Source organism: Nocardia sp. NPDC005745, from assembly GCF_040630775.1.
Taxonomy (GTDB): domain Bacteria; phylum Actinomycetota; class Actinomycetes; order Mycobacteriales; family Mycobacteriaceae; genus Nocardia.
This window is the reverse complement of the sequence record NZ_JBEXYF010000001.1, coordinates 539,256-593,707: the sequence shown is the minus strand read 5'-3', so window position 1 is coordinate 593,707 and position 54,452 is coordinate 539,256. Positions and strand designations below refer to the sequence as shown.

General features: G+C 69.3%; 47 protein-coding genes, 2 tRNA genes, 1 pseudogene and 1 riboswitch (1 of these 51 only partly in view). Of the genes and pseudogenes, 31 read left to right on the top strand and 19 right to left on the bottom strand.

The window, feature by feature from the left end; genetic code table 11:
- Nucleotides 1–191 (top strand): annotated as a pseudogene (locus tag ABZ420_RS02945) (hypothetical protein); the annotation flags it as partial.
- A gap of 161 nt (nucleotides 192–352) precedes the next feature.
- On the opposite strand, the gene ABZ420_RS02940 reads toward ABZ420_RS02945, so the two are convergent.
- Together ABZ420_RS02940 and ABZ420_RS02935 are read right to left on the bottom strand one after the other, a co-directional pair.
- On the bottom strand, nucleotides 353–1,384 hold the full coding sequence (locus ABZ420_RS02940) for a Gfo/Idh/MocA family oxidoreductase (protein ID WP_357116417.1): 1,032 nt from the start codon (nucleotides 1,382–1,384) through the stop codon (nucleotides 353–355).
- A gap of 32 nt (nucleotides 1,385–1,416) precedes the next feature.
- Nucleotides 1,417–2,421 (bottom strand): LacI family DNA-binding transcriptional regulator, encoded by a 1,005-nt coding sequence (locus ABZ420_RS02935; protein ID WP_357116415.1) that lies wholly within the window; start codon nucleotides 2,419–2,421, stop codon nucleotides 1,417–1,419.
- Between the two features lie 248 nt (nucleotides 2,422–2,669).
- Between ABZ420_RS02935 and ABZ420_RS02930 the strand changes: the two genes are divergently transcribed.
- The 10 genes from ABZ420_RS02930 to ABZ420_RS02885 all read left to right on the top strand — a co-directional run bounded on the left by ABZ420_RS02930 (nucleotide 2,670) and on the right by ABZ420_RS02885 (nucleotide 12,913).
- Complete coding sequence (locus tag ABZ420_RS02930; RefSeq protein ID WP_357116413.1) at nucleotides 2,670–3,566, top strand: TIM barrel protein; 897 nt, start codon at nucleotides 2,670–2,672, stop codon at nucleotides 3,564–3,566.
- Nucleotides 3,567–3,575: 9 nt separating this feature from the next.
- Nucleotides 3,576–4,577: a sugar ABC transporter substrate-binding protein gene (locus ABZ420_RS02925; protein ID WP_357116411.1), complete on the top strand. Its 1,002-nt coding sequence runs from the start codon at nucleotides 3,576–3,578 to the stop codon at nucleotides 4,575–4,577.
- A 10-nt stretch (nucleotides 4,578–4,587) separates the two neighbouring features.
- Nucleotides 4,588–5,634: an ABC transporter permease gene (locus ABZ420_RS02920; protein WP_357116409.1), complete on the top strand. Its 1,047-nt coding sequence runs from the start codon at nucleotides 4,588–4,590 to the stop codon at nucleotides 5,632–5,634.
- A complete protein-coding gene (locus ABZ420_RS02915) occupies nucleotides 5,631–6,413 on the top strand; it encodes an ATP-binding cassette domain-containing protein (RefSeq protein WP_357116407.1) in 783 nt (260 codons plus the stop codon). The genes ABZ420_RS02920 and ABZ420_RS02915 overlap by 4 nt, the downstream gene beginning before the upstream one ends.
- Complete coding sequence (iolC, locus tag ABZ420_RS02910) at nucleotides 6,410–7,360, top strand: 5-dehydro-2-deoxygluconokinase (protein ID WP_357116405.1); 951 nt, start codon at nucleotides 6,410–6,412, stop codon at nucleotides 7,358–7,360. Before ABZ420_RS02915 ends, iolC begins: the two co-directional genes overlap by 4 nt.
- A 204-nt stretch (nucleotides 7,361–7,564) precedes the next feature.
- A complete protein-coding gene (locus tag ABZ420_RS02905) occupies nucleotides 7,565–8,458 on the top strand; it encodes an aldolase (RefSeq protein WP_357116403.1) in 894 nt (297 codons plus the stop codon).
- A gap of 243 nt (nucleotides 8,459–8,701) precedes the next feature.
- The gene (gene iolB / locus ABZ420_RS02900) at nucleotides 8,702–9,598 is read left to right on the top strand and encodes a 5-deoxy-glucuronate isomerase (protein WP_357116401.1); all 897 of its coding nucleotides are present in this window, start codon (nucleotides 8,702–8,704) and stop codon (nucleotides 9,596–9,598) included.
- Complete coding sequence (iolD, locus tag ABZ420_RS02895) at nucleotides 9,589–11,430, top strand: 3D-(3,5/4)-trihydroxycyclohexane-1,2-dione acylhydrolase (decyclizing) (RefSeq protein WP_357116399.1); 1,842 nt, start codon at nucleotides 9,589–9,591, stop codon at nucleotides 11,428–11,430. Before iolB ends, iolD begins: the two co-directional genes overlap by 10 nt.
- A gap of 465 nt (nucleotides 11,431–11,895) precedes the next feature.
- Nucleotides 11,896–12,099 (top strand): cold-shock protein, encoded by a 204-nt coding sequence (locus ABZ420_RS02890; RefSeq protein WP_014987157.1) that lies wholly within the window; start codon nucleotides 11,896–11,898, stop codon nucleotides 12,097–12,099.
- A 289-nt stretch (nucleotides 12,100–12,388) separates the two neighbouring features.
- On the top strand, nucleotides 12,389–12,913 hold the full coding sequence (locus ABZ420_RS02885; RefSeq protein WP_357116397.1) for a helix-turn-helix domain-containing protein: 525 nt from the start codon (nucleotides 12,389–12,391) through the stop codon (nucleotides 12,911–12,913).
- Nucleotides 12,914–12,927: 14 nt separating this feature from the next.
- Here the strand turns inward: ABZ420_RS02885 and ABZ420_RS02880 are convergent, their stop codons facing one another.
- Nucleotides 12,928–13,734 carry a nucleotidyltransferase domain-containing protein gene (locus tag ABZ420_RS02880; RefSeq protein ID WP_357116395.1) on the bottom strand — a complete coding sequence of 269 codons (807 nt, stop codon included), beginning with the start codon at nucleotides 13,732–13,734 and terminating at the stop codon, nucleotides 12,928–12,930.
- A gap of 53 nt (nucleotides 13,735–13,787) precedes the next feature.
- A complete protein-coding gene (locus ABZ420_RS02875; protein ID WP_357116393.1) occupies nucleotides 13,788–14,978 on the bottom strand; it encodes an MFS transporter in 1,191 nt (396 codons plus the stop codon).
- A 92-nt stretch (nucleotides 14,979–15,070) separates the two neighbouring features.
- On the opposite strand from ABZ420_RS02875, the gene ABZ420_RS02870 reads away from it, so the two are divergent.
- On the top strand, nucleotides 15,071–15,997 hold the full coding sequence (locus tag ABZ420_RS02870) for a LysR family transcriptional regulator (RefSeq protein ID WP_357116391.1): 927 nt from the start codon (nucleotides 15,071–15,073) through the stop codon (nucleotides 15,995–15,997).
- 772 nt (nucleotides 15,998–16,769) lie between these two features.
- Here ABZ420_RS02870 and ABZ420_RS02865 read toward each other — a convergent pair.
- Both ABZ420_RS02865 and ABZ420_RS02860 read right to left on the bottom strand, forming a co-directional pair.
- Nucleotides 16,770–18,479 carry an alpha/beta fold hydrolase gene (locus ABZ420_RS02865; protein ID WP_357116389.1) on the bottom strand — a complete coding sequence of 570 codons (1,710 nt, stop codon included), beginning with the start codon at nucleotides 18,477–18,479 and terminating at the stop codon, nucleotides 16,770–16,772.
- Nucleotides 18,480–18,549: 70 nt separating this feature from the next.
- Nucleotides 18,550–19,104 (bottom strand): TetR/AcrR family transcriptional regulator, encoded by a 555-nt coding sequence (locus ABZ420_RS02860; protein ID WP_357116387.1) that lies wholly within the window; start codon nucleotides 19,102–19,104, stop codon nucleotides 18,550–18,552.
- A gap of 142 nt (nucleotides 19,105–19,246) precedes the next feature.
- On the opposite strand from ABZ420_RS02860, the gene serA reads away from it, so the two are divergent.
- Nucleotides 19,247–20,845: a phosphoglycerate dehydrogenase gene (serA, locus tag ABZ420_RS02855; RefSeq protein WP_357116385.1), complete on the top strand. Its 1,599-nt coding sequence runs from the start codon at nucleotides 19,247–19,249 to the stop codon at nucleotides 20,843–20,845.
- Nucleotides 20,846–21,109: 264 nt separating this feature from the next.
- The gene (locus ABZ420_RS02850) at nucleotides 21,110–22,117 is read left to right on the top strand and encodes a 3-isopropylmalate dehydrogenase (protein ID WP_357116383.1); all 1,008 of its coding nucleotides are present in this window, start codon (nucleotides 21,110–21,112) and stop codon (nucleotides 22,115–22,117) included.
- A 205-nt stretch (nucleotides 22,118–22,322) separates the two neighbouring features.
- On the opposite strand, the gene ABZ420_RS02845 is transcribed toward ABZ420_RS02850, so the two are convergent.
- Nucleotides 22,323–23,504 (bottom strand): MFS transporter, encoded by a 1,182-nt coding sequence (locus ABZ420_RS02845; protein ID WP_357116381.1) that lies wholly within the window; start codon nucleotides 23,502–23,504, stop codon nucleotides 22,323–22,325.
- A gap of 202 nt (nucleotides 23,505–23,706) precedes the next feature.
- Here ABZ420_RS02845 and ABZ420_RS02840 point away from each other — a divergent pair, with 202 nt between their 5' ends.
- The 4 genes from ABZ420_RS02840 to ABZ420_RS02825 all read left to right on the top strand — a co-directional run bounded on the left by ABZ420_RS02840 (nucleotide 23,707) and on the right by ABZ420_RS02825 (nucleotide 26,388).
- A complete protein-coding gene (locus ABZ420_RS02840; RefSeq protein WP_062969885.1) occupies nucleotides 23,707–24,480 on the top strand; it encodes a fumarylacetoacetate hydrolase family protein in 774 nt (257 codons plus the stop codon).
- Between the two features lie 13 nt (nucleotides 24,481–24,493).
- A complete protein-coding gene (gene gltX / locus ABZ420_RS02835) occupies nucleotides 24,494–25,984 on the top strand; it encodes a glutamate--tRNA ligase (protein ID WP_357116379.1) in 1,491 nt (496 codons plus the stop codon).
- Between the two features lie 114 nt (nucleotides 25,985–26,098).
- Nucleotides 26,099–26,170, top strand: a tRNA-Gln gene (locus tag ABZ420_RS02830).
- 145 nt (nucleotides 26,171–26,315) lie between these two features.
- A tRNA-Glu gene (locus tag ABZ420_RS02825) sits at nucleotides 26,316–26,388 on the top strand.
- A 666-nt stretch (nucleotides 26,389–27,054) separates the two neighbouring features.
- On the opposite strand, the gene ABZ420_RS02820 is transcribed toward ABZ420_RS02825, so the two are convergent.
- The 3 genes from ABZ420_RS02820 to ABZ420_RS02810 form a co-directional block, all read right to left on the bottom strand.
- Nucleotides 27,055–27,234 carry a DUF5302 domain-containing protein gene (locus ABZ420_RS02820; protein WP_357116377.1) on the bottom strand — a complete coding sequence of 60 codons (180 nt, stop codon included), beginning with the start codon at nucleotides 27,232–27,234 and terminating at the stop codon, nucleotides 27,055–27,057.
- Between the two features lie 148 nt (nucleotides 27,235–27,382).
- Nucleotides 27,383–27,883, bottom strand: a complete 501-nt coding sequence (locus tag ABZ420_RS02815) for a PPOX class F420-dependent oxidoreductase (protein ID WP_357116375.1) — start codon at nucleotides 27,881–27,883, stop codon at nucleotides 27,383–27,385.
- Nucleotides 27,884–27,916: 33 nt separating this feature from the next.
- Nucleotides 27,917–28,618 carry an IclR family transcriptional regulator gene (locus ABZ420_RS02810; protein ID WP_040868418.1) on the bottom strand — a complete coding sequence of 234 codons (702 nt, stop codon included), beginning with the start codon at nucleotides 28,616–28,618 and terminating at the stop codon, nucleotides 27,917–27,919.
- Nucleotides 28,619–28,773: 155 nt separating this feature from the next.
- Between ABZ420_RS02810 and leuC the strand changes: the two genes are divergently transcribed.
- The 3 genes from leuC to ABZ420_RS02795 all read left to right on the top strand — a co-directional run bounded on the left by leuC (nucleotide 28,774) and on the right by ABZ420_RS02795 (nucleotide 31,650).
- On the top strand, nucleotides 28,774–30,195 hold the full coding sequence (gene leuC, locus ABZ420_RS02805) for a 3-isopropylmalate dehydratase large subunit (RefSeq protein ID WP_357116373.1): 1,422 nt from the start codon (nucleotides 28,774–28,776) through the stop codon (nucleotides 30,193–30,195).
- 39 nt (nucleotides 30,196–30,234) lie between these two features.
- Nucleotides 30,235–30,843: a 3-isopropylmalate dehydratase small subunit gene (gene leuD, locus ABZ420_RS02800; protein ID WP_040868414.1), complete on the top strand. Its 609-nt coding sequence runs from the start codon at nucleotides 30,235–30,237 to the stop codon at nucleotides 30,841–30,843.
- A gap of 156 nt (nucleotides 30,844–30,999) precedes the next feature.
- The gene (locus ABZ420_RS02795) at nucleotides 31,000–31,650 is read left to right on the top strand and encodes an HU family DNA-binding protein (RefSeq protein ID WP_062969880.1); all 651 of its coding nucleotides are present in this window, start codon (nucleotides 31,000–31,002) and stop codon (nucleotides 31,648–31,650) included.
- A gap of 193 nt (nucleotides 31,651–31,843) precedes the next feature.
- Here ABZ420_RS02795 and ABZ420_RS02790 read toward each other — a convergent pair whose 3' ends face one another.
- The 3 genes from ABZ420_RS02790 to cofC all read right to left on the bottom strand — a co-directional run bounded on the left by ABZ420_RS02790 (nucleotide 31,844) and on the right by cofC (nucleotide 35,729).
- Nucleotides 31,844–32,752 carry a bifunctional NUDIX hydrolase/histidine phosphatase family protein gene (locus ABZ420_RS02790; RefSeq protein ID WP_357116371.1) on the bottom strand — a complete coding sequence of 303 codons (909 nt, stop codon included), beginning with the start codon at nucleotides 32,750–32,752 and terminating at the stop codon, nucleotides 31,844–31,846.
- Nucleotides 32,753–32,802: 50 nt separating this feature from the next.
- Complete coding sequence (locus tag ABZ420_RS02785; protein ID WP_357116369.1) at nucleotides 32,803–34,974, bottom strand: RNA degradosome polyphosphate kinase; 2,172 nt, start codon at nucleotides 34,972–34,974, stop codon at nucleotides 32,803–32,805.
- Between the two features lie 71 nt (nucleotides 34,975–35,045).
- Nucleotides 35,046–35,729: a 2-phospho-L-lactate guanylyltransferase gene (cofC, locus tag ABZ420_RS02780; RefSeq protein ID WP_357116367.1), complete on the bottom strand. Its 684-nt coding sequence runs from the start codon at nucleotides 35,727–35,729 to the stop codon at nucleotides 35,046–35,048.
- Nucleotides 35,730–35,760: 31 nt separating this feature from the next.
- Between cofC and ABZ420_RS02775 the strand changes: the two genes are divergently transcribed.
- Together ABZ420_RS02775 and ABZ420_RS02770 are read left to right on the top strand one after the other, a co-directional pair.
- Entirely contained in the window at nucleotides 35,761–36,756 is a 996-nt protein-coding gene (locus tag ABZ420_RS02775) for an NAD(P)H-dependent glycerol-3-phosphate dehydrogenase (RefSeq protein ID WP_357116365.1), read from the top strand.
- Between the two features lie 88 nt (nucleotides 36,757–36,844).
- Nucleotides 36,845–37,948 (top strand): D-alanine--D-alanine ligase family protein, encoded by a 1,104-nt coding sequence (locus ABZ420_RS02770; protein WP_357116363.1) that lies wholly within the window; start codon nucleotides 36,845–36,847, stop codon nucleotides 37,946–37,948.
- Nucleotides 37,949–38,087: 139 nt separating this feature from the next.
- Here the strand turns inward: ABZ420_RS02770 and ABZ420_RS02765 are convergent, their stop codons facing one another.
- Nucleotides 38,088–38,639: a DUF3515 domain-containing protein gene (locus ABZ420_RS02765; RefSeq protein ID WP_357116486.1), complete on the bottom strand. Its 552-nt coding sequence runs from the start codon at nucleotides 38,637–38,639 to the stop codon at nucleotides 38,088–38,090.
- A 419-nt stretch (nucleotides 38,640–39,058) separates the two neighbouring features.
- Here ABZ420_RS02765 and thiL point away from each other — a divergent pair, with 419 nt between their 5' ends.
- Genes thiL through ABZ420_RS02745 form a run of 4 tightly spaced genes read left to right on the top strand, consistent with a single transcriptional unit; the run spans nucleotide 39,059 to nucleotide 42,125 of the window.
- Complete coding sequence (gene thiL, locus ABZ420_RS02760) at nucleotides 39,059–40,216, top strand: thiamine-phosphate kinase (RefSeq protein WP_357116361.1); 1,158 nt, start codon at nucleotides 39,059–39,061, stop codon at nucleotides 40,214–40,216.
- An 11-nt stretch (nucleotides 40,217–40,227) separates the two neighbouring features.
- On the top strand, nucleotides 40,228–40,911 hold the full coding sequence (locus ABZ420_RS02755; protein ID WP_357116359.1) for a uracil-DNA glycosylase: 684 nt from the start codon (nucleotides 40,228–40,230) through the stop codon (nucleotides 40,909–40,911).
- Between the two features lie 52 nt (nucleotides 40,912–40,963).
- The gene (locus tag ABZ420_RS02750) at nucleotides 40,964–41,203 is read left to right on the top strand and encodes a hypothetical protein (protein ID WP_357116358.1); all 240 of its coding nucleotides are present in this window, start codon (nucleotides 40,964–40,966) and stop codon (nucleotides 41,201–41,203) included.
- A 58-nt stretch (nucleotides 41,204–41,261) separates the two neighbouring features.
- Complete coding sequence (locus ABZ420_RS02745) at nucleotides 41,262–42,125, top strand: alpha/beta hydrolase (RefSeq protein ID WP_357116356.1); 864 nt, start codon at nucleotides 41,262–41,264, stop codon at nucleotides 42,123–42,125.
- A 7-nt stretch (nucleotides 42,126–42,132) separates the two neighbouring features.
- Here ABZ420_RS02745 and ABZ420_RS02740 read toward each other — a convergent pair whose 3' ends face one another.
- From ABZ420_RS02740 to rpmB, 3 genes are all read right to left on the bottom strand, one after another.
- Complete coding sequence (locus tag ABZ420_RS02740; protein WP_357116354.1) at nucleotides 42,133–42,921, bottom strand: enoyl-CoA hydratase-related protein; 789 nt, start codon at nucleotides 42,919–42,921, stop codon at nucleotides 42,133–42,135.
- 10 nt (nucleotides 42,922–42,931) lie between these two features.
- Nucleotides 42,932–43,468, bottom strand: a complete 537-nt coding sequence (locus ABZ420_RS02735) for a GNAT family N-acetyltransferase (RefSeq protein ID WP_357116352.1) — start codon at nucleotides 43,466–43,468, stop codon at nucleotides 42,932–42,934.
- A gap of 103 nt (nucleotides 43,469–43,571) precedes the next feature.
- Nucleotides 43,572–43,763 (bottom strand): 50S ribosomal protein L28, encoded by a 192-nt coding sequence (gene rpmB, locus ABZ420_RS02730; RefSeq protein WP_011210730.1) that lies wholly within the window; start codon nucleotides 43,761–43,763, stop codon nucleotides 43,572–43,574.
- Between the two features lie 305 nt (nucleotides 43,764–44,068).
- Here rpmB and ABZ420_RS02725 point away from each other — a divergent pair, with 305 nt between their 5' ends.
- Both ABZ420_RS02725 and recG read left to right on the top strand, forming a co-directional pair.
- Complete coding sequence (locus ABZ420_RS02725; RefSeq protein WP_357116350.1) at nucleotides 44,069–45,838, top strand: DAK2 domain-containing protein; 1,770 nt, start codon at nucleotides 44,069–44,071, stop codon at nucleotides 45,836–45,838.
- 3 nt (nucleotides 45,839–45,841) lie between these two features.
- Nucleotides 45,842–48,124, top strand: a complete 2,283-nt coding sequence (gene recG, locus ABZ420_RS02720; protein WP_357116348.1) for an ATP-dependent DNA helicase RecG — start codon at nucleotides 45,842–45,844, stop codon at nucleotides 48,122–48,124.
- A gap of 13 nt (nucleotides 48,125–48,137) precedes the next feature.
- Here recG and ABZ420_RS02715 read toward each other — a convergent pair whose 3' ends face one another.
- Nucleotides 48,138–49,559: a short-chain fatty acyl-CoA regulator family protein gene (locus ABZ420_RS02715; RefSeq protein WP_357116346.1), complete on the bottom strand. Its 1,422-nt coding sequence runs from the start codon at nucleotides 49,557–49,559 to the stop codon at nucleotides 48,138–48,140.
- 246 nt (nucleotides 49,560–49,805) lie between these two features.
- Here ABZ420_RS02715 and ABZ420_RS02710 point away from each other — a divergent pair, with 246 nt between their 5' ends.
- Entirely contained in the window at nucleotides 49,806–50,177 is a 372-nt protein-coding gene (locus ABZ420_RS02710; RefSeq protein WP_357033715.1) for a limonene-1,2-epoxide hydrolase family protein, read from the top strand.
- A 396-nt stretch (nucleotides 50,178–50,573) separates the two neighbouring features.
- Here ABZ420_RS02710 and metE read toward each other — a convergent pair whose 3' ends face one another.
- Nucleotides 50,574–52,844, bottom strand: a complete 2,271-nt coding sequence (metE, locus tag ABZ420_RS02705; RefSeq protein WP_357116484.1) for a 5-methyltetrahydropteroyltriglutamate--homocysteine S-methyltransferase — start codon at nucleotides 52,842–52,844, stop codon at nucleotides 50,574–50,576.
- A 166-nt stretch (nucleotides 52,845–53,010) separates the two neighbouring features.
- Nucleotides 53,011–53,199, bottom strand: a riboswitch (cobalamin riboswitch).
- Between the two features lie 692 nt (nucleotides 53,200–53,891).
- Between metE and ABZ420_RS02700 the strand changes: the two genes are divergently transcribed.
- Nucleotides 53,892–54,452, top strand: the 5' portion of a protein-coding gene (locus ABZ420_RS02700) for a pyruvate carboxylase (RefSeq protein ID WP_357116344.1). Its footprint extends 2,844 nt past the window's final position; the window shows 561 of its 3,405 coding nt (coding positions 1–561); the start codon lies at nucleotides 53,892–53,894; its stop codon lies beyond the right edge, outside the window.

The following is a 54,452-nucleotide window of genomic DNA, read 5'->3' as shown; positions in this document are numbered from 1 at the left end:
CCGACAGCAGCAACAAACTGGGCTGGCTACTCGAAGATCTCAGCATCACGGGTGTGCGGTTCGCGGTGTTGCTGTCCGACGACGGCCTGCGGATCACCCCTCAACTCACTTCGATACAGGCCCTAGTCCGTGGCCGACGACCGGCCACGCTCGCTGGACAGGGCGGGCAACAGCCGTATGCGTACTCATGAAGGCCCCCTCGTGAGAGTTCCTTCGCTATTCTCGCTTACCGGCTCGTCTTCGTCGTACTTGTCCAGGCGATGGCCGCAGCGGCCTGGACTACCGCGCGGCCCGCAATGCCGCCGCGCTTGAACGAGGTCCAAGTCCGAGGGTACTGCGGACAAACGCCGCATCAGCGCCGAACTTCGTTGACCTCCACCGCTCGCCCCTCCCGCCGCGACAGCTCGCACGCCTCAGCGACATAGAACGCCTCCAGCGCTTCGTCCGGTGTGCAGGGACTGTCGAGCTGCCCCGTGGCGACATCGATGAACGCCGCCAGTTCATCGGCATACGCCGCACGGAACCGCTCCATGAAACCCGCGTAGGGAGGATAGGGAGAGGGGCTGTGGTCGGGCTCGACGGAAGTCAGGGGTGCGCGGTCGTCCAGTCCGACGATCGCGTTCCCTTCAGAGCCCAACGCCTCCAATCGCACGTCGTACCCCGCCCCGTTGTAGCGGGTCAGCGACACGGTCGCGAGGGTTTCATCGTCCAAGCGTAGCAGCACCGCCGCGGTGTCGACGTCGCCCGCTTCGGCGAAGAACGGCGCGCCCCGGTTCGCCCCGGTCGCGTAGACGGAGGTGATCTCGCGCCCGGTCACCCACCGGATGATGTCGAAATCATGCACTCCGCAGTCGCGGAAGATGCCGCCGGAGCGGGCGATGTATTCGGCGGGCGGGGGAGCCGGGTCGAGGGTCGTCGCGCGCAAGGTGTGCAGCAGGCCGAGGCTGCCGGAGCGGATCGCTTCGCGGGCCGCGCGGTAGCCGGCGTCGAAGCGGCGTTGGAAGCCGATCTGGACGGGAACGCGGGAGTGGCGGGTGCGGTCGATGACGGCGAGGGTGCCGGTGATGTCGGCGGCGACGGGCTTTTCGCAGAAGACGGGGATGCGCGCGTCGACGGCGCGGATGATGAGGTCGGGGTGGGCGGCGGTGGTGGTGGCGATGATCAGGCCGTCGAGGTCGGCGGCGAAGAGGGTGTCGAGGTCGGGGGCGAACTCGACGCCGAGGTCGGTGGCGGTGGCGGTGGCGGTGGCGCGGGCGCGGGCGGGGTCGGCGTCGGCGACCAGGACGGTGGCCACGTTCGGGAGTTTGCTCAGGGTTTCCGCGTGCGAGGTCCCGATGCGGCCGGTTCCGGCGAGGCCGAGGGTGACGGCTCGGTGGGAGGACATCGGCTCTCCTTCGTAGGGAACCGCGACGGGGCTCAGCGCCCCGGTGCGGTCGTGGTCGAGCGGACGACGAGCGTGGGTTCCAACCGGCGGCGGACCGGTCTCGTGCGGCCGTCGCGAAGTCGTTCGGTGATGGCCTCGATCGCGAGGCTGCCCATTCGAATACGCGGTTGATCGATGGTGGTCAGCGCGACGTGACGCAGGGCGGCCAGCGAGGTGTTGTCGTAGCCGATCACCGAGACGTCCTCCGGCACACGCAATCCCGCTTCCTCGAGCGCGGACATCGCGCCGAAGGCGTTGAAGTCGTTGCCGCACACCAGTGCCGTGGGAAAGGCGTCGCGGGAGAACAGGTTCAGCAGTTTGCGCACCGCGGCCGTGCCCGCGGAGTCGGTGTGCTCGCTCGGCACGACCATCGGTTCCAGGCCGTGGCGTCGCATGGCGGCCCGGTAGCCTCTGCGACGCGGCGCGGAGGTCCACGCGCCGCCGCCGTCGAGGTGGACGATGCGCCGGTGCCCGAGCGAGACCAGATGATCGACGGCGAGGGTGGCGCCTGCCTCGCCGTCGTCGTTGACTGTGTCGACGCCTGCGACGGTGGAGGTCCGCGACACCAGCACCAGCGGAGCCTGCTGCGACGCCGCGCGGATGGCGGCGGCGGGCAGGATGGGCGACAGCAGGATGACCCCTCCAGGCCGGAACGAGAGCAGGCTCTCCAACGCGGTGTGTTCGCGTGCGGCGCTGCGCCGGCCGGTATTGAGGATCAGTTCGAGGCCGGACTCCTGCGCGGCGGCGTCCATGCCTTCCACGACGTCGGCGAAGAAGGCGTTGCGCAGGTCGGAGACGAGGACACCGACGATGTTGGAGGTCCGGCTGGCCAGCGAGCGGGCCAGGATGTGCGGTTGGTAGCCGAGGTCTTTGGCCGCGTCCAGCACGGCGCGGCGGCGGTGCTCGCTGACCTTCGGGGAGTCGCGCATGACCAGCGAGACGAGGGCGCGGGAGACGCCCGCGCGCGCGGCGACGTCTTCCATGGTCGGTCGTGCCACGGCGCCTCCGTTCCGCGTTCACCAGCCCTGCCGGGACGGACGATACGCGGTGCGCCAGAAGGGATCAATAGAGCGCTCCAATCCGACTTCCGCGCACCGGAGTCTTCCGTGAAAGACGGAATAAGTGCTGGTAGAGCCGCTTTGACCGGCACGCCGCAAGCCCTTGACACGCTATGACCCGCGTTACATAGTTGGAGCGCTCCAACTACAGCGGCGTCAACTCGATATCGAAGGTCGGAGAAGTGCCGATGCCCGAATCCCTCCACTCGTTGCGCCTCGCGGCCGCGCCGATCTCCTGGGGAGTTTGTGAGGTCCCCGGCTGGGGTCACGTGCTCGACGCACGCACCGTTCTGTCGGAGATGGCCGCGCTCGGCTTGTCCGCCACCGAACTCGGGCCACCCGGCTATCTGCCGCGCGACCCGAGCGAACTGCGACGACTGCTCGCGGCCTTCGACATCACCGCGGTCGGCGGCTTCCTCGCCGTCGTGTTGCATCGTGACCGGCACGCCGCCCTCGCTCGGGCGGAGGAGAGCGCCGCGCTGCTTGCCGCCACCGGCGCGGAAGTGCTCGTGCTCGCCGCCGCGACCGGACTCGGCGGATACGACGAGCGCCCGCCACTCGACGACTCGCACTGGCGCGCCGTGATCGACACCGCTGCCGAGATCCGCGATATCGCCGCCGCGTACGGCCTGCGCACGGTGCTGCATCCGCATGTCGGCACACACGTGGAGAGCGAGGCCGAGGTGGAGCGGTTCCTCGCCGATTCCGATCTCGACCTCTGCCTGGACACCGGGCATCTGCTCGTCGGCGGCACCGACCCGGTTCGGCTCGCCCGGCGGCACGCCGCGCGAATCGGGCACGTTCACCTCAAGGACGTCCGAGGCTCGCTGGCCGACCACGTCCGTGGCGGGAAGCTCGAGTACGGCGAGGCGGTGCGCCGTGGGCTGTACGTCCCGCTGGGCGAGGGGGACGTCGACATCGCGGCACTCGTGCACACCATGCGCGCCGCGGGGTATCGGGGCTGGTACGTCCTGGAGCAGGACGCCGCGCTGCGACCGTCCGAATCGGCGGAGAAGCCGAGCGGCGACACCGCGCGCAGCCTCCGGTTCCTCAGCGACATCGCGCTCGCCGCGGCCGGAATCTAGGCGATGCGGATGCTTCTGCGAGCACGACGCGGCGCGACCGCGCGGCACCGGACCCGCCTGCTGCCGTGCATCGCCACCGCCGCTCTCCTGGCGGCATGCAGCGGCCCCGGCGCCGACGCGCCCGCTCCGTCCCAGGCGCCGACCGAGGTCGGCACGGTGCGATCGGTAGCGGTGGTGACCCACGGCAGCCCCGGTGACGCGTTCTGGAATGTCGTCAAGAACGGCGCGGAGGCCGCGGGCAAGGATTTGGGAATCCGTGTGGACTACAACGCCTCCGGTGATCCCGGTCAGCAGGCGAAGCTGATCGACAACGCCGTGGCGCAAGGCGTCGACGGCCTCGTCGTGTCCATGGCCAATCCCGAGGCGCTTCGGCGCTCGGTCGAAAAGGCCGTCGCCGCGGGCATTCCGGTGGTGACGATCAATTCGGGGGAGTCGGAGAGCGCGCGGTTCGGCGCGTTCGTCCATGTGGGGCAGAGCGAATCGCTGGCCGGGCAGGCCGCGGGCAGACGGCTCGCCGAGGCCGGGCGCGGGAAGATGCTGTGCGTCATCCACGAGGCGGGCAATATCGGCGCGAACGAGCGTTGCGCCGGCGCGACGAAGGCGTTCGGCACCGCGACCACGCTTCAGGTGGACATCAACAATCCGACCGACGCGCAATCGAGGATCAAGGGCGCGCTGGAGGCCGACCGGTCCATCGACGCGGTCCTGACGCTCAACTCCCAGGTCGCCGCACGCGCTGTCGACGCCGCCCGGGAGGCCGGATCGCTTGCCACCGTCGCGACCTTCGACCTGAACGCCGATGTGGTGGAGGCGATCAGGGCGGGAAAGCTGCTTTTCGCGGTCGATCAGCAACAGTACGAGCAGGGTTATCTTCCGATCGTGTTGCTGAAGCTGTACCGGACGAACTTGAACACCGTCGGAGGCGGTGCGCCGGTGCAGACCGGACCCGGTTTCGTCGACAAGAACAATGTGGACGCCGTCGCCGCGCTCGTCGCGCAGGGCACGCGCTGAGGTGGATGAAATGACCATCGCCACACAAGCGTCCGACTCTTCGCAGGACCGTCCGGGCCTCTCGCCGCTGCAACGTCTGGCCGTGCGGCCGGAGATCGGCGCGGCGCTCGGCGCGTTGCTGGTGTTCGTGTTCTTCTCGCTGGTCACCGACCGGTTCCTGAGCCCGCTCGGCGTCGCGACCTGGCTCGACGACGCCTCCACGCTGGGCATCATGGCGGTGGCCGTGGCGATGCTGATGATCGGCGGCGAGTTCGATCTGTCGGCAGGCGTGATGACGGCCTCCACGGCGCTGGTCACCGCGTTGCTGGCGGTGCACGCCGGATGGAACGTCTGGCTCGCGCTGCTGGCATCGCTGGTCTTCGCGCTGGCCGTCGGCGCGTTCAACGGCTGGGTGGTGATGCGCACCGGCCTGCCGAGTTTCATCGTCACACTGGGCACCTTCCTCGCCCTGCAAGGGTTGAACCTCGGCGTGACGCGGCTGGTGACCGACACGGTGCAGGTGTCGGGCGTGCGGGGCGCGGGCGGCTACCAATCGGCGGGCTGGGTCTTCGCCTCGACCCTCGACATCGGCGAAGCGCACATCCAGGCTTCGGTGGTCTGGTGGATCGTGCTCACCGCCGTCGCCGCGACGATCCTGGTCCGCACGAGGTTCGGCAACTGGATCTTCGCCGTCGGCGGTGCGCTGCTCAGCGCCCGCGCGGTCGGTGTGCCCGCCGACCGCACCAAGATCCTGCTGTTCATGGGCACCGCGTTCGCGGGCTGGGTGGTGGGTTCCTGCAACATCCTGCGGTTCGCCAGCGTGCAGGCCAACCAGGGCGTCGGGCTCGAATTGCACTACATCATCGCCGCCGTGGTCGGCGGGTGCCTGCTCACCGGCGGCTTCGGCTCGGCGGTCGGCGCCGCCATCGGTGCGCTGATCTTCGGCATGGCGCGCCAGGGCATCGTGTTCGCGCGCTGGGACAGCGACTGGTTCATGCTGTTCCTCGGTGTGCTGCTGCTGGCGGCGGTGCTGGTCAACAATAGATTCCAGAGACGAGCCGAAAGGGTGCGCCGATGACTTCCCTCATCGAGGCGGTCGACCTCGGCAAGAGCTACGGCGGCGTGGTCGCCCTGCGTGAGGTGTCCACGGTGGTGAACGCGGGCGAGGTGACCTGCGTGCTCGGCGACAACGGCGCGGGCAAATCGACGCTGATCAAGATCCTGGCCGGGGTGCACCAGCACGACCGCGGCGAACTGCGTGTGGAGGGCGAAGCGGTCCGGTTCGCCTCGCCGCGGGCGGCGCTGGATCGCGGCATCGCCACGGTCTATCAGGATCTCGCGGTGGTTGGGCTGATGAGCGTGTGGCGCAACTTCGTGCTCGGGTCCGAGCCCACCTTCGGATACGGTCCCTTCCGGCTGCTGGACCGCAAGAAAGGTTGTGAGATCGCGCGGACGGCGTTGGCCGACATGGGTATCGAGATCCGGGATATGGAACAGCCGGTCGGCACGCTGTCGGGCGGCCAGCGGCAGTGCGTCGCTATCGCGCGGGCCGTGCACTACGGCGCGAAAGTGCTGATCCTCGACGAGCCGACCGCGGCGCTGGGCGTCAAACAGGCCGGGGTGGTGCTGAAGTACGTCGTGCGGGCGCGTGAACGCGGGCTCGGCGTCGTGCTCATCACGCACAACCCGCACCACGCCTATCCGGTGGGTGACCGATTCCTGCTGCTGAAGCGGGGCGCGATGCTCGGCGCGTACGAGAAATCGGAGATCGACCTGCCGGAGCTGACCCGCCAGATGGCAGGCGGAGCGGAATTGGAGGCATTGCAGCACGAATTGCGGCGTGTGGTGACGCCGTGAACAAGCGGGCGGGCGAGCTGGAGGCGTTGACGATCGGTCGCGTCGGGGTGGACCTGTATCCCGAACAGAGCGGCGTCGCCCTGGCGCAGGTGCGCAGTTTCGCCAAGTTCCTCGGCGGCACCGCCACCAACGTCGCCGTGGCCGCCGCCCGGCTCGGCCGTCGCTCCGCGGTGCTGACCAAGGTGGGCCCCGACGGCTTCGGCGACTTCGTGCGCACGGCGCTGGAGGACTTCGGCGTCTCATCCCGTTACGTGACGACCGCGCCGGACCTTCGGACGCCCGTCGTCTTCTGCGAGCTGACGCCGCCGTCGGATCCGCCGCTGTTGTTCTACCGTGCGCCGATCGCGCCGGATCTCACCCTCACTCCGGACGAGGTGCCCTGGGACGTCGTGGATGCCGTGCCGCTGCTGTGGGTCACGGGCACCGGAGTGAGCGCGGAACCCGGCCGCAGTACACAGCGGGAGATTCTGCTTCGCCGCGCACGACGGGGGCACACGGTGCTGGATCTGGATTATCGGCCGATGTTCTGGCCCGACGTGGATACCGCGCGGGCCGAGATCGGGTGGATGATCGACCACGCGAACGTGGTGGTCGGCAACCGTGCCGAGGTCGAGGTGGCGGTGGGCACCGCCGACCCGGAGACGGCGGCGGATCGGCTGCTCGCGCGGGGGGTGCGCCTCGCGGTGATCAAGCAGGGTGGTGAGGGGGTTTTGGTAGCGACCACCGAGGAGCGCTGGACGGTGCCGCCGTGCCGCGTGGAGGTGGTGTGCGGGCTCGGCGCGGGTGACGGTTTCGGTGGCGCGCTGATCCACGGCCTGCTCTCGGACTGGGATCCACGGCGCGTCGCCACCTATGCCAACGCGGCGGGTGCGCTGGTCGCTTCGCGTCTCGCCTGCGCCGACGCGATGCCCACCAGCGCGGAGATCGAGGAACTGCTGTGCGGCTGAGCCGGCGCGGATCTCCCGGAGCCGGGATGCGACCGAACCGGGATGGCCCGCGAAGAGCGGCCTCGGCGCGGGGGAGCGGGCTGGAGTATTCGCCGCACGACTGATGTCGTGCGCGGACCGAAGGAGTTGCGGTGCGACGAGCCGGGCGCAGTCTGGAGGAATCCTAGTGCGGCTGTGTCATGAGTATGGAACGGAGGTGACCGCATGCATTTGACCGACCAGCGCTGGCGCGAGTTGCTGCACACGCGGGCGACGGATTCCGCCGCGGTCGAGCGGGCCTACGCGAAACGGCTGCGCCGCGCCGACCTGCTGGCGGGTAAGCAAACCTTGTTCCTGGTCGCCGCCGATCACCCCGCTCGCGGCGCGCTCGGTGTCGGCGAGGACCGTACCGCCATGGCGGATCGGCGCGCGTTGCTGGAACGACTGCTGATCGCGCTGGCCGACCCGGACGTCGACGGTGTGCTCGGTTCGCCGGATGTAGTCGAAGAATTGCTGCTGCTGGACGCTCTGGACGACAAGGTCGTGATCGGGTCGATGAACCGGGGCGGATTGGCGGGCGCGGAGTGGGAGATCGACGACCGCTTCACCGGATACGACGCGGACTCTCTGGCGCGGTTCCGGCTCGATGGCGGCAAGATGCTGCTGCGCCTGGTCGATTCCGACGCGGGCACCGTCCCGACGCTGCAAGCCTGCGCGCGGGCGGTCTCGGAACTGGCGGCGCACCAGCTGATGGCGATGGTCGAACCGTTGCCGTACCACCGGGACGAATCCGGTGCGCTGGTGATGAGCAAGGACGCCGTCTCGCTGTCGCGGGCGATCACGGTGGCGTCGGGGCTCGGCGTCACCTCGGCTTATACCTGGCTGAAGATCCCCGCACCACAGGACATCTCGGTGCTGGACGCCACCACGCTGCCGGTTCTCGTGCTGGGCGGAGCGCCGTCCGGAGACTCGGCGGTGGATCGCGCGCTGTGGGGCGGGGCGCTCGGTCACGACGTTGTTCGCGGTCTCGTCGTCGGGCGCACCCTGCTGTATCCGCCGGACGGCGATGTCGCCCGGGCGGTCGAGAGCGCCGCCCGCCTGCTGAAGGAAGCCCGATGACGCGCGGCAACCCCGTCGGGTACGTCTGGGCGTCGGCACGGACGCGAGCAAGAAGTGCCGCTCGCTTGTCGACGAGACCGGACACACCGTGGCCGTTCGCGACGCGGGTTCGCGCCTCCTCGAGAACGCCGCGGTCGCCGGTGCGGCTCTGGTGGTCGCCTTCCGCGCACATGCGGTCGAATTCGTCTGCCGACAAAGCGATCGGACCGAGGGTATCCGGGGAATCTGTATCGAGGAGGTGTGATGACCCTGCATCGTCCCGAAGGAACATTGCGCCATGACGGTGACCCGATCCTGCTGACCCCCGAGGACGCCGGATGGACCTACGCGGGCCTGCGGGTGCTGCGGATCGGCGCGGGCGAATCGCGGATCGTTCGGACGGGCGAGTTCGAGGCGTTCGTCCTGCCGCTGACCGGAGCGTGCACGGTGCGCGTGGACGGCGCGACCTTCACGCTGGCCGGTCGGGATTCGGTCTTCACCCGGGTGACGGATTTCGCCTACGTCCCGCGAGACGCCGAGGTGCGGCTGGCGGCCCAGGGTGTCGACTTGGAGGTGGCGCTTCCGATGGCGCGTTGCACGAAACGGCTGGAGCCGCGATACGGCCCCGCCGAGCAGGTGCCGGTCGAAGTGCGCGGGGCTGGACGCGCGACGCGCCAGGTCACCAACTTCGGGATACCCGGCGTGTGGGAGCACGCGGACAAACTCAACGCCTGCGAGCTGATCACCCCGGACGGCAACTGGTCGTCCTACCCGCCGCACAAGCACGACGAGGCAGGTGCCTGCGAAGTCGTCAACGAGGAGATCTACTACTTCCGCATCGCCGGACGGGACGGGATCACGCCGTCGCGCGAGGGATTCGGCCTGCATCGCACCTACACGGCCGACGGCACGGTCGACGAGAACGTGGCGGTCCGTGACGGTGACGTCTTCCTGATCCCGCGCGGCTATCACGGCCCGTGCGTCGCGGCGCCCGGTTACCCCATGTATTACCTCAACGTATTGGCCGGTCCCGGGCAGGAGCGATCGATGGCGTTCTGCGACGACCCCGCCCACAGCTGGGTGCGGGCGCGCTGGGACGCCGAGCCGCTCGATCCGCGCTGCCCGGTCACCTCGCACGAAGGACGGACGAGATGCGACTGACCACGGCGCAGGCGCTGGTGGCCTGGCTGATCGCCCAGCGCTCCGAGACCCTCGAGGGCCGTGAGGCGCCCTTGTTCCCCGCCGTGTTCGCGATCTTCGGCCATGGCAACGTGCTCGGCCTCGGCACCGCGCTGCACGAGCGGCGCGCCGAACTCCCGGTCTGGCGCGGGCACACCGAAGAAGGGATGGCGCTCGCGGCCGTCGGCTACGCGAAGGCCGCCCACCGGCGTCAGGTGGGCGTCGTGACCTCATCGATCGGTCCCGGCGCGCTCAACATGGTGACGGCGGCGGGCGTCGCGCACGCGAATCGGCTGCCGTTGCTGCTGCTGCCCGGCGACACCTTCACCGGGCGGGCGCCGGACCCGGTCTTGCAGCAGGTCGAGCACTTCGGTGACCCCACCGTCACGGTGAACGACGCGTTCCGGCCGGTGAGCAGGTACTTCGACCGCATCACCCGCCCGGAGCAGCTGATCTCGACCCTGCCGCAGGCGGTCGGTGTGCTCACCGATCCGGCCGATGCGGGTCCGGTCGTCCTCGCGCTCCCGCAGGACGTCCAGGCCGAGAGCTACGACTTCCCCGACGCGCTCTTCGAGCCGGTGTTGCACCGTCTCGCGCGGCCGCGTCCCGATCGGCGAGCGCTCGCCGACGCCGTGGCCGCACTGCTCGCCGCGCGGCGTCCCCTGCTGGTGCTCGGTGGCGGCGTCCGCTATTCGGGTGCGGGGCCCACCGTGCTCGAATTCGCCGAGCGCCACGGCCTCCCGGTCGTGGAGACCACCGCGGGCCGCACCCTCGTGCCGCACGAGCATCCGCTGTTCGCGGGACCGCTCGGCATCACCGGCTCGGCGTCGGCGAACGCGATGGCGGCCGAAGCCGACCTGATCCTCGCGGTCGGGACCCGCTTACAGGACTTCACCACCGCGTCCTGGACGGTGTTCGCGCCGGACGTTCGCCTGGTCACGATCAACGTGGCGCGCTTCGACGCGGTCAAGCACGGCGCCCGCGCGGTGGTCGGTGACGCCGAGGCCACCGTGTGCGAGCTGGCCGCGCAGGTGGGGCAATGGCGAGCGGACGCCGACTGGACCGCGCGAGCCGCCGAACTGCGCGGCTCTTGGGACGCGCGCATCGACGAATTGCGCGCACCGACCCCGGGCGTGCCGAGCTATGCCCAGGTGGTGGGCGCCGTGAACGAGCTGAGCGAGCCGAGCGATTACGTGATGACGGCTTCCGGCGGCTTGCCCGGTGAACTGGTCGGCGGCTGGCGGGCGATCGGCGGCGCACCGACGATGGACGTGGAGTACGGCTTCTCCTGCATGGGCTACGAGCTCGCGGGCGCGTGGGGCGCGGCCATGGCGCGGGACGAAGGCGTGGTGACGACGCTGCTCGGCGACGGCTCGTATCTGATGCTGAACTCGGAATTGTTCTCCGCGGCGTTCGCCGGGCATCCGTTCGTCGCCGTGGTCTGCGACAACGACGGGTACGCCGTGATCGCCCGGCTGCAAGAGGGGCAAGGCGGCGAGCCGTTCAACAATTTCTACGCCCACTGCCACACCACGCACGAACATCCGCCCCGTGTCGATTTCGCCGCCCACGCCGCCGCGCTGGGATGTTCGGTTTTCACTGCCTCCGGCCTGGACGAGTTCCGTGCCGCCTACCCGCGGGCGCGGGCGGCGGCGAGGGCCGAGCGCCGGCCGGCGGTGCTGGTCGTGCGGACGCGGCCGTCGGTGTGGACCGACGCGGGCGCCTGGTGGGAGGTCGGAGTGCCGGAGCATCTGCCCGGCCGCGCCGCGTACGAGGAGACGAAACCGCGCCAGGTGCGCTACCTCCGGCCGTGAACAGAACTTAAAGAACGGTGCGGCCGGTGCACCCCGGACGTAGGCTGACTTGTCGTAGTCCGCGTGCGGTACATGAAATCAGTTGGAGCGCAACACAACTGGTAGAAAGTGTGCATGGGTACCGAGCCGCGTCGAAGAAGGAGTCCCATGATGCCGGGCGCGCTGGCCCCGCAGTGTGGGGTGTGTTCGCCGGGGGACGGCGATGGGCGTTTTTCGAGGCGAAGTGCGGGTACCCGCCTGATGGGCCCGGCGAAATCGCACGGACCGGGACCCGACCGAACGTGGGAGGTGACAGACCCAGCCCCCGGAGCGAGCGTCGCGCACGACGGAGCCGAGCGTCGTCGTGAGCGTTAGCTCACAGTTGGTGGTGCGGAACGTGAGTAATTCGTCGGATCGTGGCATCGTTGATCTACGAGGCCAGGGCATCTCATAACACCTACCTGGCTCGTCTACAGAAAGTATGAAATGGCTCAAGGCATTGTGAAGTGGTTCAACAGCGAGAAGGGCTTCGGCTTCATCGCACAGGACGGCGGCGGTCCCGACGTCTTCGTGCATTACTCGGCTGTGAGCGGCTCGGGTTTCCGGTCCCTCGATGAGGGGCAGCGCGTGGAGTTCGAGATCGGCCAGGGACAGAAGGGTCCGCAGGCCCAGGACGTCCGCGTTCTCTGATCGCGACTTTAGCTTCGAAAGGCCCCGCACCGGGATGGGTGCGGGGCCTTTCCCCTGCTCAGGACATTTTCACGCTGCGGAGCGGGTGAAGGTCACGTGGGTGAATCCGGCCCATGGTTCGGGCCGCTGACGTAGCCGTCCAGTGTGAGCGCGAGATTGTGTACGCGCCGCTTGGGCATCGGTTCGCTCATTACACTAAGTGATTGCAATTAGCAACTGGTTGTGCGCAGCGTACGGCTTACCGGTTGTATATTGCAAGCAGTAGTTGTCGGACCGAGAGGAGTGCCGGGTGCGCGAGGACGGACGTTCGGGGTGCCCGATCAACGCGACGATCGAGGTGATCGGCGATCGGTGGACGCTGCTCGTGTTGCGCGACGTGATGTTCGGCGACCGGCGGCACTTCCGCGAGCTGCTGGCCGGCTCGGAAGAGGGCATCGCCTCCAACATCCTGTCCGATCGGCTCAAGCGCCTGGTGGCGGCGGGGCTGCTCAGCCGCGCGGACACCCGGCCCGGTCAGAAAGCCGAATACCGGCTCACCGAACCGGCCATCCAATTGGTGCCGATCATGGCGCAGCTCGGCGCGTGGGGATTGCGGCACCGCCCGACCACCCGGACTCTTCGGGTGCGGGCCGAATTGCTCGAGGCGGGCGGTCCGCGGCTGTGGGCGGACTTCATGGACGAGCTACGGGAGAGCCACCTCGGCATCCCGCGCCCGGACCCGGATCGTCCGACCGCGACGCGACGACTCGCCCAGGCCTACGCCGACGCGGTCGCCGAGTCGAGCGAAGCCGACGAGCGGAAAGCCGCCTCGTAGACCTCTTCGCGCCCTCAGCCCGCCAGCGCCTCGGAGCGGAAGAACTCCGCGGTGATCGCGCGGGCCCGCGTGTGATCGCGGCCCCCGGACCTGCGGAACACTTCGGCGGCGCAGGCGAATTCGGCGGCGATGAACCCGGTGATCGGCGCGGGCACCGCCCCGCTGCCCATCTCCCTGGTCCGCGACTTCAGGTCGGTCAGCTCGGTCACCGCCGCCGTCAACTCGGCAGGCAGCTCGCACTGCCGCAACAACGTCGGCAGATGCATCGGCGCCACCGCCGCCGCGGGATGCTCGCGCAGCCACCGCAGCGCCATCGCGGGCCGCAGCGCGTAGAACACCTTCTTCAACGATCCGGTGCGCTCGTACAGCGCCCACTGCTTGGCGCCCAGGTGTAGATAGTGCCGCGCGACCTTGTCCCGGTCGGCGACCTCGTCGGCCACCGCGCGCAATCGGTCGCGGAAGTCCTCGTCGCCGCGATAGACGATGGGCGACATCAGCCACTCGATGAGCACCGCGTTGCCCTGCACCAGCAGTCGCAGCGCCTTGGCCAGATCCCAGCCGTTCACGTCGAGCAAGTCCGTCAGCGGCGTCTCCACCACGTCGCGGGTGCGCCACGGCGACAGGTAGGTCTCCAGTGTCGCGACATAGACGAACCGGCAGTCGTAGTCCGAGTCCGGAGAAGGGAATCCCCAAGCGCGACTACCGCTCTCGATCGCCAACCGGATCGACACCCGGTGCTCCCGCTCGACCCGGTCCAGCTCACGATCGATGGACCCGACCACCGCCGGGTCCATCGAAGCCGGAATCGCGCGCAAAGACATGAACGTGATGGTAGGTGCCGAAAAGGGTTGTCGCAGCTGGTTTTCGCCGCCGCTCACGGGAGAGGCGCGACGGTCCCGAACGAGGCGACGAGCACGGCGACGACGGCCAGCGCGCCACCCAGCCACAGGGCGGCGGTGAGGCCGATCCCGTCCGCGGCCAGGCCTCCGACCATCGACCCCAGTGCGATGGCGGCATTGAAAACTCCGGCGAACAGAGCGGACGCGCCTTCCCTGTGCTGGGGCGACGCGGCGAAGACCCAGCTCTGCGTGCTCACCGAGACGCCACCGTAGGACAGCCCCCACACGATCATCAGCGCGACGGCCTGCGGCGGCGAGGCGCCCAGCACGGGCAAGGCGATCGCCGCCCCGGCCAGCAGCGATCCGATCACGATCAGCGTGCTCCGTGGTGTGCGCGCCGCTGCCGCTCCCGCCGCGAAATTGCCCGCGACTCCGGCGATCCCGTAGACCAGCAACAGCGTGCCGATCGTCCGCGCGCCGACGCCGGTCACCTCCTCGAGCACCGGCCGCACGTAGGTGTAGGCGGCGAAGTGGCCGGTGACCAGGAACGCGACCACGAGCAGGGCGACGCGCAAGCCCGGCTGCCGGGTCAGCCGCAACACGCCACCCAGCGCCATCGCCTCGATCGCGGGTAGCGGCGGGAGCAAGGCCGCCATGGCCACGAGCACCAGCAGCGCCACAGCGGCGGCGGCCACGAACGTGATCCGCCACCCGGCCAGCGCGCCCAGGAACGTTCCCGCGGGTATACCGAGCACCGAGGCGACCGCGACGCCGGAGAAGACCAGCGACGTCGCGGCGGGGACCGATCGCGCGGGCACCAGCCGCGCCGCCAGGCTCGCCGCGATCGCCCACACACCCCCCATGCCGACGCCGACCAGCACCCGTGCCCCGATCAGCACACCGAACGTGGGTGCCGCCGCCGCACCGAGATTGCCCAGCGCGAGCACCGCCATCAACCCGCACAGCACCAGCTTGCGCTCGAACCGGCCCAGCGCCGCGGTGACCACGGGCGCCGACACCGCGGCGACCAGGCCGGTCACCGTCAACGCCAGACCGGCGCGGCCCTCGCTCACCCGCAGCGCCGAGCCGATCGGAGTGAGCAGACCGACCGGCAGCATCTCGGAGGTCACCACCGTGAACGTGCCCGCTGTCACCGCGCCGACGCCGAGCCGGCCGCGCAGCACCGAAACCGGCCGCGACGCAACGATTTCCCGAACCTCTGTCATGTCCTCCAGCCAAGGGTTCGCGGCCGGAGGAAACAACGGCGAAGGTCTCATAGTTCTATGAGCTGGACTCATCGACCGTGGAAGGGAGTCTGATGAGCGGCTTGGAGATCCGGGAACTGGAGGCATTTCTCGCGCTCGCCGAGGAGCTCCATTTCGGGCGGGCCGGTGCCCGGCTGTATGTGTCGCAGAGCCGGGTGAGCCAGCTGCTGCGTGCGCTGGAGCGGCGCGTCGGCGGGGCACTGGTGGAACGGACCAGCCGCACCGTCCGGTTGACCCCGCTCGGCGCGGACTTCCTCGCCGAGCTGCGGCCCGCCTATGCCGCGTTACGCGCGACAGTCGACGCCGCCCGTGCCGCCGCCCGGGGTATGGACGGGATACTGCGCATCGGATTCCAGGGCGCGGGCAACGATCACCTGATGGCCGCGGTCGAGTTCGTTCAGCGGCGGCACCCGGACTGCTCGGTCGAGTTGACCGAGATCCCGCTCGCCGATCCGTTCGGCGCGGTGCGACGCGCCGAGGTCGACGCCGCGGTGGTGCTGCTCCCGATGGGTGAGCGTGATCTGGTGCTCGGATCGGTGTTCGCGGGGCAGCCGCAGACGCTCGCGGTGTCCAGTTCCCACCCGTTCGCGGGACGCGCCGCACTGTCGGTCGAGGACATCGCCGAGGTCCCCTTGGTCGGAGTGCGCGCCCCGGCGCCGGAGTACTGGCGCAGGGCGCAGACGCTGGATGTGACGCCCGAGGGCCGGACGGTGCGCCCCGGTCCGGAGGTCGGCACGTTGGAGGAGGGCCTCGCCGCGGTGGCGGCCGGCCGCGGCGCGATGCTGCTGTGCCATCCGACCGCGGAATCGCACCGCAGGCGGCCGGTGACCTTCGTGCCGGTGAACGGGATCGCCGAGTCCCGGCTGGGGTTGGTGTGGCACCGCTACCGGGAGACCCCGGGAGTGCGGGCGTTCTCCCGCGCCGTGGCCGCCACGAAGGGGACCGTGGGTGTGCCGTTGGTCACCGTGGACGCTTCCTGACCTCCCTCGCGATCGGGATCGCGTCGGTCACCGAATCCCCGTGCCGACATGGCGCGGCTGATTTTCGGAGCCGCCGAACAGGGATACGGAGAGTTATTCGGAAGCTCTATCGGTCGGCTCGGAAAGGCGGCCGGATAGTTGTTCGTACGCCCCTATTGCCGGGTGTTGAAAACTCGCTGCGACTTTCTTGTGAGTTTTATAGCCATGTCCGTCAGCGGGAGAAATTAGCAGGCCAGATTCGGGTCTCGACCTGGACGTATGACTAGAACCGCAGCTCAAAGCCAGTATCTAAGGTGTCGCAGACCACTATCGCACGTATATGTGGTCTACATCTCCATATTATCGAAATTTGTAACCACCACCGAATCGCCGCCGATGTCCCCCGTGTCAGCCAGTTCGACTGGATAATGTTTCGAGGAAGAGGTATTTCCATGATCCCCGTTATCATCGACACCGGCAGCGCTGCTCTGAACGGTCTTTTCGACACGCTCGGCGCCGCACTGCACGGCCTCGTCGACACCCTGTGGACGGGTTCCTTCGGCGGCCGCTGACCGACGTGACGGTCGAGGAGATCGACCGGGTTCCACGCCGACCCGAGGCGTGACCGCGCGGGCCCCCGCACCGAATGGTGTGGGGGCCCGCCGCTGTGTGGGGCCGCTCGCACGGCGGAACGAACTGTCCGGCCCCAGGTACCGCAGGCGATCTCGGCCGTCGGCGACGCCGTTGCAGTCCCGCCCTCGGTAACGCAGGCGACCTTCGGTGCGGGCCCTGATCAGTGCGGCGCCCCGACGGCGCGGACTCGGGCGATCTCGGCCGCGAGCCGCGCGGGATGGGTCAACTGCGGGTAGTGGCCCGTGTCCGGAATCGAGATCGAGTCGCGTGCGGTCGCGACCGTCAGCGGATCGGCCGAACCGGTGACTATCCGCACCGGCACCTCGATCCGCGCGAGCAGGGCGCGCAACTCCTCGCGCCGCGCGGGGGCGCTCGCGCGGCGCAGCGCGGCGACGGTTCGTGCGGCGACGCCCGGCCTGCGCAGGTTCGCCGCGGCGCTCGCGAGCGCGGCGCTCGCCGGCACGCCGAGCCGATCGGCGAGGGAACCGGCCGACATCCGGCGCATCGCCACCGCGGCCAATGGCGATCGCAGCAGCGGGCCCGACCGCGGTTGCAGGAACGCGGGAGCTACCAGCACCACCCCGGAGACCCGCTCGGGATGCCGCGCCGCGTACCGCAGCACCGGACCGCAGCCGAGCGAATGGCCGACCAGCACGGGGTGGCTGCGGACGGAGGCGAGCAGTTTCGGCAACACCGCGTCGGTATCGCCGGGTGCCGAGCGCCCCAAGCCCGGCAGGTCGACGACCAGACTCGGCCCGTCCAACTCGGCGCGCACGTCGTTCCACGACTCACCGTCGAGCGGAAGGCCGTGCACCAGGACATAGTCCGGACGGCTCCGTTCGCCACTCACCCATACGCCGTCGACGAATCCGGCGGTCGGATCATCGGCCACCGCGCCGAAGCGGCTGGCCACCAGATGGTCGGCCCACGTCAGCAAGGTCGCCTCGGTCGGCGGCATGGTGAGCCCGGCACGGCGGGCCACGTCCTGCGCCGCCGACGTGTCGTAGCGGTCCTCGGCGATGAACGTCATCGTTTCCGGATCGGCGCCGGTCAGCGCGCGCGGAAGTTTCGCGATGACGCCGACCGGAATGGACAAGCGCGGCGCGCTGACGCCGAGGTGCCCGGCCAGCAGGCGAATCAGCTTCGGCAGCTCGGGTGTTCGATCATCCAGAACCGTGTAGGAGCGACCCGCGGTATCCGGCAGGGCGGGCAGGCTGATCAAGAAATCGGTGAAGTAGTCCAGGTCGACGATCGGCACGAAGGTCGCGGGGCCGCCGGGGACGGCAGCGAGCCGTCCGTTCCACAGGTCCTCGACGACGCTCGACAGCCCGACGTATTGACCGGGTCCGATCACGCTGCTCGGATTCGCGATGGTCAGCGCGACGCCGAGCTCCGCCGCCCGGCTGCGCAGCAGCGGGTCCGATTCGAACTTCGAAGCGCCGTAGGCGCCCCTCTCGTAATGCTGCTCCTCGGATTCCTCGACGGTGATCCGATATCCGGTGATGTGCACGACGCGTCGCAGCGCGGGCCGGGCGGCGGCCCACTCCAGCACCCGCAGCGCACCGGTGACATTGACCGCGTACGCGTCCTCGCGAGCGAGCCCGAAGGCGAAGCGGGCGGCGCAGTTGTACACGTCGCGAATGCCCGAGGGGTCGAACCCCGCGGGTAGGCCGAGGTCAGGGGCGGTGACATCACACGAGACGATCTCCAGCCCGCTCGCGTCGACGTCTCGGCGGCGCAACCACCCGGTCAGCCGCTCCTCGCTGCCCGGCCGCAAGGCGGCCGTGACGGAATGCCCCCGCTCGAGTAAACGGGCGACCGCGTTGCGGCCGAGGAACCCGGCGGCTCCGAAGACGATGCTGTCGGACATGAAATCTCCTTACTAGACCGGTCTACATATTTTGTGGACATGTGAAAAGACTTCGGCGGGACATCCGCCGTCAGATCAGGGTGCGCAGCGTGCGTTCCACCCGTTCCAGGGGTTCACGACTGCGTTGGGCGCGGGCGAGCAACAACGCGCCCTCGACCATCGCCAGCACCGTGGCGGCCAAATCATCGGCGTTCGCGCGGCCGTCGGCGCGCAGCCGCAGCCGCAACGCCTGTTCCCATGCGGCGTACGCGGCGGCGCACTCCGCTTGGATCGGGTCGTTCCCGGCCGCGACGTCCAAGGCCACCGTGGCGACCGGGCAGCCCTGTTGCCAACCGGACGCTTCCAGCCGGTCGCCGAACGCGCGCAGCAGCATGCTCGCGGCCGCGGCGGCGTCGCCCGGCTCGATCGTGTCGATCAGCGCCGTGATCTCCTTGCCCGCCTGGGCGATCGCCGCCGCGACCAATTCGTCCTTGCCGCCGGGGAAGTGGAAGTACAACGACCCACGCGGCGCGCCGCTGGCCGCGAGGATCTGATTGAGCCCCGCACCGTAATAGCCGTGCCGCTCCACCAGCGTGCGGGCCGCGTCGACGAGTTTGCCGCGGGTTTCGGTGCCTTTGACGCCCATGCGTCGACTGTAGACCGGTCTTCATATTTTTGCCAGAGGGTGACTGAGGACGCCCGCCTACCAGGTGGTAGCGGGGGTGGAAATCGCGCGCACTAAGCTGTTCGGCGGTAATTGCCGACCCCATTCCCCAGGAGTACTCCACGTGAGCCAAGCAGGCCGTCCTGTAGTTCTGATCGCCGACAAGCTCGCCCAGTCGACCGTCGACGCGCTCGGTGACGGTGTCGAGGTCCGGTGGGTCGACGGACCCGACCGCCCGGCTCTGCTGGCCGCGGTGCCCGAGGCCGACGCGCTGCTCGTGCGCTCGGCGACCACGGTCGACGCCGAGGTCCTGGAGGCCGGGAAGAACCTGAAGATCGTCGCCCGCGCGGGCGTCGGCCTGGACAACGTCGACGTGCCCGCCGCCACAGAGCGCGGTGTCATGGTCGTGAACGCGCCCACCTCGAACATCCACACCGCCGCCGAGCACGCGGTCACCCTGCTGCTGGCCGCCGCCCGCCAGGTTCCCGCCGCCGACGCCACGCTGCGCGAGCGCACCTGGCAGCGCAGCAAGTTCAACGGCGTCGAGATCTTCGACAAGACCGTCGGCGTCATCGGCCTGGGCCGCATCGGCCAGCTGTTCGCCGCTCGCCTGGCCGCCTTCGAGACCAAGATCGTCGCCTACGACCCGTACGTGTCGCCCGCGCGCGCCGCGCAGCTCGGCATCGAGCTGCTGACCCTCGACGAGCTGCTCGAGCGCGCCGACCTGATCTCGATCCACCTGCCGAAGACCCCGGAGACCAAAGGCCTCATCGGCAAGGAGGCCATCGCCAAGACGAAGCCGGGCGTGATCATCGTCAACGCCGCCCGCGGTGGCCTGGTCGACGAGGCCGCCCTGGCCGAGGCGATCAAGTCCGGACACGTGCGCGCCGCCGGGCTGGACGTGTTCGAGACCGAGCCGTGCACCGACAGCCCGCTGTTCGATCTGCCGCAGGTCGTGGTGACCCCGCACCTGGGCGCCTCCACCTCCGAGGCCCAGGACCGCGCGGGCACCGACGTCGCCAAGTCGGTGCTGCTGGCGCTGGCGGGTGAGTTCGTTCCCGGCGCGGTGAACGTCACCGGCGGCACCGTCGGCGAAGAGGTCGCTCCCTGGCTGGACATCGTCCGCAAGCAGGGCGCCCTGCTCGGCGCGCTGTCCAACGAACTGCCGGTCAGCGTGGAGATCCAGGTGCGCGGCGAGCTGGCCGCCCAGGAGGTCGGCGTGCTGGAGCTGTCCGCGTTGCGCGGCATCTTCTCCGCGCTGGTCGAAGACCAGGTCACCTTCGTCAACGCGCCCGCGCTGGCCAAGGACCGCGGGATCACCGCCGAGGTCACCACGGCCTCGGAGAGCCCGAGCCACCGCAGCGTCGTCGACCTGCGCGCCGTGTTCGGCGACGGCAGCACCCTGAACGTGGCGGGCACGCTGACCGAGCCGCAGCTGGTGGAGAAGATCGTCAACATCAACGGCCGCAACTACGACATGCGCGCCGAGGGCCTCAACCTGGCCATCCTGAACTACGAGGACCGGCCGGGCGCGCTGGGCCGGATCGGCACCAAGCTCGGCGAGGCCGAGGTCGACATCCTGGCCGCGCAGCTGACCCAGGACGTCGACAAGGAAGGCGCCACCGTCGTGCTGCGCGTGGCCCGCGAGGTGCCCGCCGACGTGCAGGCCGCGATCGCCGAATCCGTCGGCGCGGCCAAGGTCGTCCAGGTCGACCTGTCCTGATCCGAGCGGGGCGCGATGCCCCGGCCGAAGCGGAATCGGCGCCGCGCGCGAAGCTCTCGTGCGCGGCGCCGGTCGCTCGGCACACGGATCGGTGCGAGTTCGCGGTGCGCCGCGTGCTCGCGCCCGGTGCTCGGCGATCCGGCCGCGCCGAGTACCGTGACGGTGCTGCGGTCACCCGGCCGGAATGTCGTGCGCACCCGACGGTCGCCTCTGGGCCGCATGATGCGGCGGCCGCGACCGGCAACATCGAACGGAGCATTTGTCATGAAGCTTGCTGTCATCCCGGGTGACGGGATCGGGCCCGAGGTCATCGCCGAGGCGCTCAAGGTGCTCGACGTGGTCGTGCCCGGCGTCGAGAAGACCGAGTACGACCTCGGTGCGCGCCGCTACCACGCGACCGGCGAGATCTTGCCGGACTCGGTGCTGCCCGAGCTGAAGCAGCACGACGCCATCCTGCTCGGGGCGATCGGCGACCCGTCGGTGCCCAGCGGCGTACTCGAACGCGGTCTGCTGCTGCGCACCCGGTTCGCGCTGGACCACCACGTGAACCTGCGGCCGTCCAAGCTGTTCCCCGGCGTGACCAGCCCGCTGGCGGGCAACCCCGACATCGACTTCGTGGTCGTGCGCGAGGGCACCGAGGGGCCCTACACCGGCACCGGCGGCGCGATCCGCGTGGACACCCCGCACGAGGTGGCGACCGAGGTCAGCACCAACACCCGCTTCGGCATCGAGCGCGTGGTGCGCTACGCCTTCGCCAAGGCGCAGGCCCGGCGCAAGCACCTGACGCTGGTGCACAAGAACAACGTGCTCACCTTCGCGGGCTCGCTCTGGCAGCGCACCGTGGACGAGGTCGGGGCCGAATTCCCCGACGTCACCACGGCCTACCAGCACATCGATGCCGCCACCATCCACATGGTCAACGACCCGGGCCGGTTCGACGTGATCGTCACCGACAACCTCTTCGGCGACATCATCACCGACCTCGCCGCGGCCGTGAGCGGCGGCATCGGCCTGGCCGCCAGCGGCAACATCGACGCGTCCGGGACGAACCCCAGCATGTTCGAGCCGGTGCACGGCAGCGCCCCCGACATCGCGGGCCAGTCCAAGGCCGACCCCACCGCCGCGATCCTCTCGGTCTCCCTGCTGCTCAACCACCTGGGCGACACCGAGGCGGCCACGCGCATCGAGTCGGCGGTCGCCAAGGACCTCGAGTCGCGCTCGGGAGCCGCGTCGACCGTGGAAATCGGCGACCGGATCGCCGCCACCCTCTGACCGGTTCCCCAGGAAGGCCCCGTTCCCCCATCGGAACGGGCCTTCCCGCATTCAGCCTCTGTACGCCTCTGCGCCTCGACCGCTGTCTCGGACAATCAGTGTCGTCAGTGTGAGACCGATCGCCGCGCGAAGCGGCCCCCGGCGAGAGCGTCTCGTGCCCTTGGGCGCCCTTCGGCCGGGGCGGGCGAGAGTTCGGGGCGCGGGCCTAGTCGGTGTCTCGCGGGACGAGGGGTACTGCCGCGACAGCCGTGACGGCGGCCAGCAGGAAGGCGGCGGGGAAGCCGCTCGCGGTGATCAGAGCGCCGAACACCGGCGGGACGGCGGCCATGGCCAGGTTCTGGCCGGTGTTCTGGATGCCCAGGCCCCGGCCGCTCCAGTACGGGCCCGCGATCTCGGCGACCGCGGTGAAGGCCAAACCGTTGTCGGAGACGGTGATCACGGACGCGGCGACCAGCAGCGGAATGGCCGCCCACCACCACTCCGTCCATGCGGTCAGCGCCAGCGCGGCCATCGAGAGCACGGCGGCCACGGCGACGGTGCGCAGCGGCCCCATCCGGCTGCCGACCCGATCCGACCACGCACCGGCGCCGATGCGGCCCAGCGCGCCGAGAATCTGGGTGATCGTCACCAGCGCGCCGGCGGCGGCCAGCGACCAGCCGATGTCGCGGTGCAGCCACAGCAGCGCGAAGGTCCACACCGTGCCCTGGGGGACGACCAGCAGCACCGAGACCAGATGGATGCGCCACAGCGTGGCATCGTCGCGATAGGGATTGGCGCGCAACGCCGGATCGGCGGCGGAACCGGCGGGGCGCGGCGGATCGACGATGCCTGCCAGGCACCCCACGGCCGCCACGCCCGCCATGAGCGCGGGAACGAGGATGGCCGCGGGCACGCCGTGGGCGGCGGCGACGGCCGGAATCGCCAGCGCGCCGACGCCGACGCCCAGCGGCTGCGCGGTTTGCCGGATCCCCATCGCCAGCCCGCGCCGGTGCGGCGGGAACCAGCCGACGATCACCCGGCCGCTGGCGCCATTGGTGCTCGCCGCCCCGACGCCGCCGAGGAACAGCAGCGCACCCAACCCGATGTCGTCGGTCGTGGTGGCCGCGGCGCATCCGGCCGCCAGCATCAGCAGCGGACCGCCGATCAGCACTTTGCGTTCGCCGATCCGGTCGACCAGGTAACCCCACGCGATCAGGGTGCACACCAAGCCGACGGTGGGCATGGCGACGAGCAGACCGGCCGTCGCCAGCGGCATGCCGCGATCGGTCAGCGCGGGCAGCAGGAACGGGACGCCGTGGATGAAGACCGCGCTGGAGGCCTGGGCGAACACACCGAGACCGAGCATGGACCAGCGCCGAACCTCGTCGATCTGCGTAACAATCGCCATCGGCCCACCTAGAATCTCATTATTTGGGATTATCTTCCCACTTTATGAACTGATTCGCTCACGGTACACCCCGGTGGCCGCTCGATTCGACCGCAGCGGCTGTCGGACTCCTCACAGCGCGGGCCCGGCCGCGTCCGGGTGGGATCCGACCACTCGGTCGGGCGCGTTCGGGCTGGTGACGGCGGGTCGATAGACTCCGGGCATGCGTCTAGGTCGAGTTGCCAGTCCCGATGGAGTCGCCTTCGTCAGCATCGAGGGTGACGGAAGCGACAGCGTGGCCAAGGAGATCGCGGAACACCCGTTCGGCACACCGACGTTCACCGGTCGGAGCTGGCCGCTGGCCGATGTGCGGCTGCTCGCGCCGATCCTGGCCAGCAAGGTGGTCTGCATCGGCAAGAACTACGCCGCCCACGCCGCCGAGATGGGCGGGCCCGCCCCCGCCGACCCGGTGATCTTCCTCAAGCCGAACACCGCGATCGTGGGTCCGAACGCCCCGATCATCCTGCCGCCCAGTTCATCTCAGGTCGACTACGAAGGGGAGCTGGCGATCGTCATCGGCCGCCCGTGTAAGGACGTGCCCGCCGCCCGCGCGCTGGACGTGGTGCTGGGTTACACCGCCGCCAACGACGTGACCGCCCGCGACCAGCAGCGCCACGACGGCCAGTGGACCAGGGGCAAGGGCTACGACACGTTCTGCCCGCTCGGCCCCTGGATCGAAACCTCCTTGGACCCTTCGGATCTGGAGATCGTCACCGAGCTCGACGGCGAGGTGCGCCAGCGCAGTCGTACTTCGCTTCTGCTGCACGACATTCCGAAGCTCATCGAGTGGGTCACCACCGTGATGACGCTGCTGCCCGGTGACGTCATCCTCACCGGCACCCCCGAGGGCGTCGGCCCGATGCGCGAGGGCCAGCAGGTGTCGGTGACCGTCGAGGGCATCGGAACCCTCACCAATCCCGTTGCCGCCAAACGCTGATCGAAAGAGAGCCATGACTGAAGTACGGGTCCGATTCTGCCCGTCACCGACCGGAACGCCGCACGTCGGCCTGATCCGGACGGCGCTGTTCAACTGGGCCTACGCCCGCCACCACGGTGGCACATTCGTCTTTCGGATCGAAGACACCGATGCCGCACGCGATTCCGAGGAATCCTACCGCGCGATTATCGACGCGCTGCGCTGGCTCGGGCTCACCTGGGACGAGGGGCCGGAGGTCGGCGGCCCTTACGAACCATATCGCCAGTCGTTGCGAAAAGATCTGCACCTGGACGTGGTTCGGCGTTTGCTGGAGGCCGGTGAGGCGTATGAATCGTTCTCCACGCCGGAGGAAGTCGAAGCTCGCCATCGCGCCGCCGGACGCGATCCGAAGCTCGGTTACGACAACTACGATCGTGATCTGACGCCCGAGCGGATCGAGGCGTACCGGGCCGAGGGCCGCCCTGCCGTTATCCGGCTGCGAATGCCCGACGAAGATCTGTCCTGGAACGATCTGGTGCGCGGCGAGACCACCTTCAAGGCGGGCAGCGTCCCGGACTTCGCGCTCACCCGGGGCAACGGCGATCCGCTGTACACCCTGGTCAACCCGGTCGACGACGCGCTGATGCGGATCACCCACGTGCTGCGCGGCGAGGACCTGCTCTCCTCGACGCCGCGCCAGCTCGCGCTGTACGCCGCGTTGCGCCGGATCGGGGTCGCCGATTTCACTCCCGAGTTCGGTCACCTGCCCTTCGTCATGGGTCAGGGCAACAAGAAGTTGTCCAAGCGTGATCCGGAGTCGAATCTTTTCGCCCACCGCGACCGCGGCTTCGTTCCTGAAGGTTTGCTGAATTATCTCGCGCTACTCGGCTGGGGACTGTCCGAGGACCGCGATGTTTTCTCCATGGCGGAGATGGTCGAGGCCTTCGATATCTCGAAAGTAAATTCGAATCCGGCCCGTTTCGACCAGAAGAAGGCGGACGCGCTCAACGCCGAGCACATCCGATTGCTGACGCCGGGTGATTTCGCCCACCGGCTGCGGGAGTATCTCACCGAACACGGGCATATCGGCGCGGAAATCGATGAGAAGGTGTTCGCCGAAGCGGCGGAACTCGTACAGACCAGGATCGTCGTGTTGTCCGACGCCTGGGAACTGTTGCGTTTCCTGTTCGCGCCCGCGGACGAGTTCGCCATAGATCCCGCCGCGGGTGCCAAGAATCTCGGTTCCGGCGCCGCCGAGGTATTGCAGTCCGCTATTACCGTGTTGGAGCCGTTGACCGACTGGACCGCCGAGGCGATCGAAGAGGCGCTGAAAAAGGCGCTGATCGATGATCTGGGTCTGAAACCGCGCAAGGCCTTCGCGCCGGTGCGGGTCGCGGTCACCGGGTCGCATATCAGCCCGCCGCTGTACGAATCGCTGGAACTGCTCGGCCGCGGCGTCACCCTGGACCGGTTGCGCTCGGCGTTGCACTGGAAGGAAGCGGGCCCGGACTCGTCGGAAGGCTGAAAACATGGCTTTGACCAGGCGATTTGTAGTTCACCCTCCCCCGTTTGGTACTCTTCTTCTCGGCCCGGAACACGGTCTCGAGTCATCCAGACGCGAGGCTGAACGCCTGGTCATTGGGGTATGGTGTAATTGGCAACACAGCTGATTCTGGTTCAGCCATTCTAGGTTCGAGTCCTGGTACCCCAGCGGAGTGGGTTGTTCGACTTCGGTTCGCGGCCGAAATCAATCAACACCTGGCGATTTGGTCGCCGGGCCTCGGCCGGTTAAGCTAGCCGAGCCTCCTGATCGAAAGATCACCACGGCGCTCCTCGTGACAGCGAGAAGCAGTCCTGGCCCCGTCGTCTAGCGGCCTAGGACGCCGCCCTCTCAAGGCGGTAGCGCGGGTTCGAATCCCGTCGGGGCTACGCGAATGAAGGTCCATGCTCATAGAGCATGGACCTTTCTCGTTTCATTGTGTCTTGTGGGGATGCACCCCCGACTCCCCGCTCGGAGAGCGCTTCGTCCCTGACCCCGGCGAGGCCGCCCCCCGCCTGCGAACTCTGGCCCATGGATCAACTCGGGCCCAAGAGCCAGGTATCCGCTGCGCTGCGACGGCAGCGTGGGTGCTGATCAGGCCAAGGCCCGAGATACGGCGCACCAGGTCGTAATTTTCGTGTGACCGAGCAGACCGGGCTCGCGGACACGGCGTGCGCCGGTGAGGCCGCGCTCATGGCTTGCACCGTACTCGAGGTCGAAGCGGAGTGCATTGCTCACGGTCGCGCGGTCCAGCAGTGAGCGGTGTGGCCCTCGCGCTCACGGACCTCGGCGATGGCCCGGACTCGCTCGGTAGGGCGCGTTGCCATGTGTCCTGGTTCCGCGACGCGACTGTTCGCGCTACCGCGGATATCGGGCTGCTGTGGGGCGCTTCGCTCGCACGACGCCTTCGCCGGTCCCGGATATCGCGCGGCCGGAGAAGCCGAGCGGGGGTGGTTCGCCGAGAACCGGGTGCCCCTCGACTCATCCGGCCCGAACCGGCGCAAAAGAAAGGCCCTCCAGCGATCTTGCCGGAGGGCCTTCGCCGTCTGCGCGGACTATCCGCTCTTGCGCCGGAATTCCCGCTTGTTGCCGACCGCGGTGTGCGGCGCGGACGCCTTGGACCGTCCGTCGAGGTGGTCTGCCGCGCGGGCGTTCTGCTGGCTCTTGCGCTCCAGTGCCTCCCGGAACTTGCGCTTCACCTCGTCGGCGCCATTGGACTTACCCGAATCCGCCATCGCTGCTCCTCGTCGTCGCGGTCGCGCAGCGCGTCCTCGCGGGCGGCGCTGCCCGGCCGATTCCTGTCGAACACCTCGACGCTAGCCTGTGTGGGGCGGTTGTGTCAGTTGGATTTCGGGCGCGTCGCGCGACCCGGGCGCGGGCGGGTCAGTCCAGCGCTCGCGCGGTACTGCCGCCGAGGGGCATGGCCGGGAGGCCGAGCTTGCGGTGATCCCAGCTGCGCGTGCGGTCGGGCACGACGCGTACAGCCACCCGCTTGTGCAGCATGGCCTCGACCATCGGCCGCACCTCCTCGCTGTAGGGGCCGGTGTAGCGCTCCCAGACGCTCACGCCGACGGCGAAGAGTTTCCCGGCGTCCTCGATGATCTCGGCGCGGCCCTCGATGGCCACGCCCCTGAGCTGGTCGTAGGTGTCGCCCGCCTCGACCATGCAGGTGACCCGGGGATCGCGGCGCAGGTTCACCGCCTTCTGCGACTTTGCCTTGGTCTCGAACCAGATCTCCCCGTCGATGAGCGCGTACCACATCGCGGTGAGGTGCGGCGTGCCCTTCGGGCCGATGGTCGCCAGCGTCGCGATCCGGCTGCGCTGCAAGAAATCGGTGATCTCGGTGTCGGACATCACGATCTGTGCCCGTTGGTTGACTCCCATGGGCCCACTGTAGAGAGCCCGATGTGAAACGCGTTACAGGCGCTTGTGCAGGGCCTCGGCCGCCGCGACCAGATCCGCCGCCCACCGGGCGCCCGGCCTGCGGCCCATCCGATCGATCGGCCCCGACACCGACACGGCCGCGACCACGGTGCCGCCAGCGTCGCGCACCGGCGCGGAAACGCTGGCCACGCCGGCCGCGCGCTCGGCCGCGCTCTGCGCCCACCCGCGCTTGCGCACCTCGGCCAGCGCGCGTTCACCGAACACCGCGTCCGTCAGGATGGTGCGCTGCAATTCCGGGTCGGCCCACGCCAGCAGCACTTTGGCCGCCGAACCCGCGGTGAGCGGCAGTCGGGCCCCGATCGGCACGGTGTCGCGCAGTCCGACGGGGGGTTCCAGCGCCGCGACGCAGACGCGGGCGTTGCCGTCGCGGCAGTAGAGCTGGACGCTCTCGCCGGTGATCTCGCGCAACCGGGGCAGGATGGCCGAGGCGGCCTCGAGCAGCGGGTCATCGGCGCTGGTCGCGAGCTCGGCAAGCGCCGGACCCGGCCGCCAGGTGCCGTTGCTGTCGCGAGCGAGCAGGCGGTGCACCTCCAGGCCGACGGCCAATCGGTGTGCGGTGGCGCGGGGCAGGCCGGTGCGCGCGCAGAGCTCGTTGAGACCCGAGGGATGCTCGGCTACGGCGTACAGGACCGCCACTGCTTTGTCGAGGACGCCGATGCCGCTATGCTGTCTCATAGAACGATACTAGCGTCTCGAATGTTGAGAAATCCACCTTCACCGGTACGTGCCCTCAGCGTTCGGACCAGGCGCAGCTATCCCAACTCGTGCAACCGTCGCCGCGTCGGAGTCCAGATCGCGGAACGGCTGCTTCGTCCGAAAGGTGATCGACAATGGCCGAACCGCGCACGCTGGCCGAGAAGGTATGGGAACAGCATGTCGTCGCTCGCGGGGAGGGTGCGGGCGCCTCGCGCGAACCGGACCTGATCTACATCGACCTGCATCTCGTCCACGAGGTGACCAGTCCGCAGGCCTTCGACGGGCTGCGCGCCGCGGGCAGGCCGGTGCGGCGGCCGGATCTCACCATCGCGACCGAGGACCACAATGTCCCGACGATCGATATCGACAAGCCGATCGCCGACCCGGTTTCGCGCACCCAGGTGGAGACGCTGCGGCGCAACTGCGCGGAATTCGGTGTGCGGCTGCACCCGATGGGCGACCTCGATCAGGGCATCGTGCACGTGGTCGGGCCGCAGCTCGGCCTGACCCAGCCGGGCATGACCGTGGTCTGCGGCGACAGCCACACCTCGACGCACGGCGCGTTCGGGGCGCTGGCGATGGGCATCGGTACCTCCGAGGTCGAGCATGTGCTTGCCACCCAGACCCTCTCGCTGCGCCCGTTCAAGACGATGGCGATCACGGTGGACGGCGCCATGCCCCCCGGCGTGACGAGCAAGGACCTGATCCTGGCCGTCATCGCGAAGATCGGCACCGGCGGCGGCCAGGGCTATGTCCTGGAGTACCGCGGCGAGGCGATCCGGGCCATGTCGATGGAGGCCCGAATGACGATCTGCAACATGTCCATCGAGGCGGGCGCGCGGGCGGGCATGATCGCCCCGGACGAAACGACCTATGAATTCCTCAAAGGACGGCCGCACGCCCCGCAGGGAGCCGATTGGGACGCGGCGGTGGCCGCCTGGGAGGCGCTGAAGACCGACGAGGGTGCCGTTTTCGATGCCGAGGTGCACCTCGACGCCACCGAGCTGACCCCGTTCGTCACCTGGGGCACCAACCCGGGCCAGGGCGCCCCGCTGGGCGAGACGGTGCCCGACCCCACCGCCTTCGCCGACGAGGCGGCCCGCGAGTCCGCGGAGAAAGCTCTGCGTTACATGGACTTGGAGCCGGGTACTCCGCTTCGACAAGTACCGATCGACACCGTATTCGTCGGTTCGTGCACCAACGGACGCATTGAGGATTTGCGTGCGGTGGCCGGGATTTTGAAGGGACGTCATGTCGCCGACGGCGTGCGAATGCTGGTTGTACCGGGGTCGATGCGGGTTCGCGCACAGGCGGAAAAAGAAGGACTCGGCGAGATTTTCACCGCGGCGGGCGCCGAATGGCGGCAAGCGGGCTGCTCAATGTGCCTGGGAATGAATCCGGACCAGCTCGAGCCCGGCCAGCGTTGCGCGTCCACCTCGAACCGCAACTTCGAGGGCAGGCAGGGTAAAGGCGGCCGTACACACCTCGTTTCCCCCCTCGTAGCGGCCGCGACAGCGGTCCGCGGAACGCTGTCGTCGCCTACGGATCTGGACTGACCGCCCCCGATTCCCTCGAACAAACCCAGGAGATTCGTAATGGAAGCCTTCACTGTGCACAAGGGCATCGGAGTGCCGCTGCGCCGCTCCAATGTCGATACCGATCAGATCATCCCGGCGGTCTACCTCAAGCGGGTCACGCGGACCGGATTCGAAGACGGCTTGTTCGCCGCATGGCGGTCGGATCCGGACTTCATTCTGAACATCGCGCCTTACAACAGCGGTAGTGTGCTGGTGGCGGGTCCGGATTTCGGTACCGGGTCGTCTCGTGAGCACGCTGTTTGGGCGCTGGCGGACTACGGCTTTCGGGTGGTCATCTCATCCCGGTTCGCCGACATCTTCCGCGGCAATGCGGGCAAGGGCGGTGTGCTCGCCGCTCAGATGTCACAGAACGATGTCGAAATGCTCTGGAAGTTGCTCGAGGAACAGCCCGGCTTGGAATTGGTTGTGGATCTCGGGGCGCGCACGGTGACGGCCGGAACCGTCGTGTTGCCGTTCGATATTGATGACTACACCAGGTGGCGTCTGCTGGAGGGATTGGATGACATCGGGCTGACGCTGCGCCAGGAGGACGCGATCACCCGGTTCGAAAAGGCAAGGCCAACATGGAAACCCACTACCCTTCCAGCACATATTTCGCAGACGTAATCACCCCGATCGGTTAGCTGGACAGCCGGAGTTGCGGTAGCTGGACGTGTGCTAAACCACATGAATTTTGGCGTGGCACATAGACTCTTGCCCAAAGTGGGTTTACCGTGGTACCTAGTCGGTCCGACGACGGGCCATTAGTCTGCGGAGGATTCAATGAACAAGGCGGAACTGATCGACGTTCTGACCGAAAAGTTGGGTACGGACAGGCGCACGGCCACCGCGGCAGTCGAGCATGTGGTCGACACCATCGTGCGCGCGGTGCACAAGGGTCAGAGCGTCACTATCACCGGTTTCGGTGTGTTCGAACAGCGTAAGCGCGCGGCTCGCGTCGCACGGAACCCGCGTACCGGCGAAACCGTCAAGGTCAAGCCCACTTCGGTGCCCGCGTTCCGCCCCGGCGCTCAGTTCAAGGCGGTGATCGCGGGTAAGCAGAAACTGGCCGCGACCGGGCCCGCCGTCAAGCGTGGGGTGAATGCGCCGGTGGCCGCGAAGAAGGCGGCGGCGAAGAAGACGGCGGCGAAGAAGACCGCCGCCAAGAAGTCGACGCCGACCAAGGCTCCGGCCAAGAGCACGGCCCGTAAGGCCGCCGCCAAGGCCCCGGCGAAGACCACCGCGCGCAAGACGACCGCTACCAAGACCGCTGCGAAGAAGGCGCCCGCGAAGAAGACCGCGGTCGCGAAGAAGGCTCCGGCCAAGAAGACCGCCACCAAGGCCACGGCGGCCAAGAAGACCACCACCGCCGCCAAGAAGACCCCAGCGAAGAAGACCGCGGCCAAGAAGGCCTCGGCTCGCGGAACCCGCTGATCTCGAGCCACCGCCGGATCGGCGCTGAATGCGCGGCCCCACCACCGGGCCCATTCGCCTCAACGTCGAGACGGCCCCGGGAGACACCCGGGGCCGTTTTCGGCTGTCCGCCTACCGTGGCCTCATCCTCGCGGCGCCGTTGTCGTCATCGGCGCCCGCCGACCCGCGCGGTGACGGGGAAGTTGCCGTCGTATCAGGACTCCGCGTCGTAGGCTGACAGCGATCGATCCAGATGGTCGGCGGCCACCAGGCGGTGGCCGACGAACGACAGCACCCACACACTGCCCTTGCGATTGCGCGCCGACGGCAGCGCGATCCCGTCGCGTTCGGCCAACCAGCCCAGCAGATCCGGGATCACCTTGCCCTGACTGCAGACGACGCGAACGGCCTTGTCCGACACCAGGGCTCGAAGACATTCCCGGGCCTTGTCCGGGTGTTCGGCGTACCCGGTCTCGGAAAACACCGGCTCCTCGATGATTTCGGCGCCGAGCTTCTCCGCCAGCGGCGCCACGGTCTGCACGCAACGCAGGGGAGGAGCCGAATAGACCTGAGATGCGCCGAATGCCAAGAGATTCGGCGTGAGCGCGCGCGCCTGCGTCTCACCCTCGCGGTCGAGCGGACGCTGCTCGTCGGGACCGCTGTAGCGGTCCCTGCGGCCGGCTTTGGCATGCCGGACCAGAAGGAGGGTGTCGGTGCGCGCGGGCAGCCGGGTGAAGGCGCGCACCACTTGCCGATCCATCGGATACGACAACTGGTCCATCACCCGATCCAGCGGGTGCCAGCTGAGCACGTCCACTTCGGAGTTGGCGGTGAACTCCCCGCCCGCCTGCTCGGCGGCCCAGTAGTCGACCCGCTTGAGCTTGCGATGGCCCGGAATCGGATAGGTCACGTGGCCGAGGTAGCGGCCGAGCCTGCACTCCAGCCCGGTCTCCTCGTGCACCTCGCGAACCGCGGCCATCACCGGGGTCTCACCGGGGTCGAGTTTGCCCTTCGGCAGCGACCAATCCTCGTACTTGGGGCGGTGGACGAGCGCGATCTCGATCGTCCCCGCCGATGATTCACGCCACAGCACCGCACCGGCGGCGTAGATATTGGCAGTCACCCGGGGATCCCAGATCGGGCCCCCCTCCTGCTCGAACCCCGTTTTGGCGTTCACTGCTGTTCTGGCCTCCGCAGCCGCATCAAGAACTCCTGATGATCTCTGATCTTGTCCCCGTCGCCGGACGCCCCCGGCGATGCCCGCCAGGTGCCGTCCGGTTGCAACACCCAGCAGCGCGTGGTCGGCGACAGCGCGGAGTCGAACACCCCGTGCAGTTGCTCGGTCAGCCGCGGATCCTTCACCTGCGCCATCACCTCGACCCGCCGATCCAGGTTGCGGTGCATCATGTCGGCGCTGCCGATCCAGTACTCGTCCTGCGCCTGGAAGTGCAGGACGCGGGAATGCTCCAAGAACCGGCCGAGGATGGAGCGGACTTCGATGTTCTCGCTCATACCGGCCACGCCGGGGCGCAGCCCGCAGATGCCGCGCACCACGATCCGCACCGGCACGCCCGCCTGCGAGGCCCGGTACAGCGCGTCGATGATCTCCTCGTCGACGATCGCGTTGGCCTTGATCAGGATCCGGGCATCCTGGCCCTGACTCGCCAGCTCGGTCTCGCGCTGGATGCGCTCGATGATTCCCGAGCGCACGCCGTGCGGGGCGACCAGCAGATTGCGGTAATTCTCTTTTCGCGAGTAACCGGTCAGCGAATTGAACAGGTCGGTCAGGTCGGCGCCGATTTCCGGTGCCGCGGTGAGCAATCCGACGTCCTCGTAGAGGCGTGCGGTCTTCGGGTTGTAGTTGCCGGTCCCGATGTGGCAGTAGCGGCGGATGGTCGCGCCCTCGCGGCGCACCACCAGGCAGGTCTTACAGTGCGTCTTCAGGCCGATCAGGCCGTACACCACGTGCACGCCGGCCTGTTCCAGCGCGCGGGCCCATTTGATGTTGGCCTGCTCGTCGAAGCGCGCCTTGATCTCCACCAGGGCGACCACCTGCTTGCCCGCCTCGGCCGCGTCGATGAGCGCGTTGACGATCGGGGAGTCGCCGGAGGTGCGGTAGAGGGTCTGCTTGATGGCCAGCACCTGCGGATCGGCGGCGGCCTGTTCGATGAAACGCTGCACGCTGGTGGAGAACGAGTCGTACGGATGGTGCACGAGCACGTCGCCCTCGCGCAGCGCGGCGAAGACGTTGCGCGGCGTCTCGCGCTCGCCGAACGCGGGCGGTGTCGCGGGGACGTAGGGGGTGTCCTTCAGATTCGGCCGGTCCACGCCGTACACCTGCCAGAGGCAGGACAGGTCGAGCAGGCCGGGCACCTCGATGACGTCGCCGGGGTCCACGTCCAACTCCCGCAGGAGCAGATCGAGCATGTGCTCGGTCATGTCGTCGGACACCTCTAGTCGCACCGGCGAACCGAACCGCCGCCGGGCCAGCTCGCGCTCCAGCGCCTGCAGCAGGTCCTCGTCGCGATCCTCGTCGACCTCGAAGTCGGCGTTGCGGGTGATCCGGAACGAGTGGTGCTCGACCACCTCCATGCCGGGGAACAGCAGATCCAGGTGCGCGGCGATGAGCGCTTCCATCGGCAGGAAAGCGGCGATCGGGGAGCCGGATTCGGTGCGGCGCACGCGGACGAACCGGTCGACGTTGTCGGGCACCTTGACACGGGCGAAGTGCTCGCCGCCGGTCGAGTAATCCTTCACCGTCACCGCGAGGTTGAGACTCAGCCCGCTGATATAAGGGAAGGGATGGGCCGGGTCCACCGCGAGCGGGGTGAGGACCGGGAACACCTGATCCTGGAAGTAACCCGAGAGGCGCTGGCGCTCGCTGTCGTCCAGGTCGCTCCAGTCGATGATCGCGATGCCCTCGGCCGTCAGCGCGGGCAGCACGCTATCGAGGAAGACGCGGGCATGCCGGACGGCGATCTCCTGCGCACGCGCGGCGATCAGTTCCAACTGCTCGCCGGGAGACCGGCCGTCGGCCGAGCGCACCAGCAGGCCGGTCTCGGCGCGGCGTTTGAGTCCCGCGACCCGCACCATGTAGAACTCGTCGAGATTCGACGCGAAGATCGCCAGGAACTTCGCACGCTCCAGCAACGGGAGCGACGCGTCCTCGGCGAGGGCGAGCACGCGGGCGTTGAAGTCCAGCCAGCTCAATTCACGATTGAGGTAGCGATCGCGTGGCAACCGCGCAACCGACTCGTCGGCGGACAGGGGTGTCGCCGCCGGCGGTGGGGTGGGAAGCAACGGCTGCTGCTTGACGGTTTCCGTATCGCTCACGCCAACGATCATCCCCTACCGGAGAGCACCCGCGCATCCCGCGAGCGCGATCGACGTGTGTCTCACACCACCATGGCGACCGGCTAGCACACGTGTGGAACGGGTTCGTGAACGCCGCCCGGCCAGCCGATGTCGTGCAGGACAGCACGGGTCGCGTTTCCGGCCCCGAGCGCCACCGCGCGGTCCAAGTCGGCGGCGGTGTCGACGTCCAGGCGCAGCCCCGGCCAGTCCCCGGTGAGATCGACCGCCCCCGCCTCGATATGGCTGCGCGCCGAACCGGGGCCGAAGCGGGGATCGAGGGCGGCGACCGGGTCGCGAACCACGAGCGCGGCGGTGCCGCTGCCCTCGTGGTCGACCACGATCGAGCGCAGTCCGCGCGGGGCGGCGGCGAGCATGTCCGAGAGCTCTTCCGGACGCAGCGCGGGCAGATCGGCTTGCAGCGCGAGCAGATCGATCGGCCCGTGCGCACCACGCAACGCGGCGGCGGTGGCGGCCAGCGCGGTGTTCAGCCCGCCGGCCTGCGGTCCGCGCGGTTCCGGATGGACGTCGGCGCCCAGCGCGCGGGCCAGGCCTGCCACCTCGGGGTCCGGCGTGACCACGGTGACCGACACGACCTCCCCGACCGCCGCGGTGGCGGTCACGGTGTCGGCGAGCATGGCCAGCACAAGGCGTGCCCGGTGCTCCGGGCGCAGCCGGTCGGCCAGTCGGCTCTTGGCCTGATCGAGGCTCTTGACCGCGATCACGGCATGCACGGCGTGCGGGCGCATGCGAGCAATCCTTCCATGGCATATTGGGCTGATGACGAGGGTGGCAGTGCTGGGCGCGGGATCGTGGGGCACCGCGTTCGCGAAGGTGTTGGCGGACGCGGGAACCGAGGTCACGATCTGGGCCAGGCGGCCCGAGGTCGCCGCGGCGCTGGCCTCCGAACATCGCAATCCCGATTACCTGTCGGATATTCCGCTGCCGCCGATCGCGGCGACCCACGACCCGGCGGTGGCGCTGGACGGAGCCGACATCGTCGTGCTGGCGGTGCCGTCGCAGTCGCTGCGCGCGAACCTCGCCGCGTGGAAGGGACTGATCGAGGCCGACGCCACCCTGCTGAGCCTGGCGAAAGGGATCGAGACCGGGACGCTGCTGCGGATGAGCGAGGTGATCGAGGAGGTCACCGAGGCGGATCCGAGCCGGATCGCGGTGCTGTCCGGGCCGAACCTGGCGCGCGAGATCGCGGTCGGCCAGCCCGCCGCGACCGTGATCGCCTGCTCGGACAACGACCGCGCCGTGGCGGTGCAGCACGCCAGCGCGACCGGATACTTCCGGCCCTACACCAACACCGACGTGGTCGGTTGCGAGATCGGCGGCGCCTGCAAGAACGTCATCGCGCTGGCCTGCGGGATCGCGTCCGGAATGGGCCTGGGCGACAACTCGATCGCCAGCCTGATCACCCGCGGTCTGGCCGAGATCATCCGGCTCGGGGTGGCCCTCGGCGCCGAGCCGGTGACGCTGGCGGGCCTGGCCGGAGTCGGTGACCTGGTCGCCACCTGCACCTCCCCGCTGTCGCGCAACCGGTCGTTCGGCCATGTGCTCGGCGCGGGCGGGTCCATGGAGGCCGCGCAGTCGGCCACTCATGGCCAAGTCGCCGAGGGTGTGAAGTCCTGCACATCGGTGCGCGCGCTGGCCGAACGGCAGGGCGTGGAGATGCCGCTGACCACCGCCGTGCATCAGGTCTGCCATGAAGGACTCTCCGTGCGCGAAGCGGTCGGCAACCTGCTCGGGCGGCGGATGAAGCCGGAGTGATTCCGGCTCCGCCCCGCGTGCACGGAGGCCGGAGTGTCCGGGACGGTCAGCGGTGGGAGCGGACACCGAAACGGGTACGGTTCGGAGCATGACGAACCGGATCAGGGTGGCAGTGGTCTTCGGCGGGCGCAGCAACGAGCACGCCGTGTCCTGCGTATCGGCCGGTAGCGTGCTGCGTCATCTGGACCCGGAGAAGTACGAGGCCGTGCCGATCGGCATCACCACCGAGGGCCGCTGGGTGCTCGGCGGTGCGGAGGTGGCCGCGCTCGGCATCCACGATCGCGCCCTGCCCTCGGTGGACGCCGCGGGCACGGCACTCACTCTCGCCGCCGACCCGAGCCGCTCGGGGGCGCTGATCGCGCTCGACGATCCGAGTGCCGCGCTCGGCGCGGTCGACGTGGTCTTCCCGATCCTGCACGGACCGTTCGGTGAGGACGGCACATTGCAAGGAATGCTGGAACTCGCCGGAGTTCCCTATGTCGGCCCCGGTGTGCTGGCCAGCGCGGCGGGCATGGACAAAGAGTTCACCAAGAAGCTGCTCGCGGCCGAGGGACTGCCGGTCGGCACCCAGGTGGTGCTGCGGCCCGGCACCGCGACGGTCGCCGAGGAGGACCGGGTGCGCCTCGGCCTGCCGGTGTTCGTCAAGCCCGCGCGCGGCGGTTCGTCGATCGGCATCACCCGCGTCGGCGACTGGAACGACCTGGATGCCGCCATCGCGGCGGCGCGCAAGCACGACCCGAAGGTGATCGTCGAAGCGGGCATCGTCGGACGCGAAGTGGAATGCGGGGTCCTGGAATTCCCGGACGGCCGGGTCGCGGCGAGCGTGGTCGCGGAGATCCGGATGCCGGAGACCGGCACCGTCGCCGACGCGCCCGCCTTCTACGACTTCGACACCAAGTACCTCGACGACGTCTGCGAATTCGACGTCCCCGCCAAGCTGGACGACGAGGTCTCCGACCAGATCCGGGAACTGGCCGTGCGAGCCTTCCGAGCCCTGGACTGCCAGGGCCTCGCGCGGGTCGATTTCTTCGTCACCGAGCAGGGACCGGTGATCAACGAGATCAACACGATGCCCGGATTCACCGCCATCTCCATGTACCCGCGCATGTGGGAGGCCACCGGCGTCGACTTCGCCGCCCTGATCTCCTCGCTCATCGACACCGCGCTCGCCCGCGGCACCGGCCTGCGTTGAGCCCACTGCCCTCGCAACTCGGTCCCACTCCGATTCGCGTTCGGGTCTGATCGCTTGTCGGCTGTGCCTCGGTGTGTGCGCCACGGGACGAGTGGCCCGCTCGAGCCTTCGCGGACGGATAGGCGCACGGTGCTCGCCGTCAGTTGGGCAGCGGTCCCGGGTCGATGGGCTGGGCCGGGAGGTGGGCGGTGATGGTGTCGGAGACTTCTTGCAGCGGCGTGGGGCCCGAGCCGTCGGGGACGGTGAGAGCGACGTAGGTCCCCCGGTCGACGGCGAACCAGGTGCTCGCCGCGGCGGCCTGGTCGCGGACCTCGAACCACTGCACGCCGTCGACGATCTGCAGCGGCGAGGCGCGGTTGAATTCCAGCGGCCGATCCAATCCGCAGCGCAGGACGATGGCGTCGCCGCCTTCGGTGCGCTGCCAGGCGCGGGTGGCGGGCGGGGCGGGCTCGACCAGGGTCGATTTGGTGTACTCACCCAGGTTCGCGGGCAGGGCGGGCAGCAACTCGGCGCAGGCCGGACCCTCCGCCGCCGGGGCCGGGACGGGGCCGAGCACCAGCGGTTCACGCTCGACGGGCGCGTGGCGCGCGAGCACGGCGGCCACGATCACGGCGACGACCAGCACGACCGGAAGCGCCACGGCGGTGGCGATGAGCGCGGGCGAGTACTGGTGCGCGGGGGCCGGCGCCAGCGGGTTGTCCGGTTCGCTCGCTGCTGCGGAGTCTTCGGCGTCGCTCTCGTCTGCTGCTGCGGAATTTCCGATGTCGCTCTCGACTGCGGGGGCGGCCGAGTCCTCGGCGTCGCTGTCCCCGGTGCCGTTGTCCGGTGTCGCGGCGTCGGCGCTACCCACCGCATCGTCCGGGTGCCCGGACTCGCGGGATTCGGTAGCGGCTTGCGGGTGTTCGTCCCGCTGCTGCGAATCGCGGTCCGGCGAATCCGCCGCCATGGTCACCGATCCTTTCTGGTGCGCGTCGCCCTGGTCGGCAGCCGCGCAGCGGTGGACCGGGCCGGAAGTACTCGAATGCCTCCGAAAGGGTACCGTCGGGCTCGTTCCAGCAAGCACCGCGCCGGAGAGGATCGGTCATCAGCGCCAGCAGGGCCCCGAGGACAGTGCGTGAACTGGGGGAGTTCGCGCTGATCGACCGCATCAACGTGGGCCGGGTGCAGGCGCCGGGTGTGCTGCTCGGCCCCGGCGACGACGCGGCGCTGATCGCGGCTCCGGACGGCCGGTTCGTGGTGACCACCGACATGCTCGTGCAGGACCGGCATTTTCGGCTGGACTGGTCCAGTCCCGAGGACGTGGGCCGCAAAGCGATCGCGCAGAACGCCGCCGACGTGGTCGCCATGGGCGCCACGCCGACCGCGTTCGTCGTCGCGCTCGGCTGCCCCGCCGACACCCCGCTCGCGGTGGTCGACGGACTCGCCGACGGAATGTGGGCCGAGGCGGCCAGGGCGGGGGCGTCCATCGCGGGCGGCGACCTGGTCCGCAGCCGGGAACTGGTCGTCTCCGTCACCGCATTCGGCGATCCGGGTGGTGGCGCGCCGATCACCAGAGCGGGTGCGCGCGTGGGGGATGTCGTCGCGGTGGCGGGCCGGCTCGGCTGGTCCGCCGCGGGCCTGGCCGCCTTCACCGCCGAGGTGACCGGCCCCGAGGTCGCCGAAGCGCTTGCCGCGCACCGGGTCCCGCAGCCGCCGTACGCCCTCGTCCTGGACGCACTGCGCGGTGGTTCTCCCGGGGAATCGGAACTTGCTGCAACTGAGCTTTTTTCGGCTCGCACCGCATCCGCGCGGGAATCCGCGACCGTCTCGCTCGAAGCCCGAGACCCGGAATCGTCGTCCCGGCCCGTGCCGCTCGGTGCCGAACCGGAAACGCGCACCGTGTCCGGAGGTCCAGCGCCGGGCGCGTCCGGCCTCGGGCTGCACGCGCTGACCGACGTGTCCGACGGGTTGCTCGCGGATCTGGGGCACATCGCATCGGCCTCGGGCGTGGCCATCGACCTGGATTCGGCCGCCCTGCGCGACCCGGCGCTGGAGCTTGTCGCCGCTCGGCTGGACGCCGATGCGGCGCAATGGATCCTGACCGGCGGTGAGGATCATGCCTTCGCGGGCGCGTGGGCGCCGGGCCGCGCGCTCCCACCCGGATGGGTCGTGATCGGGCGAGTCGTGGCCGGTCGCGGGCTTACCGTCGACGGCGTCGCGCAGACGGGCGGCGGTGGGTGGGAATCGTTCCGTGGGGCGGAATCGCCGTCCGGCGGCGAGCCACGCTAAGTTGTGCGGTCATGGGCGCGAAACCACTGTCGGAAATCATGGATCCGGGCTGGGCGAAGGCACTCGAGCCGGTGGCGGATCGGATTTCCGCCATGGGCGAATTCCTTCGTGCCGAGAACGCCGCGGGCCGTGGCTACCTACCGTCCGGTGAGAACGTCCTGCGCGCCTTCCAGCGTCCGTTCGACGCGGTGCGCGTGCTCGTGGTCGGCCAGGATCCCTACCCGACGCCCGGCCACCCGATGGGGCTGAGTTTCTCCGTGGCGCCGGATGTTTCGCCGATTCCGCGCAGCCTGGCCAATATCTTCGCCGAATACAGCAAGGATCTCGGCCATCCCGCGCCCTCCTGCGGCGATCTGAGCCCATGGTCGGACCAGGGTGTGCTGATGCTGAACCGCGTGCTCACCGTATCGCCGGGTAAGCCCGCTTCGCACCGGGGCAAGGGCTGGGAGGAGGTCACCGATCAGGCGATCCGCTCCCTGGTCGCCAGGGACGAGCCGTTGGTGGCGATCCTGTGGGGCCGCGACGCGGCGACGCTGAAGCCGCTGCTGGCCGAAGCCGAGGTCCCGTACATCGAGTCCGCGCATCCGTCGCCGCTGTCGGCGTCTCGTGGGTTCTTCGGTTCCCGCCCCTTCTCTCGAGTGAACGAACTACTCGACGAACTGGGTGCCGAACCGGTTGACTGGCGCCTGCCCTGAATCGGGCGTCTGTGTGTGATCGACCGAGAGTTAACAAGTGAGGAGCTGTTCCATGCACAACACCACCGTTCGCGGCGCGCTGCGCGGCACCACCGCGACCTTGGCCTTCTGTGCCGCTTTGACCAGCGGCGCGGCCGTCGCGGGAGCGGCGCCCCTGCGGCTCGAGCCCGCCACGGAGACCGCGACGGCTCCGGTCGCCGAGGAATACACCTCCAGCGGCTCCTCCACCCTGTCCGCGTCGGTGAACGCCAAGATCGCGTGCCTGTTCTTCGTGGGCAATCTCGGCTGCTGAACCCTCGATTCGCCGGGTTCGCGCCGGCGCGGAACAGCGTTGTGCGATCCTACAGATCGTGAGTAATGCGAACAATCTTCTCGAACCGTCCCGGCTCCGGCTGCGCGGTTCGGGCGGAATCGAGCTGGCCGCCGATCGGTTCGGCCCGGTCGACGGCCCGCTCGTCGTCTTCTTGCACGGTGGCGGGCAAACCCGGCATTCGTGGAAGAAGACCGGCGCCCGGCTGGGCGCGTCGGGGATGCGGGTCGTCACGGTCGACGCCCGCGGCCACGGCGACAGCCAGTGGGCGCCGGATCGCGACTACCGGCGCCAGACCATGGTCGACGACCTGTTGCTGGTGCTGGAACAGCTGGGCGCCCCCGCGGTGGTCGTCGGGGCCAGCATGGGCGGAATCACCGGGCTGCTCGCCACCGCGCGGGCCGGTGGAGCGGCGATCAGCGCCCTGGTGCTCGTCGACATCGTGACCCGGCCCGAGCCGGAAGGGGTCGCCCGGGTGATCGACTTCCTCGGCAAGCATCGCGATGGCTTCGACAGCATCGAACAGGCGGCCGACGCGGTCGCCGAGTACCTGCCGCACCGCCCGCGGCCGAAGAGCACCGAAGGCCTGCTGCGCAATCTGCGCGAGCGTGACGGTCGCTGGTACTGGCACTGGGATCCCGAGATGCTCCGCGACCGGCCGGAGGACCCGTCCGCGATGATCGAGCCGATGGAGGACGCCGCGCGGGCGCTGCGCATCCCGGTGCTGCTGGTCCGCGGCATGCGCTCGGACGTGGTGAGCGCAGAAGGAGCCGAGGCGTTCCAGCGGCTGGTGCCGCACGCCCAGCTCGTGGAGATCGGCGGCGCCGCACACACCGCGGCCGGTGACGACAACGACTCGTTCACCGACGCGGTGGCGAAATTCGTCCTCTCGACCCTCGAGTGACGACCGATCAGGCCCGTCCGGCGTAGTCGGGCTTGCGCTTGGCGACGAAGGCGTCGACGCCCTCGCGTCCGGCGGGGGAACTCGCGGCCGCGGCGATTCCGTCGCGCTCGCTGTCGAGCTGATCGCTCAGCGTCGCGGTATCCGACTGCCGCAGCAGCGTTTTGATGCTCGCGTGGGTGGAACGCGGTCCGGCGGCGATGGTGCGTGCGAGGCGCTGTGCCTCCTCGGCGATCTCGCCGTCGGGGACCAGCCTGCTCAGTACGCCGAGGCGCACCGCCTCGTCGGCGTCCAAGACGGCGTCGGTGAGCAGGATCTCGCGGGCGCGCGCCCGCCCGACGACGCGCGGCAGCGTCCAGGACATGCCGCCGTCAGGGCTCAGGCCGATGCCCGGATACGCCGGGCGCAGCTTGGTGCCGGGTCCGCCGAGGGCTATGTCGGCCAGGCAGACCAGGCTCATGCCCGCCCCGGCCGCCCAGCCCTGGACCGCGGCCACCACCGGGACCGTGACCGCGTCCAGCGCGCGGACGAATTCGTGCAGGTCGGTGGCCAGACCGTGGATGTGCGCCGAGCGATCCCGCGCGGCGGCGAAGCCGCGCACGTCGCCGCCCGCGCAGAAGTTGGCACCGGTGCCCCGCAGCAGCACCGCGCCCACCTCGGAACCGAGCGAGTGCAGTGCGGCGGTGCCCGCGTTGATGCCCGCGAAGTCCATGGACGTGCCGTTGGCGGAGGTGGCGATGGTGATCTGGAGGACGCCGTCGACGGTTGTCACGTACCCTGCTTGCTCGCTGGAGTTCATGATCTGCACCTTAACGGGCACGGTAGGACACGTCCGTGGGTGGCCGACGCCGAGATGGGGTGCGCACCATGCGCACTTCCATCGCGGCGGTGAACGGCTCTACCTTGCGCGTGCCGTCGAGCACGAAACCGTGCTCGCGGTAGAACGCCTGGGCCCGTGCATTCCACTCGAACACCCACAGCGAGCACGGCGCGGCCGGATCGAGGGCGGCGCGGATCAGGTCGTCGGCGACTCCGCTGCCGTGCCAGCGGGACCGCACATAGAGGGCGTGCAGCTCGAGCGGGGTCACCGCGTCCGCGTCGCCAGGCGGGCCCGCGCTGGAGAATCCGATGACCAGGTCCTCGACGACCGCGACGTGTGTGCGGCCCGGATAGCGCACCCGGTCGCGCTCCCACAGCTCGGCCCGGCGCTCGATGTCGAACGCGTCGAGCACGTGCGTGGGCACCAGCCCCCGATGCGCCTCGCGCCAACAGGCGATGTGGCATTCGGCCAGGCTGTAGACGTATTCGGCGGTCAGCGGCCGGACCAGCCACGGATGCTCGGTCACCGCTGCCACGCTCGTCGGCAGACCGCAGTCACGACAACGCCCCGGACCACCCGATACGGGTGCCGGGGCGTGTGCCGACGGTATTGGTCAGCCGGGAAGCGGATCAGCCGCGGACGACCTTGCCCGCCTTCAGGCAGGAGGTGCACACGTTCATGCGGCGGGTGTTGCCCGGAGCGACCTGTGCACGCACGGTCTGGATGTTCGGGTTCCAACGACGGTTGGTGCGCCGGTGCGAGTGCGAGACCGACTTCCCGAAGCCGGGGCCCTTGGCGCAGACGTCGCAGACGGCAGCCATAGTCGCGAACTCCTTCATGTCAATGGTGGGGACCGCCGCCTTCGCGGTGCGACGCGTCCTCGTTGCAATGTCGAGTGTGCCCTGCCGACGGAGAGCCGACCAGCGCAGACCGGCGACGGCCACGCGAGGCAACCCTGCAAGGGTAGCTGTGCAGGCGCCGATCCACCAAACCGGTCCTCACGGACGAGTGCCGGATCCGTTGCCGGGCATCCCCAGTGTAGGAGCGCGGTCTTACCGGTCGTCTGTCGGGACCGCCCGCTAACCTGGCGGGCGGCGCGGGTGGGCAGGTGGCGGAAGGGAGTGAGGTGACGGTGTCCGGAGTGCGGGATGTAGTGGACGGCACGGCATTGCTGCGCTGGGGCCGCACCTGTCTCGCCGGCCTGGAACACCGGCGCGAGGAGATCAACGCACTCAATGTCTTTCCTGTCCCGGACGCGGATACCGGTACGAATCTGCTGGCCACCATGCGCGCCGCGGTGGAGGCGGGGGAGGCGGCGGCGAACGCGGACGGGAGCGCGGCCCGCGCCGTAGCCGTCGCCATGGCGCACGGCGCGACGGTAGGCGCCAGGGGCAACTCCGGGATCATCCTGTCCCAGGTGCTGCGTGGCGTCGCGGACGCGGTGGACGGTGGCCCGTTCACGGCCGACAGCCTGCGCGCCGCGCTGGCGAGGGCCTCCGAACTGGTCCGCGAAGCGCTGAGCGTGCCGATCGAAGGGACCATTCTCACCGTGCTGGACCGTGCGGCCGCGGCGGCCGCGCAGTGCCCGGACCAGGAGCTGGCGAACGTGGCGCTGGCGGCGGCCGACGGCGCGGCCAAGGCGCTCGGCGACACGCCGTTCCAATTGGGTGTGCTGCGTCGGGCCGGTGTCGTCGACGCGGGAGCCCGCGGCTTGGTGGTGCTGCTGGACAGCTTGGTCACCGTGACCCGGGGTGAGGCGCCCGCGCGACCGGAGTACCCACGGCCCGCGGTGGCGCGATCGGCGCCCGCCGACGACGCGGAGCCGCAGTACGAGGTGATGTACCTGCTGGCAGGCTCCGACGAGCGGAAGGTGGCCGCGCTGCGCGCCCGGCTCGGCGAACTCGGCGACTCGGTCGTGGTGGTCGGTGACGGCGGCGGGTCCTGGTCGGCGCATGTGCACTGCGCCGACGCCGGAGCGGCGGTGGAGGCGGGCATCGCGGCGGGCGAACTCAGCCGGATCCGCATCGAGAATGTCGTCCGCACGCCGCACCGAGACGCCCCGGCCGGGTCCGGCGAACGCGTGGAAGCGGCGAATCCCCTCGCCGCTGACGGTATCTCCGACTCGCGGCCCCGGCCCCTCCGAACCGGGGGCATCCCATCGCCCGCACCGGCTGCCGATTCGACCCAGGTGGTGGCCGGTGGGCTCGGCTCGAGCGCGGGGGCGACGCCCGAACTTCCGGCCGATCGGGGGATTCTGGCGGTGGTCGCTGGTGCCGGCGCCGCGACGCTGTTCGAGGACGCGGGCGCCGTGGTGCTGGCGGGCGACGAGCCGGTCACCGCGACGACGCTGCTGACCGCGATCCGGCGGATGCCGAACCGCGAGGTAATGGTGCTGCCCAACGGCGCCCTGCCCGCGCACGAACTGGTCGCGGTCGGCGTCGCCGCGCGTGACGCCCATCGGGACGTGCTGCTGCTGCCGAGTGCGTCGATGGTGCAGGGTCTGGCCGCCCTGGCCGTGCACGACCGAGGACGATTCGCGGTGGACGACGCCTTCGCCATGTCGGAGGCGGCCGCCACGACGCGGTGGGGCTCGCTGCGCCCGGCGACCGAGCGCGCGCTCACCATGGTCGGCACCTGCGAGCCGGGCGACGGTCTCGGACTGGCCGGGCACGATGTCGTCGTGATCGAGCCCGACGTGCGCGCGGCGGGGCGGACGCTGCTGGACCGGCTGCTCGCCTTCGGCGGCGAGCTGGTCACCCTGCTGATGGGAGCGGCGGCGCCGGACGGTCTCGGCGACGAACTCGCCGCTCATATCGCGCAGAACTTTCCCGGGGTCGAGGTGATCGTGTATTCCGGTGGGCAGCAAGGCGATTCGGTGCAGATCGGAGTGGAGTAGCGCATGGCGGCACTGAGCGATCGGCTCGACCACATTCTCGGCGCGAAGGCGGCGGACTCCCTGGCGGACGCGTTCGACATGCGGACCGTCGAGGATCTGCTGCGGCACTACCCCCTGCGGTACGCGACGCAGGGTCAGCCGCTCACCGAGGAGGCGCCCGAGGACGGTACGCACATCACCGTCATCGGGCGGATCACCAAGGCCGAACTGCGGCCGATGCGCAACCGCCGCGGATCGCTGCTGAAGGTGGTTCTCGACACCGGTGCCGGGCGCGGCGTCGACGTCACCTTCTTCAATGGCGACAAGGTGAAATACGTGGTCCGCGAAGGTCTGCGCGCGATGATGTCGGGCACGGTGAACTACTGGCGCCCCGGCCAGTGGAACCTCAGTCATCCCGGCTACCTGATCCTGCCGGAGGCAGAGGGCGACGACGATTCGGTCGGCGCGCTGACGAAGGTGCGCGGCGGCGGAGACCTGCGAGGTCTGGCGCAGAGCGCCGCGGGCGCGGGGGGAGTGGACACGTCGTTCATGGAACGCGAGTTCATCCCGGTCTACCCGGCGACCGCCAAGGTGCAGAGCTGGGACGTGCTCGCCTGCGTGCGGCAGGTGCTCGACCAGCTCGATCCGCTCGATGATCCGCTGCCGGAGGACGTGCGCGCCGAACGGGCGCTGCCGAATCTCTCCGACGCGTTGCGGCTGATCCACCTGCCCGAACGCAAGTCCGACATCGATCAGGCCAAGGATCGGCTGCGCTTCGACGAGGCGCTGGCCCTGCAATTGGTGCTGGCCGAGCGCAGGCACGAGGTGTCCGGCCGCCGGGCGCGCGCCTGCGCGTCGCGCGCCGACGGCATCGCCGCCGCGTTCGACCAGCGGCTGCCCTTCGAACTCACGGCGGGGCAGAAGCAGGTCGTGGCGGAGATCTCCGCCGATCTGGGCCGCGAGCAACCGATGCACCGGTTGCTGCAAGGCGAAGTGGGCTCCGGCAAGACGATCGTCGCCCTGCACGCCATGTTGCAGGTGGTGGACGCGGGATTGCAGTGCGCGCTGCTCGCCCCTACGGAGGTGCTCGCCGCGCAGCACTATCGGTCGCTGCGCGGCATGCTCGGTGAGCTGGGGGCCGCGGGCGAACTGGGCGCGTCCGACCACGCCACCCGCGTGGTGCTGGTGACCGGGTCGATGTCGGCCGCGGCAAAGAAGGCCGCGCTGCTGGAAGCGGTGACCGGCGAGGCGGGCATCGTGATCGGCACGCATGCGCTGATCCAGGACAACGTCGAGTTCTTCGATCTCGGCATGGTGGTGGTCGACGAGCAGCATCGTTTCGGCGTGGAGCAGCGAGACGCCCTTCGCGCCAAGGCCAAAACCGGTGTCAGCCCGCATCTGCTGGTGATGACCGCGACGCCGATCCCGCGCACCATCGCCATGACCACGCTCGGCGATCTGGAGACCTCCACGCTGACCGAACTGCCGAAAGGGCGCTCGCCGATCGTCTCCAAGGTGGTGCCGCGCAGGCAGCATCCGAACTGGGTGGATCGCGCGTGGGAGCGGATCGTGGAGGAGGTCGCCGCCGGGCGTCAGGCGTACGTGGTGTGTTCGCGCATCGGCGACGACGAGGAGACGGCGGGCAAGTCCCGCAACGGGCGTTCGAAGTCCGGCGAGGGCGAGAAGGAGGGCCCGACCACCCAGGCCGCGCTGGACGTATACGAGATGCTGCGCGGCGGCCCGCTGGCCGACGTGCGGGTCGGCCTGTTGCACGGCAGGCTGCCCACCGACGAAAAAGATCAGGTGATGCGCGCGTTCAACGACGGATCGGTGGACGTACTGGTGTGCACCACCGTGGTCGAGGTCGGCGTGGACGTGCCCAACGCGACGGTGATGGTCATCGTCGACGCCGACCGGTTCGGCGTCAGTCAGTTGCATCAGCTGCGCGGCCGGATCGGCCGGGGACGGCACCCCGGGCTGTGCCTGCTGGTCACCGATGCCGCGCCGGGCGGGTCGGCGATGGCGCGGCTGGACGCCGTCGCCGCCACCACCGACGGCTTCGAACTCGCGGTGCTCGACCTGCGTACCCGCCGCGAGGGCGACGTGCTCGGCGCCGCCCAGTCCGGCACGGCCCGCTCGTTGCGTCTGCTGTCGCTGCTGGACGACCTCGAGGTCATCACCGCCGCCCAGGAATTCGCCCGCGCCGTGGTGGCGTCCGACCCGGGCTTGCGCAAGCATCCCGGTCTGGCGGGAATGATGCACGCGGCCGTCGATTCCGAGCGGCTGGAGTACCTGGCCAAGTCCTGATCCCCCGGCGAGGTCAGCGCCCCAGCCGCGGGTAGGGCAGGTCGGTGCTGGTGTGTTCGGCGACAGCCAATGGACTGCCGATGTGCGGGAAAGCACGCTGCGCGCACGCGGGGCGCTCGCACACTTTGCAGCCCGCGCCGATCGGCACCGAGGCCGCCGGGTCGTCCAGCTGCAACCCGGCCGAATACACCAGGCGGTCGGCGTATTCGACATCGCAGCCGAGGCCGATCGCGAAGTTCTTCGCCGCGGTGCCGAACCCGTGCGGGGCGATCGCCGCGGTGCGCGCGACCCACAGATAGCGGCGGCCGTCGGGCATCTCGGCCACCTGGGTCAGGATGCGGCCGGGGTTGGAGAAGGCCTCGTGCACCACCCACAGCGGGCAACTGCCGCCCACCCGGGAGAAATGGAAGGCGGTGGCCGACTGCCGTTTGGAGATGTTGCCCGCCCGGTCGGTGCGCACGAAGAAGAACGGGACGCCACGCTGGCCCTGCCGTTGCAGGGTGCTGAGCCGATGGCAGATGGTCTCGAAGCCGACCTCGAACCGCAGACCGAGCAGATCGATGTCGTAGTGCAGTTCCTCGGCCGACCGCAGGAATCGGCCGTACGGCAGCACCAGCGCGCCCGCGAAATAATTGGCCAGCCCGATCCGCGCCAGGGTGCGGGATTCGCCGTTGAGCGCCGGGCTCTCGGCCAAGACGGCGTCCAGCTCGGCTCCGTAGAGCAGAAGGCCGAGCGTGGTGGCGATCTGGAAGGCGCGCTGGCCGGGCCGCAACCGGCGAGCCAGCGTGAGCGTCCGGGTCTCCGGGTCGTAGTGGCGCTTGGGGACGGTGGGGTCGGCGCCGTCGCCGCGTACCAGAACGGTGACTCCGGCGCGTTCCTCGGCGATGCGGGCGAGCTGACGATCGAGCGAGCCGATGGTGAGCCCGGAGTTCTCGAACAGCTGCTCGGCGGCGATGTCGAGCTGCGCGATGTGGTTGTGATGGTCGTAGAAGAAGTCGCGCACGTCCTCGTAGGGCATGGGCACGCCCGGCGCGCCCGCGGGGGCGGACACCCGCGCGGAGAGCAGGTCCAGCTGATCGGTGGCGGCGCGTAGTCGGCGATGCATCGCGACGACGATCCTGGCGACCTCCGGTTGGCGGGTTGCCAGTTCCTCCACCTCGGTCAGCGGCGCGGTGTGCCCGCCCGCGGCGTCGATGAGCACCTCGTGCAGGTCCGACACGAGCCGCGCGTCGGAATCGGCGGCGAAGAACTGGACGTCGAGATCGAAGGTGGAATTGAGTTTCAGCAGTACGGGAATGGTGAGTGGGCGCTGGTCGCGCTCGAGCTGATTGAGATAACTCGGCGACAGGTCCAGCGATTTCGCCAGAGCCGCCTGAGTCATCCTCCGTTCTTCACGCAATCGCCGAAGCCGGGCGCCCGCATACATCTTGCGCACGTGCACGATGGTAGCTGCGATGATTCGCAATCATCGCAAGAACGCGCGTTCTTAGCCGCAGGAATATGCTTTTGCGAGGTATCCAGCAATGCCTTCGATCTGCGTAGCGTGCGAAGAGAGGTTTGCCGTCGCATTGTGGATCGGGCACGAAAATGCCCATCGATCCCCTTCCCTGCCGAGCAATTGCTTGGTTGAATCGAGAGGTCCGGCACCCGCCTTCCGGCAGCAGGAAAGTGAGCAGAACGAATGCCCGATCCCGACGAACTCGTGCGTGCGATGTGCCGAAGCTGGTCCGACCCCGATCCGGATCGGATCAGCGCGTATTTCGCCGAGGACGCCGTCTACCACAACATCCCGATGGAACCCATCGTCGGACGCACCGCCATCCGCGACTTCATCGCGGGTTTCCTGACCACCTTCGAGGCCATCGATTTCGACATCCATCACCAGATCGCCTCCGGCAACGTGGTGATGAACGAGCGCACCGACACCCTCCGCTCCGCGGGACGTGAGACCCCGCTGCCTGTCATGGGCTTCTTCGAGGTCGCCGACGGCGAAATCACCACGTGGCGGGACTACTTCGACATGGCCGCCATCAACCGGGCCTTCGGACTGTAGAGCGGGGCTCGGTCGAACATGTCGTCCTCGAATCGGCTGTGGGCGACCGAGTTCGACCGGCGTCGGTGGTGGCGATTGATTTCCGGATCGGATGGAACCGAATCGGGGGGTGGACACGTCGAAGTAGGTAAGAGGGGAACGATTGTCCGGTGGTCGACATGCGAGGAGGGGTAGCCGATGGAGCGTTGTTCCGGGTGTCATACGGCGTGGCGGCGGGGGATGCGGGTGCGGGCACGGGAGTTGCCGGTGACGCGGCGGGAGGAACCGTGCGATCGGTACACGCTGCGCCGCAGGCGACCACCGCGGCCGGAGCCGGAAACGGACTGCGGCTCTTGACGGTTCGGTGCCCCCTTCGGGCGGCGAAGGGGGCACCGAACGCCGATAAACGGGAGAGGGTTACCGGACGGCGGCCGCCGCGGCGACCATGTTGCGCAGTGAGGCTTCCACCTCGGCGCGTCCCCTGGTCTTCAGCCCGCAGTCGGGATTCACCCAGAGCCGTTCGGCCGGAACAGCTTTCAGTGCCGCGCGCAGCGAAGTGGTGATCTCGTCCACGCTGGGCACCCGCGGGGAGTGGATGTCGTACACGCCGGGGCCGACGCCGAGGTCGAATCCCGCCGCGTTCAAATCGTCGAGCACCTCCATGCGGGAGCGCGCCGCCTCGATCGACGTGACGTCGGCGTCCAGCCCGGCGATCGCATCGATCACCTCGCCGAATTCCGAGTAGCACAGATGCGTGTGGATCTGCGTCGCATCGGACACTCCGGAGGTCGCGATCCGGAACGATTGCACCGACCACTCCAGGTACCCGGGCTGGTCGGCCGCGCGCAGCGGAAGCAGTTCACGCAGGGCAGGCTCGTCGACCTGGATGATCCGGATGCCCGCCGACTCGAGGTCGACGGTCTCGTCGCGGATCGCCAGCGCCACCTGACGGGCGGAGTCGCCCAACGGCTGGTCGTCGCGCACGAACGACCACGCCAGAATGGTGACCGGTCCGGTCAGCATGCCTTTCACGGGCTTGTCGGTGAGCGACTGCGCGTACGCGATCCACTCGACGGTCATCGGCTCCCGCCGCGCGACGTCACCGAACAGGATCGGCGGCCGCACGCAGCGGGTCCCGTAGGACTGCACCCATCCCTGCTCGGTCGCCGCGAACCCGTCGAGCTGCTCGGCGAAGTACTGCACCATGTCGTTGCGCTCCGGCTCACCGTGTACCAGCACGTCCAGCCCCAACCGCTCCTGTAGCGCGATGACCTCCGCGATCTCGTCGCGCATCCGGCGGACGTACTCCGCCTGATCGATCTCGCCCTTGCGCAGCGCGGCGCGCGCGAGCCGGATGGCCGAGGTCTGCGGGTAGGAACCGATCGTCGTGGTCGGAAGCGCGGGCAGCCGCAAACGGTCCCGTTGCAGTTCTCGGCGTTGTTCGGCGGGTGCGCGGCGGACAGTGTCGGGCCCGAGCGCGGCCAGCCGGGCCCGCACCCGCGGATCGTTCAGCCGCGGATCGGACCTCCGCGACGCCAGCGCCGCACGCACCTCGGTCAACTCGGCGTCGATCGCTTGCGCACCGTCGCTCAGCGCGGTCGCGAGCAAGCGGACCTCGGTCACCTTCTCCGCGCCGAAGGCCAGCCAGGAGCGCAGCCGCTCGTCCAACCCCGTCTCCGCGGCCAACGTGTAGGGCACGTGCAGCAGCGAGCACGAACTCGAAACAGCCACCTGCGCAGCGGATCCCCGCAACGTATCGAGGGTGGCCACAGCGCGGTCGAGATCGGTGCGCCAGATGTTGCGACCGTCCACGATCCCCGCGACGATCAGCTTCCCGGTCAGCGCGGGTACGTCGGCCACCGCGGCGACATCGGCGCCGGAGGTGAAGTCCAGGGCCACTCCTTCTATACCGGTGCTCGCCAGCGCAGGCAGCGCGGCGTCCGAATGCCCGAAGTAGGTCGCGACGAGGATCGCCGGACGCTCGGCGGCGTCGGCGAGTTCGGCGTAGGTGACCTGCACCAGGCCGATCTCTTCCGCCGTGAGGTCGGTGACCAGCACCGGCTCGTCGATCTGCACCCACTGGGCACCGGCGACGGCGAGCCTGCGCAGCAGTTCCCGGTACAGCGGCAGCAGTTCGATCAGCCGGGCCAGGGCCGAGCCGCCGCTCGCCTTGGCCAGTTTCAGGAAGGTGATCGGGCCGATCACCACCGGTCGCCCCGGCACGCCCAGCTCGAGCGCCTCGCTCAGTTGTGCCAGCAGCTTCTCCGGGTGCAGCGAGAAGGCGGTCTCGGGGCCGATTTCCGGCACCAGGTAGTGGTAGTTGGTGTCGAACCACTTGGTCATCTCCAAGGGCTCCACCGTCTCGGTGCCGCGCGCGGCGGCGAAATACCGATCCAGCGGGTCGGAGATCCCGGCGACCCGGGGCGGCAGCGCGCCCAGCAGTTCCGTGGTGTCGAGCATCTGGTCGTAGTAGGAAAAGGTGCCGACCGGAATCGAGTCGAGGCCCGCGGCTCGCAATTCGGTGAGCTGGGCCCGCCGCAGGTCGCGCGCCACGGCGTGCAACCGGCCTGCGTCGATCTCGCCTGCCCAATAGGCTTCGGTGGCCCGCTTCAGTTCCCGCCGGGGCCCTACTCGCGGAAGCCCGAGAACCGTCGCGGTGAACGGCTTCTGCTGTGCAACAGTCACGATGTTTCTCCATTGCTGTGGACGAAAGCCATCGCCGTACGGGCAGGCGGAGAACCTTGCGACATGCCGGTGAAATCCCGGCCGAGGAGCCCGACACGTCAGCTGGTGATCCGCACGCCCAATCCACGAGGCGGTGGCCGCCGGGTACGGCGTACCCGGCACGACTGGCAGGTCTTCGGACTCGCGGGCACCGGCCGTGCGGGCCGGCGTACGCCGGAGTGCTCCCGATGGCCGACCTACTGGCCGTCGCTTCCCGGGTCGCGGAGCCTTCCGGCTCGGTGAAACCCAGTGCCTGGTGACGGCGGTCGTTCCTGCATACCGCTGCGGGACAGTCCCGGATTCCCACCGGGTTCCCTCTCGCCCGCCGTAACGTCGCCGCACGGGCGGGCTCGACTCCGTCGCGCGACGTCGGGGCTCCATCTCGTCGTGCTGCGGTGAACCAGCTGCACTCTCAGCATAGGACGCGGTGCGGCCGCCAGGAACGACCGACCCGAGATCGGGAGCCGCTGCCGCGGCCACCTGCGGTCGGAGAGGAGCCGCACCGGTCGGCCCCGCGGACGCGAAGTTGTCCGGTGGCGCGCCGCGAGCGACCTCACATCGGATATTTGCCCGAGACGATCGCCGCGCACCGATTCGGCGCCGGCTTGCGTTCCGGCTATCGGCAGGACCGGGCACGCCGAATTCGTATCGACCGTTCCCGGAATCCCCGGGTCGTGCGCGGAATCGAATCGGCTCTTCGCCGATACCCGGCGGCGGCTACCGGAGATCCGCACTCCCGAACTCGTCGTCCGCGTGGTTCGCCTCGTGTGCGGCCGCGGCCGCGTGTCGAGGTCTCGGGGCCGAGCCCGGCCGTCGGTCGACCGCGCGGCGGCCACCGGCACCCACCTCGGACCGGCCCCGGCCGCCGGGCAGCACACCGGTTGCTGCGGCGCCGCCCATGTGTCGGCGCTGTGAACGCAACTTCGCAACGGTGCTAGGCGGTCTTGTGAAGAGGTTTGCGAAGGGGGATTCCCTGTCGGTGCGGTTCACGCGGGCGGGTACCTTAGGTCAATGTTCTCGAAAGTCTTGGTTGCCAACCGTGGCGAGATCGCCATCCGAGCCTTCCGCGCGGCTTACGAACTCGGCATCGGGACAGTCGCCGTGTTTCCTTACGAGGACCGCAATTCGGTCCATCGGTTGAAGGCGGCGGAGTCGTACCAGATCGGCGAGCCCGGTCATCCGGTGCGGGCCTACCTGTCGATCGAGGCGATCATCGAGGCGGCCAAGTCGGCGGGCGCGGACGCGATCTACCCGGGATACGGGTTCTTGTCGGAGAATCCCGATCTTGCGGCGGCGTGCGCCCGCGAGGGCATCACGTTCATCGGCCCGTCGGCCGAAGTGCTCGAACTCGCTGGTAACAAGGCGCGCGCCATCGAGGCGGCCAAGGCGGCCGGTCTGCCGGTGCTGCGTTCGAGCGCGCCGTCGTCGGACGTGGAAGAGTTGCTGGCCGCGTCGCGCGAGCTGGAGTACCCGATCTTCGTCAAGGCGGTCGCCGGTGGTGGCGGTCGCGGGATGCGCCGGGTCGCCGCGCCGGAGCAGTTGCGCGAGTCGATCGAGGCGGCCTCCAGGGAG

Bases quoted from the DNA above. Each gene is read 5' to 3' on its own strand.
- ABZ420_RS02940 (WP_357116417.1), bottom strand. From the start codon at position 1,384: ATGTCCTCCCACCGAGCCGTCACCCTCGGCCTCGCCGGAACCGGCCGC.
- ABZ420_RS02930 (WP_357116413.1), top strand. From the start codon at position 2,670: ATGCCCGAATCCCTCCACTCGTTGCGCCTCGCGGCCGCGCCGATCTCC.
- ABZ420_RS02925 (WP_357116411.1), top strand. From the start codon at position 3,576: ATGCTTCTGCGAGCACGACGCGGCGCGACCGCGCGGCACCGGACCCGC.
- ABZ420_RS02920 (WP_357116409.1), top strand. From the start codon at position 4,588: ATGACCATCGCCACACAAGCGTCCGACTCTTCGCAGGACCGTCCGGGC.
- ABZ420_RS02915 (WP_357116407.1), top strand. From the start codon at position 5,631: ATGACTTCCCTCATCGAGGCGGTCGACCTCGGCAAGAGCTACGGCGGC.
- ABZ420_RS02905 (WP_357116403.1), top strand. From the start codon at position 7,565: ATGCATTTGACCGACCAGCGCTGGCGCGAGTTGCTGCACACGCGGGCG.
- iolB (WP_357116401.1), top strand. From the start codon at position 8,702: ATGACCCTGCATCGTCCCGAAGGAACATTGCGCCATGACGGTGACCCG.
- iolD (WP_357116399.1), top strand. From the start codon at position 9,589: ATGCGACTGACCACGGCGCAGGCGCTGGTGGCCTGGCTGATCGCCCAG.
- ABZ420_RS02890 (WP_014987157.1), top strand. From the start codon at position 11,896: ATGGCTCAAGGCATTGTGAAGTGGTTCAACAGCGAGAAGGGCTTCGGC.
- ABZ420_RS02880 (WP_357116395.1), bottom strand. From the start codon at position 13,734: ATGTCTTTGCGCGCGATTCCGGCTTCGATGGACCCGGCGGTGGTCGGG.
- ABZ420_RS02875 (WP_357116393.1), bottom strand. From the start codon at position 14,978: ATGACAGAGGTTCGGGAAATCGTTGCGTCGCGGCCGGTTTCGGTGCTG.
- ABZ420_RS02870 (WP_357116391.1), top strand. From the start codon at position 15,071: ATGAGCGGCTTGGAGATCCGGGAACTGGAGGCATTTCTCGCGCTCGCC.
- ABZ420_RS02865 (WP_357116389.1), bottom strand. From the start codon at position 18,479: ATGTCCGACAGCATCGTCTTCGGAGCCGCCGGGTTCCTCGGCCGCAAC.
- ABZ420_RS02860 (WP_357116387.1), bottom strand. From the start codon at position 19,104: ATGGGCGTCAAAGGCACCGAAACCCGCGGCAAACTCGTCGACGCGGCC.
- ABZ420_RS02850 (WP_357116383.1), top strand. From the start codon at position 21,110: ATGAAGCTTGCTGTCATCCCGGGTGACGGGATCGGGCCCGAGGTCATC.
- ABZ420_RS02845 (WP_357116381.1), bottom strand. From the start codon at position 23,504: ATGGCGATTGTTACGCAGATCGACGAGGTTCGGCGCTGGTCCATGCTC.
- ABZ420_RS02840 (WP_062969885.1), top strand. From the start codon at position 23,707: ATGCGTCTAGGTCGAGTTGCCAGTCCCGATGGAGTCGCCTTCGTCAGC.
- gltX (WP_357116379.1), top strand. From the start codon at position 24,494: ATGACTGAAGTACGGGTCCGATTCTGCCCGTCACCGACCGGAACGCCG.
- ABZ420_RS02820 (WP_357116377.1), bottom strand. From the start codon at position 27,234: ATGGCGGATTCGGGTAAGTCCAATGGCGCCGACGAGGTGAAGCGCAAG.
- ABZ420_RS02815 (WP_357116375.1), bottom strand. From the start codon at position 27,883: ATGGGAGTCAACCAACGGGCACAGATCGTGATGTCCGACACCGAGATC.
- ABZ420_RS02810 (WP_040868418.1), bottom strand. From the start codon at position 28,618: ATGAGACAGCATAGCGGCATCGGCGTCCTCGACAAAGCAGTGGCGGTC.
- leuC (WP_357116373.1), top strand. From the start codon at position 28,774: ATGGCCGAACCGCGCACGCTGGCCGAGAAGGTATGGGAACAGCATGTC.
- leuD (WP_040868414.1), top strand. From the start codon at position 30,235: ATGGAAGCCTTCACTGTGCACAAGGGCATCGGAGTGCCGCTGCGCCGC.
- ABZ420_RS02795 (WP_062969880.1), top strand. From the start codon at position 31,000: ATGAACAAGGCGGAACTGATCGACGTTCTGACCGAAAAGTTGGGTACG.
- ABZ420_RS02785 (WP_357116369.1), bottom strand. From the start codon at position 34,974: ATGATCGTTGGCGTGAGCGATACGGAAACCGTCAAGCAGCAGCCGTTG.
- cofC (WP_357116367.1), bottom strand. From the start codon at position 35,729: ATGCGCCCGCACGCCGTGCATGCCGTGATCGCGGTCAAGAGCCTCGAT.
- ABZ420_RS02775 (WP_357116365.1), top strand. From the start codon at position 35,761: ATGACGAGGGTGGCAGTGCTGGGCGCGGGATCGTGGGGCACCGCGTTC.
- ABZ420_RS02770 (WP_357116363.1), top strand. From the start codon at position 36,845: ATGACGAACCGGATCAGGGTGGCAGTGGTCTTCGGCGGGCGCAGCAAC.
- ABZ420_RS02755 (WP_357116359.1), top strand. From the start codon at position 40,228: ATGGGCGCGAAACCACTGTCGGAAATCATGGATCCGGGCTGGGCGAAG.
- ABZ420_RS02750 (WP_357116358.1), top strand. From the start codon at position 40,964: ATGCACAACACCACCGTTCGCGGCGCGCTGCGCGGCACCACCGCGACC.
- ABZ420_RS02740 (WP_357116354.1), bottom strand. From the start codon at position 42,921: ATGAACTCCAGCGAGCAAGCAGGGTACGTGACAACCGTCGACGGCGTC.
- rpmB (WP_011210730.1), bottom strand. From the start codon at position 43,763: ATGGCTGCCGTCTGCGACGTCTGCGCCAAGGGCCCCGGCTTCGGGAAG.
- recG (WP_357116348.1), top strand. From the start codon at position 45,842: ATGGCGGCACTGAGCGATCGGCTCGACCACATTCTCGGCGCGAAGGCG.
- ABZ420_RS02710 (WP_357033715.1), top strand. From the start codon at position 49,806: ATGCCCGATCCCGACGAACTCGTGCGTGCGATGTGCCGAAGCTGGTCC.